The following is a 50969-nucleotide window of genomic DNA, read 5'->3' as shown; positions in this document are numbered from 1 at the left end:
CAGCTTCGCTCCACGCTTCCTCCCCACAATCGGTCACCCTCTTGCAGTTGCGCTTCGCTTCGTTCGCTGTGATCAACTTACGGGAGGACTTTCACCTCCAAGAGTGCGCCCGTGCCGGGCGCACATGAAAAAACCCACTGGCTTGGGGCCAGCGGGTTGGACGGTTTGGTTGCGCGGGATGGATTTGAACCACCGACCTTTGGGTTATGAGCCCAACGAGCTACCAGACTGCTCCACCGCGCGTCAGAGACGAAAATTATAGCACGATTATTCGGCTTTGTCGCCGTCGGCTGTCGCCGGCTCGGCAGCGGGCGCGGCGCGATCGACCAGCTCCATGTAGGCCATGGGCGCGTTGTCGCCGACGCGGAACCCCATCTTCAGGATGCGCGTGTAGCCGCCCGGGCGGTTGGCAAAACGCGGCCCCAGCTCGTTGAACAGCTTGACCACGGTCTCGCGGTCGCGCAGGCGGTCGAACGCCAGGCGGCGATTGGCCAGCGAGGGCTTTTTGGCCAGCGTGATCAGCGGCTCGACGACGCGGCGCAATTCCTTGGCCTTGGGCAGCGTGGTCTTGATCGCCTCGTGCTTGAGCAGCGAGTTGGCCATGTTGCGCAACATCGCCTGGCGGTGGGCGCTGGTGCGGTTGAGTTTGCGAAGTCCGTGTCCGTGACGCATGGGAAGGTCCTTTCTGTCTTGTCACCGGCGGCCGGATCAGGTACCGCCGGGGGTCACTGGGAGGGTTGAGGGAAAACGGCGATCAGTGCTTTTCCAGACCAGCCGGCGGCCAGTTGTCCAGCTTCATGCCCAGCGTCAGCCCGCGCGACGCCAGCACTTCCTTGATCTCGTTGAGCGACTTGCGGCCCAGGTTGGGGGTCTTGAGCAGCTCGTTTTCGGTGCGCTGGATCAGGTCACCGATGTAGTAGATATTTTCCGCCTTGAGGCAGTTGGCCGAGCGCACCGTGAGCTCGAGCTCGTCCACCGGACGCAGCAGCAGCGGGTCGAACGCGGGCGCGCTGCCCTTGTCCTTGGCGCCGGCTTCGAACGCCGCGCCGCCTTCGAGCTGCGCGAACACCGCCAGCTGCTCCACCAGAATCTTGGCCGCAGCGCGCACGGCCTCTTCCGGGCCAATGGCGCCGTTGGTCTCGATGTCGAGCACCAGCTTGTCCAGGTCGGTGCGCTGCTCCACGCGCGCGTTTTCGACCGCGTAGCTGACACGCTTGATCGGCGAGAACGACGCATCGAGCACGATGCGGCCGATGCTGTTGCGGTGGTCGTCGCCCTTGCGCACGTTGCCCGGCACGTAGCCGCGACCCTTCTCGACCTTGATCTGCATGTCGAGCTTGGCGCCGGGCGCCAGCGTGGCGATCGGGTGCTCGGGGTTGAGGATCTCGACATCGTGCGAGGTTTGGATGTCGCCCGCGGTGACCACGCCTTCGCCCTCTTTGCGCAGGCTCAGCGTCACCTCGTCGCGGTTGTGCAGCTTGAACACCACACCCTTGAGGTTGAGCAGGATGTGCACCACGTCCTCCTGCACCCCGTCGATGGTGGAAAATTCATGCACGACGCCCGCGATCGTGACCTCCGTCGGCGCGTGCCCGACCATCGACGACAGCAGCACCCGCCGCAGCGCATTGCCCAGCGTGTGGCCATAGCCCCGCTCGAAGGGCTCGAGCGTGACCTCGGCGCGGTTGGCCGACAGGCGCTCGACTTGAATGGTCTTGGGTTTGAGCAGGTTATTCAGCATTCGGACTTCCTTCAATACCCTCGGCTCGTTACACCGATAAGGCCGATGGAGCACAAAATCCCGGATCCCGCAGGCTGCGGAATCCGGGCTCTAATCGAGCACGCCCGATGATCAACGCGAGTACAGTTCGACGATCAGCGACTCGTTGATGTCGGCACCGAACTCATCGCGGTCCGGCACCTTCTTGAACACGCCTTCGCACTTGTCCGCGGCGACTTCGACCCAAGCCGGGAAGCCGATCTGCTTGGCCAGCTCCAGCGCTTCCTTGACGCGGGTTTGGTTGCGGGCCTTTTCGCGCACGGCCACCACGTCGCCCGGGCTGACCAGGTAGGACGGGATGTTGACCGTCTGGCCATTGACGCTGATCGCCTTGTGCGACACGAGCTGGCGCGCCTCGGCACGGGTGGAGGCAAAGCCCATGCGGTAGACGACGTTGTCCAGGCGCGACTCGAGAATCGACAGCAGGTTTTGGCCGGTGTTGCCACGGCGGCGATCGGCCTCGGCAAAGTAGCGGCGGAACTGGCGCTCCAGCACACCGTACATGCGCTTGACCTTTTGCTTTTCACGCAGCTGCAGACCGAAGTCCGAGGTGCGCGAGCCGGAGGTGCGGCCGTGCTGGCCGGGCTTGGTTTCGAATTTGGCCTTGTCGCTGATCGAGCGGCGCGCGCTCTTCAGAAACAGGTCGGTGCCTTCACGGCGGGAGAGCTTGGCCTTGGGGCCGAGATAACGTGCCACTGGTTTTCCTTTCCAGACTGCCGCAACCGACCCCGGCCGGGGTCATTGCGGGAGCCAACGGGTGGGTGCGCACCGGGCCTTGGGGGGCCTTGGTCGGGTTGCTGGCACCAGCCCACGCTGGCGGTGGTCTCAAGCAAGGCGCCCACTCGGCCAAACCAAGCAAGCGCCACCTAAAAAAGCCAACTATTGTAGCGTGCCCAGCGCGTCTGCGCCAGACGCTTGCCCCGCGCCGTCAGATGCGGCGGCGCTTCGGGGGACGGCAGCCGTTGTGCGGCACCGGCGTCACGTCCGAAATCGACGTGATCTTGATGCCCAGCGCACCCAGCGCGCGCACCGACGACTCGCGGCCCGGGCCGGGGCCTTTGATTTCGACATCCAGGTTCTTGATGCCCTGTTCCATCGCGGCGCGACCGGCCGCTTCGGACGCGACCTGCGCCGCAAACGGCGTGGACTTGCGCGAACCCTTGAACCCTTGGCCACCCGCCGACGCCCACGCCAGCGCGTTGCCTTGGCGGTCGGTGATGGTGATGATGGTGTTGTTGAACGACGCGTGCACGTGCGCGATGCCATCGGCAATGTTCTTGCGAACCTTCTTGCGCACGCGGGCCGCGGCGTTGGCAGAGGGAGACTTGGCCATGACTGTCCTTTATGCGGCAAATTACTTCTTCAGCGGCTGAGCGGCTTTGCGCGGACCCTTGCGCGTGCGCGCATTGGTCTTGGTGCGCTGGCCGCGCACCGGCAGGCCACGGCGGTGACGGAAACCGCGGTAGCAGCCGATGTCCATCAGGCGCTTGATGTTCATGGTCACTTCACGACGCAGGTCACCCTCGATCGTGAAACGACCGACCTGCTCGCGCACCTTTTCGAGTTCGGCGTCGGAGAGGTCTTTGATCTTTTTCGAATACGGAATGCCGCAGGCGTCGCAAATCTGGCGCGCACGGGTGCGGCCGATGCCGTAAATGGCCGTCAGGCCGATTTCGGCGTGCTTGTGCGGCGGGATGTTGATACCAGCGATACGTGCCATGGTGGTCCTCTATCGAATCAGCCTTGACGCTGCTTGTGTCGCGGGTCGGTGCAAATCACGCGCACGACGCCATGGCGACGGATGATCTTACAGTTGCGGCACATTTTCTTGACCGAAGCCGAAACTCGCATGTTGCTCTCCTAAAAACGTAAAGCGGTCGCTCACTTGGCGCGAAACACGATGCGGGCGCGCGTCAGGTCATACGGCGTGAGCTCGACCTTGACCTTGTCCCCCGGCAGGATGCGGATGTAGTGCATACGCATCTTGCCGGAGATGTGCCCCAGCACGACGTGACCGTTTTCCAGTTTGACCCGGAAGGTCGCGTTGGGGAGGTTTTCGATCACCTCACCCTGCATCTCGATGACATCGTCCTTCGCCATGTTGTCACGCACCCGAGGCCTTGAACGAGGCCTTCTTCAGCAGCGATTCGTACTGCTGCGACATCAGGTAGTTCTGCACCTGGGCCCAGAAATCCATCGTCACCACGACGATGATCAGCAGCGAGGTGCCCCCAAAGTAAAACGGCACGTTGTACTTCAGGATCAGGAACTCCGGCAGCAGGCACACCAGGGTGATGTAGACCGCACCGGCCAGCGTCAGGCGCAGCAGAATCTTGTCGATGTAGCGCGCGGTCTGGTCGCCCGGACGGATCCCGGGGATGAACGCGCCGCTCTTCTTCAGGTTGTCGGCGGTTTCGCGGCTGTTGAACACGAGCGCCGTGTAGAAGAAGCAGAAGAAGACGATCGCCGCCGCGTACAACGCCACGTAGATCGGCTGCCCCGGCGACAGCGCCGACGCCAAATCCCGCAGCCAACGCGTGCTCTCACCCGTGCTCATCCAACTCACCAGCGTGGTGGGCAGCAAGATGATGGACGAGGCGAAGATCGGCGGAATGACGCCAGCCATGTTGAGCTTGAGCGGCAGGTGCGACGACTGGCCACCGTAGATCTTGTTGCCGACCTGACGGCGCGCATAGTTCACCAGGATGCGGCGCTGCCCGCGTTCGATGAACACCACCGCGTACGTCACCAGCACCACCAGGGCGACGATGAACAGGGCCGCGGGAATGCTCATCGCGCCGGTGCGCACGAGCTCCAGCAAACCGCCAATCGCGTTGGGCAGCCCCGCCGCGATACCGGCGAAGATCAGGATGGAAATCCCATTGCCCAAGCCGCGCTCGGTGATTTGCTCACCCAGCCACATCAGGAACATCGTGCCCGCCACCAGGCTGACCACCGCGGTAAAGCGGAAGCCCAAACCCGGCGCGATCACCAGGCCCGGCGAGCCTTCCAGCGCCAGCGCAATGCCCAACGCCTGGAACACCGCCAGCACCACCGTGCCGTAGCGCGTGTACTGGGTGATCTTGCGCCGGCCGGCTTCACCTTCCTTCTTGAGCTGCTCGAACGTCGGCACGACGTAGGTCATCAACTGCATGATGATCGACGCCGAGATGTACGGCATGATCCCGAGCGCGAACACCGTGAAGCGCGACAGCGCCCCGCCCGAGAACATGTTGAACAGGCTCAGGATGCCGCCCTGCTGACCCTTGAACAGCTGCTCGAGCTGCACGGGGTCGATGCCCGGCACGGGGATGTGCGCCCCGATGCGGTACACCACCAGGGCCAGCAGCAGGAACACCAGCCGGCGACGCAGGTCGCCGAACTTGCCGGTCTTGGCGAGAGTCGTTGCGTTGGTGGCCACGAGCGATCCCGGATGCGTGCTGCCAGCGATCAGGCCACCGAACCGCCCGCCGCCTCGATGGCGGCCTTGGCGCCGGCCGTGGCCGCGACGTTGGTCAGCTTGACAGCGATGCTGATCTCACCGGTCTTGATGACCTTGACCTTCTTGGCCAGCTGGGGCACGAGCCCGGCTTGCTTGAGCGTGAGCAGGTCGACTTCGGCCTGGCCCAGCGCCTGCAGGTCGGCCAGCGTGACCTCGGCGTTGAACTTGAGCGACTGCGACTTGAACCCGCGCTTGGGCAGGCGGCGCTGCAGCGGCATTTGACCGCCTTCGAAGCCGACCTTGTGGAAGCCGCCCGAGCGCGACTTCTGGCCCTTGTGGCCGCGGCCCGCCGTCTTGCCCAGACCGGAACCGATGCCACGGCCGACGCGGCGGCGAGGCTTCTTCGAGCCCGCAGCGGGCTTGAGGGTGTTGAGTTCCATCACGAGACTCCGATCAGAGCACCTGCACCAGGTAGCTCACCTTGTTGATCATGCCGCGCACGGCCGGGGTGTCCTGCAGCTCGCGCACGCTGCCGAGCTTGCGCAGACCCAGGCCGCGCACCGTGGCGCGGTGCGATGCCTTGCAGCCGATCGGGCTGCGCACCAGCTTGACTTTGACGGTGTTGGGGGTCGACATGGTGTTCTCCCGATCAGGCCACGAGTTCCTCGACCGACTTGCCGCGCTTGGCGGCGACCTCGGCCGGGGTGGTCGACTTGCGCAGCGCATCCAGCGTCGCGCGCACCAGGTTGTACGGGTTGGTCGAGCCATGGCTCTTGGCCACGACGTCGGTGATCCCCATCACCTCGAAGACGGCGCGCATCGGGCCGCCGGCGATGATGCCCGTCCCCTTGGGCGCGGGCATCATGATGACGGTGGAGGCGCCGTGGTGACCTTTGACCTCGTGGTACAGGGTGCCGCCTTTGAGCTGCACCTTGAACATGCTGCGACGCGCCTCGTCCATGGCCTTTTGCACGGACACCGGCACTTCGCGCGCCTTGCCCTTGCCCATGCCGATGCGGCCGTCGCCGTCACCCACCACGGTCAGCGCGGCAAAGCCCATGATGCGGCCACCCTTGACCACCTTGGTCACGCGGTTGACCGCAATCATCTTCTCCCGCAGGCCGTCATCGTTGCCTTCGGTCTTCACATTTGCTTGCATTTTTGCCATTTGCGTCACCCGCTCCGTCAGAATTGCAGGCCAGCTTCACGCGCGGCTTCGGCCAGGGCCTTGACACGGCCGTGGTAGGCAAAGCCCGAGCGGTCGAACGCCACTTTCTCGATGCCGGCCGCCTTGGCCTTCTCGGCAATGCGCTTGCCGATCAGGGCTGCCGCGGCGGTGTTGCCACCTTTGCCGGCGCCACCGAGCTGGGCGCGCACCTCGGGCTCCAGCGTCGAGGCCGAGGCCAGGACACGCGAACCGTCGCCGGAGATGATGTTGGCGTAGATGTGCAGGTTGGTGCGGTGCACCGCCAGACGCACCGCCCCTTGCTGGGCAATGCGGATGCGGGTTTGCCGCGCGCGACGCAAACGCTGTTCTTTCTTGGTCAACATGTTCGCAGTCCTTATTTCTTCTTGGTCTCTTTGATGACGACCTTCTCATCCGCATAGCGGATGCCCTTGCCCTTGTACGGCTCGGGGGGACGCACCGAACGGACCTTGGCGGCCACTTGACCGACGCTTTGGCGATCCGCACCCTTGATCAGGATTTCGGTCGGCGTCGGGGTCTCGGCCTTGATGCCCGCGGGCATCTCGATTTCCACCGGGTGCGAGAAGCCCACGTTGAGGTTGAGCTTGCTGCCCTGGGCGGCGGCCTTGTAACCCACGCCCACCAGCGTCAGCTTGCGCTCGAAGCCCTTGCTGACACCGACGACCATGTTGTTGACCAGCTGGCGCACGGTGCCGCTGAGGGCATCGGCCTCGCGCGTGTCGTTGGCCGGCGCAAAGGTCAACTTGCCGCCGTCTTGCGCCACCTTGACCTGGGGGTTCAGGGGCAGGCTCAGCGCACCGAGCGCGCCCTTGACGTTGATGCGGTCTTCGCCAATGGCCACCTCGACGCCTTGCGGGATGGTGATGGCGGCTTTCGCTACACGAGACATTTGTGTTGCTCCTTCCTGCCTCGCCTCAAGCGACGTAGCACAGCACTTCGCCGCCGACGCCGGCAGCGCGCGCCTTGCGGTCGGTCATCACACCCTTGGGGGTGGTGACGATGGCCACGCCCAGGCCGTTCATGACCTGCGGGATGGACTTGGCGCCACGGTAGACGCGCAGGCCCGGACGGCTGACGCGCTCGATGCGCTCGATGACGGGGCGCCCCGCGTAGTACTTCAGGGCGATTTCCAGTTCCTTTTTGCCGCCGGCTTCCTTGACCTGGAAGCCGTCGATGTAACCCTCTTCCTTCAACACCTGGGCGATGGCGGTCTTCAGCTTGGAAGCCGGCATCGTCACGACGGCCTTGTCCACCATCTGCGCGTTGCGGATGCGGGTCAGCATGTCGGCGATCGGATCACTCATGCTCATTTGGGGTTCTCCTTCGCGCCTTACCAGCTGGCCTTGGTCACACCGGGGATTTCACCGGCAAAGGCCAGCTCGCGAATCTTGGTGCGGGCCAGACCGAATTGCTTGAACGTGCCACGCGGACGACCGGTGATGCCGCAGCGGTTGCGCTGGCGGGTCGGGTTCGCGTTGCGCGGCAGCTTTTGCAGCGCCGCACGGGCCGCGTCGCGCTCTTCGTCCGAACGCTTGGCGTCCTTGGCGATGGCCTTCAACTCGTTGTACTTGTTGGCGAACTTGGCGACCAGTTTGTCGCGCTTGAGTTCACGCTGGAGCAAAGCTTGCTTAGCCACGGACCACCTCAGTTCTTGAACGGAAAACGGAAACCGGCGAGCAGCGCCTTGCACTCTTCGTCGGTCTTGGCCGTCGTCGTGATGCTGATGTTCAGCCCCCGCACCGCATCGACCTTGTCGTATTCGATCTCGGGGAAGATGATTTGCTCTTTGACCCCGATGTTGTAGTTGCCACGGCCGTCGAAGGCACGCGCCGAAATGCCGCGGAAGTCACGCACGCGCGGCAGCGCGATGGTGACGAAGCGGTCCAGGAATTCGTACATGCGCGCACCGCGCAGCGTGACCATGCAGCCAATCGGCTGGCCCTCGCGGATCTTGAAGCCGGCAATCGCCTTGCGGGCGCGGGTGACGACGGGCTTTTGGCCGGCGATCTTGGTCAGATCGGCAACAGCGTTTTCCAGCACCTTCTTGTCGGCCACGGCCTCGCCCACGCCCATGTTGAGCGTGATCTTGGTGATGCGCGGCACTTCCATGACGGACTGGTAGCCGAACTGGGCCTTGAGCGCCGGCGCGATCTTGTCGCGGTAGAGTTGTTGAAAACGTGCCATGGTCATGCCACCTTGATTTCTTCGCCGCTGGACTTGTAGACGCGCACCTTCTTGCCGTCGGCCAGCACCTTCACACCGACGCGATCGGCCTTGCCCGTGGCGGGGTTGAAGATGGCGACGTTGGACTGGTGGATGGGCATGGTCTTTTCGACGATGCCACCGGCAATGCCCTTGAGGGGGTTGGGACGCACGTGCTTCTTGACCACGTTGACGCCCTCGACGACCACACGCTCCTCGTCGGCGCGCCGCAGCACCTTGCCGCGCTTGCCCTTGTCGCGCCCCGCGATGACGATGACTTCGTCGCCTGTACGGATCTTGTTCATGACGGTTCCTCAGAGAACTTCGGGCGCCAGGGACACGATCTTCATGAAACGCTCGGTGCGCAGCTCGCGCGTGACCGGGCCGAAGATGCGGGTGCCGATCGGCTCCAGCTTGTTGTTGAGCAGCACGGCGGCGTTGCCGTCGAACTTGATGAGCGCACCGTCCGGACGGCGAATGCCCTTGGCCGTGCGCACCACGACCGCGTTGTAGACCTCGCCCTTCTTGACGCGGCCACGCGGCGCGGCTTCTTTGATGCTGACCTTGATGATGTCGCCCACGCTGGCGTAGCGGCGCTTGGAGCCCCCCAGCACCTTGATGCACATCACGGACTTGGCACCCGTGTTGTCAGCAACATCGAGTCGAGTTTGCGTTTGAATCATGATGAAAGTCCCAACTTGAATCCCTGGGCCACCGGGCCGAGGCGATCAGTCTTGGGCCCGTCGTCGCAGGCACCGCAACAGCCAAAGCCGCCCAGCGCCACCGCCAACATCGGCGGCCGCCAAACGCAACCTCAACTGTGCTGCCACCCGCTTCGGTGGGCAGATGGTCTTCACCCAGTGGGCGAAGCCGCATATTCTCGCGGGGTTTTGATCGCTTGTCAAGCGCTTGTATTCGTCCAGTACCGTTGGCGCTCGTGGGCATGCGCCGCTGTTGGCGCGCGGCGGCAGGCACCGCGCCAAGAGGCCCTGCCTTGCGCGACAATGCGGCGCATGGATGCCACCACCCCCGCTCCCCAACCGTCACCCGCTGCGGCTGCGCCCTTGCTCGGCCAGCGCATCGCCTTCATCGGCGGCGGCAACATGGCCAGCGCCATCATCGCGGCCTTGCTGCGTGGCGGCTGCCAGCCTGGCGACATCACCGTCGTGGACCCCGGCGAAGCCGCGCGTGCCCAGGTGCGCGAGCGCTTTGGCGTGCGCACGCTGGAAGCGGCCAGTCCCGCGCTGGCGGGCAGCCGCCTGGCGGTGTGGGCCGTCAAACCGCAAACCTTCCGCGAGGCCGCCGCGGCGGCCGCCCCCCATGTGGCGGGCGCCTTGCACCTGAGTGTGGCCGCCGGCATCCGCTGTGCGAGCATGCAGGCCTGGCTGGGCAGCGCGCGCATCGTGCGCACCATGCCCAACACGCCCGCGCTCGTGGGCCAGGGCATGACCGGGGTGTATGCGCTGCCGGGGGTGAACGCCGAGGACCGCCGCCTGGCCGAGGCGCTGATCGCGGGCACCGGACGCTGGGTGTGGGTGGACGACGAGGCCGCGCTGGACGCGGTCACCGCGCTGTCCGGCTCAGGCCCGGCCTATGTCTTTTATTTCCTGGAAGCCATGCGCGAAGCCGGCACCGCGATGGGCCTGCCGGCCGCGGTGGCGCTGGAGCTGGCGATCGGCACCTTCATCGGGGCCGCCCGCCTGGCCCAGGACGCCGGCGAGCCCCCCGAGGTGCTGCGCGAGCGCGTCACGTCCAAGGGGGGCACGACCGCCGCCGCGCTGGCTGCGCTGGAAGCGGCCGGGGTGAAACACGCCTTCATCGGCGCGATGCACGCGGCGCGCCAGCGCGCGCAAGAACTGGGCGACGCCTTTGGCGCGTGAAGGGAGAGGCCGGCGCTTGATCGCTGCGCCGCCCAGTCAGCCCAGCGCCAACTGCAGCGCCAGGCCGGCAAACAGCGTTGCGCCCAACCAGTGGTTGAGGCGAAACGCGCGAAAACACCCCTCGCGCGTGCGGTCGCGGATCAGCCGCGCGTGCCACAGCACCTGCGCCGCCGCGGCCGCCACGCCGGCGGCGAACCACGGCCCACCGGCGTGCGGCCACACCAGCACCGACCACAGCGCCAGGTGCAAGGCGTAGAAGGCCAGCACGGCGGCCACGTCCCAGCGGCCCAGCGTGATGGCCGAGGTGCGGATGCCGATGCGCAGGTCGTCGTCGCGGTCGACCATCGCATATTCCGTGTCGTAGGCCAGCACCCAAAAGGCGTTGGCCAGCAGCAGGCCCCAGGCCAGCGCGGGCACCTCGCCGTGCACCGCGGCAAAGGCCATCGGAATGCCAAAGCTAAACGCCACGCCGAGCACCGCCTGGGGCATGGCGAAGAAGCGCTTGGTGTAGGGGTAGAACACCGCCACCGCCAGCGCCGCGAACGACCAGGCCACCGCAGCGGCGTGCGTGGTGAGCACGAGCGCGAACGCCACCAGCGCCAGCGCGGCGCCCACCGTCAGGGCCTCGCGCGCGGAGAGGCGCCCGCTGGTGACGGGTCGCTGGGCGGTGCGCTTGACGTGGCGGTCGAACTCGCGGTCGGCCACGTCGTTGACGCAGCAGCCGGCGCTGCGCATGAGCACGGTGCCGGCAACGAAGACGACCAGCAGGTGCCAGCCCGGCCACCCACCTGCGGCCAGCCACAGCGCCGACAGCGTGGGCCACAGCAGCAGCAACCAGCCGGCCGGGCGGTCCCAGCGGATGAGGTCCAGGTAGAGTGTCAGGCGTTCGCGCCACCACGGGCCGGGGAACGGGGGCATCAGGTCAGACGCTTGCATCCGGGGAACTCACAGGCATAGACGGCGTTGCGCAGCGCGGCAATGGCTTCGTAGCGGGTAAAACTGCGCCGCCACACGAGCACGACGCGGCGGCTGGGCGGCTCGCCGTCGAAGGGAAGGTAGCGAACGTAGCCGGCATCGCCCGGCGCCTGGGCGGCCAGCGCGTCGCGCTGCACGGGATCGAGCGCGCCTTTGGGCACCGACAGCCGCGGCACCAGCGTCACGCCCATGCCCGCGGCGACCATGTGCTTGATGGTCTCGAGCGACGAGCCTTCGAAGGTTTTCTGGATGCCTTCGGCGTTGTCGGAAAAGCGCGCAAACTCCGGGCACACCTGCAGCACGTGGTCGCGAAAGCAATGCCCGTTGCCCAGCAACAGCATGGTCTCGCGCTTGAGCTCATCGGCCGTGATGCTGGCGCGCGTGGCCAGCGGGTGGTCACGCGGGACCACGGCCACAAAGGGCTCGTCGTACAGCGGCGCCACCGCCAGGTTGGTGTCGGGGAAGGGCTCGGCCAGGATGGCTGCGTCCAGCTCGCCCAGGCGCAGTTGCTCCAGCAGCCGGGTGGTGAAGTTCTCCTGCAGGATCAGCGGCATCTGGCGCGCGCGCTCGATGACTTGTTTGACCAGATCCGGCAGCAAATACGGGGCGATGGTGTAGATCAGCCCCAAGCGCAGCGGCCCGGCCAGCGGGTCTTTGCCGCGCTTGGCTATCTCCTTGATGGCGGCGGCCTGCTCGAGCACGATTTGGGCCTGGCGCACGATCTCCTCGCCCAGTGGCGTGACGGTGACCTCGCTGGCGCTGCGCTCGAAGATTTTGACCTCGAGCTCCTCCTCGAGCTTTTTGATGGCCACCGACAGGGTGGGCTGCGAGACGAAGCAAGCCTCGGCCGCCCTGCCGAAGTGGCGCTCGCGCGCCACCGCAACCACGTATTTGAGTTCGGTCAGGGTCATGGACACACACTCCGGGGACAGGGGCGTCGCGCCGGTGGCGCTGCCGCGCAACGGGCGGCAGCCGCGATTATCGGGTCAAGCCTTGAGATAGTCCAACTTGACGCCCAGCCAGCGTGCCAGGTGGCGCTGGGCAAGCTGCGGATGCTGCTGCCACAGGCGCGGGGCCCAGCGGTGCGCCCACGCGATGAGCGGCTCATCGGTTTGCCAATCGGCAAAGCGCAGCAGCGGCGTGCCCGATTGGCGCGCCCCCAAAAACTCGCCCGGCCCGCGCAGGGCCAGGTCACGGCGCGCGATTTCGAAGCCGTCTTGCGTCTCGACCATGGCGCGCAGGCGCGCGCGCGCCGACTCGCTGACGCGGCCCGACTCCCCCGGGCTGTAGAGCAGCAAACAGACCGAGGCCACGGCGCCGCGCCCGACGCGCCCGCGCAACTGGTGCAGCTGGCTCAGGCCAAAGCGCTCGGCGTGCTCGATCACCATCAGGGACGCGTTGGGCACGTCCACCCCGACCTCGATGACGGTGGTGCTGACCAGCACCGCGAGGTCCCCGGCGGCAAAGGCGGCCATGATGGCCTTTTTGTCCGCGGCGCTCAGGCGCGAGTGCAGCAGCCCGACCTGTACCGCCCGGCCGTCGGGCGTGGTCACGCCGGCCAGCGCCGCCACGAGTTCGGCGTGGGTGGCGGTGGCGGCGCGCACGTCCAGCGCCTCGCTTTCCTCGATCAGCGGGCAAACCCAGTACACCTGCCGCCCCTGCGCCACCTGGGCCCGAATGCGCGCGATCACCTCGGGGCGGCGGTGGTCGGCCAACACCTTGGTGACGATGGGGCTGCGCCCAGGCGGCAGCTCGTCGAGCGTGGACACGTCGAGGTCGGCGTACACGCTCATGGCCAGCGTGCGCGGGATGGGCGTGGCGCTCATCATCAGCAGGTGGGGTTCGACCCCCGCGGCGCCAGCACCGGCTTTTTGGCGCAGCGCCAGGCGCTGGGCGACGCCAAAACGGTGCTGCTCGTCGATCACGGCCAGGCCCAGCCGCTCGAAGGTGACCTGCTCCTGAATGACGGCGTGGGTGCCCACCACCAGCGCCGCCTCGCCCGCGGCGATGCGCGCCAGCATGGCATGCCGCTGCGCGCGCGGCTGGCTGCCCGTGAGCCAGGCCACGCCGCGGCCCAGGGGCGCGAGCAGCGGCTCGAGCCACTGCACCATCTTGCCAAAGTGCTGCCCGGCCAGGATTTCGGTTGGCGCCATCAACGCGCACTGCCAGCCCGCGTCGATGGCCACCGCCGCGGCCAGCGCGGCGACCACGGTTTTGCCGCTGCCCACGTCGCCTTGCAGCAGCCGGTGCATCGGGATGGCGCGCGCCAGATCGGCGCTGATTTCGGCCACCACACGCTGCTGCGCGCCGGTCAGGGCAAAGGGCAGCGCGGCCTGCAAGCGCCACGGCAAGCCGTCGGCAGCGGCGCGCAGCACCGGGGCGCGCAGGGCGTCGCGCTCGCGCCGTGCCTGCACCTGCGCCAACTGCTGGGCCAACAACTCCTCGGCTTTGAGGCGCTGCCAGGCCGGGTGGGCACGGTCTTCGAGCGCCGCGCGCGGCGTGCGTGGATCGGGGTGGTGCAAAAACGCCAGCGCCGCCTGCAAGGTCCACGGCGGGCCGCTGGCCCCCGGCAAATCGGCCAGCGCCTCGGGCGGGACGGTTTCGCTCAGGTCGGCCTGCTGCAGCGCACGCGCCACCGCCGCGCGCAAATACGCCTGCGGCAGCCCCGCCGTGGTGGGGTAGACGGGCGTGAGTCCGGCCGGCAACGGCGCATCCACGGGCAGCAGCCGCGGGTGCACCAGCGTCCAGCCCGCCCAACCGCCGCGCAACTCGCCGTGCGCCCGCACGCGCGCGCCCACGGCCAACGCCCGCTGGTGACTGGGGTAGAAGGTGAAGAAGCGCAGCGTGCAGCGCCCCCCACCGGCCACGGCCAGCGTGGCGATGAGCTGGCGGCGTGGGCGCAGGCGCACCTCGCAGGCCAGCACCTCGCCTTCGATCAGGGCCTCGTCGCCATCCTGCGCGTCGGCCAGCGGCCGCACGCGCGTCAAATCCTCGTAGCGCAGCGGCAAGTGCAGCGCCAGGTCAATCGGGCGCACCAGCCCCAGGCGGCGCAGCGCGCGCTGCGGCCCGCTGAGGCGTTCGCGCTCCGGGCTGCGCTCCGGGTCAGGTGCGCGCGGGGATGCCCTCATCGATCAGCGGCCAGACCAGGCGGTCACGCCCCTCGCGCTTGGCCCGGTAGAGCGCCGCGTCGGCCCGGGCCAAACAGGCTTCCCACGCCTCCGGTGGCGCGTGGGTGGCCGCCCCCGCCGACAGCGTGACGGCACGCTCGCCCACGCGCACCTGCGCGCGCACCGCGCACCGCACGCGCTCCAGGACCACCGCGGCGGCCGCCTGGTCGCCGTGCGGCAACCAGATCACGAATTCTTCGCCGCCCAGGCGGTAGAGGCGGTCGGTTTTGCGCAGACAGGCTTGCGCCACCGCCACCACGTCGCGCAGCACGGCATCGCCCACCTCGTGGCCGTGCTGGTCGTTGATGGCCTTGAAGTGGTCGAGGTCGAGCACGGCCAGCGTGCCTCCCGTCCCCGCGGCGGTAAAGGCCTGCGCGAGCTCGACTTCCATCAGGCGCCGATTGCCCACGCCCGTCAGGGGGTCGAGCAGGCTCAGGGTCTGCCAGCGCACGATGCGGCGCTGCGCCTGCTGCGACACGAGGTAGCCGAACACGCCGGTGAGCACGTTGGTGATGACGAAAAAGGGCAACCCCTCGGTGCCGCCGAGCTCCTGCCACGACAGCAGCGCCGCGCCGGCGACCGCCGCCGCCCCCAGCAGCGCCGCGGCGGGCGCCGGCACCAAAAAGAAATTCATCAGCACGCCGGGATAGGCCCAAAACAGCGCCGCAAACTGCGCCGCCACGCCGATCGCCCAAATGCCGCCGACGATGGCCACCGCCATGATCCACCCCGGCCAACGGGTGTCGCGCGTGCGCCAAGCATAGACCGCCGCACCGCCGATGGTCAGCGCCAGCACGGCATCCGACACCGCTGCCAGCCAGTTGCCGGTGATGGCCCGGTAAACGGCAAACGGAGCCAGCCACAGCACGGCCACCAGGCCCCCGAGGGCCAGCACCACCAGCGCGTAGTCGTCGAAGGCGGCTTGTCGCCACGTGGCGCGCTGCGGGGTCCAGCGTGACAGCGACGGTGCAGCAGACATGGCCGGCGGGTCTCCTCTGAGTCGGTGCGGGGCGCTTCGGACGGCGCCCTCGAACGGTCGTTCGTATTGTGCCGCACTCCGGCGCCGCGCGCACGCGCGCCGCCTCAGCCCGCAGGCGGCTGCCGGGGCGTGCGCAACACGCTGGTGACCAGCGCCACCACGGTCAGCGGCACCACGAACCCCAGCATGGCTGCCGAGTACCCCGGCAGCGCCGGCGACCCCTGCGCGGCCAACACGAGGTAGGCGGTGTAGGCGACGTAGTACCCCAGGAACAGCGCCCCCTCCCAGCGCGCGATTTCACGCCCCGTGAAGAATACCGGCAAGCACACCAGCGCCACGGCCAGCATGACCCAGATGTCGAACGAAAGCACCGAGGGCGCGACGGTGATGCCGCTGCCCGCCGAGGCCACACCCGCCAGGCCCAGGCACCCCAGGATGTTGAAGGTGTTGCTGCCCACCACATTGCCCACGGCGATGTCGCGCTCGCCTTTGAGCGCCGCGGCAATCGACGTGGCGACCTCCGGCATCGACGTGCCGGCCGCCACGATGGTCAAGCCGATCACCACGTCGCTGACCCCCAGCGCCTTGGCAAACGCCACCGCAGCGCCCACCAGCCAATCCGACCCCAGCACCAGCAGCGCCAGGCCGACGACGATCAGCCCCAGTTGCACCGCCCAGTGTGCGTCCCACGCGTTGGGCGCGGGGGGTGGCAGTTCAGCGTCGAAGACCGCCGCGTCCGCCGCCGATTGCCGCCGTGCCTGCACGATCAGAAACACCGTGTACGCCACCAGCAGCGCAAGCAGCAGCGCCCCCTCCCACCAAGCGATGCGACCATCGAGCGCCAGCACCAACAACAGCACCGACGCGCCGAGCATGATCGGCACCTCCTGCCGGATCAACTGCACGTGCACCACGAGCGGCGCGATGAGCGCGCTGACACCCAAAATGAACAGCACGTTGAAAATGTTGCTGCCCACCACGTTGCCCACCCCGATGTCGTTCTGGCCGTTGAGGACGGCGGCGGTGGAAACCGCCATCTCGGGCGCGCTGGTGCCAAAGGCCACGATGGTCAGCCCCACGACCAGCGGCGAAATCCCCCACGACAGCGCCAGGCGCGAGGCGCCGCGCACCAGCGCGTCCGCCCCCACCACCAATGCCACCAAGCCAGCGACAAACCACATCACCTGCATCCACATCGCACATTTCCAGCGTTTGGTTGGGAAACCCGCACTGTAGACGATCGCTGCGCGCCGCGTGGGACAATCGGCACTTTCTCTTGGACTTGGCACGGGCCCGTCCGGCCCTCGAGCATCATGACCCACCCTGCCCCCACCGGCGCGCCGACACGCACCTGGACCACCAGCGACTTCGACTTCGCCCTACCCCCCGAGCTGATCGCCCAGCACCCGGCGCCCGAGCGCAGCGCCGCGCGGCTGCTCGACGGCCGCACCTGGCCACCGGCCGACCGCATCTTCCGCGATCTGCCCGCGCTGTTGCAGCCGGGCGACCTGCTCGTGTTCAACGACACGCAGGTGATCAAAGCGCGCCTGTACGGCGAAAAGCCCACCGGCGGGCGGCTGGAGCTGCTGGTGGAGCGCGTGCTCGGCAACCACGAGGTGGTGGCGCACATGAAGGTGAGCAAAAAGCCCAGCGCGGGCACCGTGCTGCGCATGGCGCCGGGCCCCGACGGGCAGCCCGCCTTCAGCGCCACGCTGCTGGGGCGCTGGCCCGACGCCGACGGGCCGCTGTTCCACCTGCGCTTTTCCGACGACCCGTACGTGCTGATGGCCCGCCACGGCCACGTGCCGCTGCCGCCCTACATCGAACACGGCGACACCGAAGAGGATGAACGCCGCTACCAAACGGTGTTTGCCCAGACCCCCGGCGCGGTGGCGGCGCCCACCGCGGCGCTGCACTTCGATGCGGCGGTGCTGGCGGCGTTGCAGGCGCGTGGGGTGCCGCGCGCCAACGTCACGCTGCATGTGGGCGCGGGCACCTTTGCGCCGGTCAAGGGCGAGGACATCCGCGCCCACCGCATGCACAGCGAGTGGTACCGCATCCCGCCGCAGACGCTGGCGGCGCTGGAGCGCACGCGCCGCGCCGGCGGGCGCATCGTGGCGGTGGGCACGACCACCGTGCGCACGCTGGAGAGCTGGGCCCGCACCGGCCAAACCGAGGGCGACACCGACATCTTCATCACCCCCGGCTTCGACTTCCGGGTGGTGGACCTGCTCATCACCAACTTTCACCTGCCGCGCAGCACGTTGCTGATGCTGGTGTCGGCCTTTGCCGGCTACGAGCACATCATGGCGCTGTACCGCCACGCGATCGCGCAGCACTACCGCTTTTTCAGCTACGGCGACGCGATGCTGCTGCAGCGCGGCCAGCCCTGACCCCCTGCCGACCATGCTGGAATTCACCGTCCTTCGCACCGATCCCCCCCGCGACGGCTATGCCGGCAGCCACGCCCGGCGTGGCGTGCTCAAGCTCAACCACGGGGTGGTGCAAACCCCGATCTTCATGCCCGTGGGCACCTACGGCACGGTCAAGGGCGTGATGCCGCGCAGCCTGCGCGAAATGGGCGCGCAAATCATCCTGGGCAACACCTTTCACCTGTGGATGCGCCCGGGGCTGGACGTGATTCGCGCATTTGGCGGCCTGCACGCGTTCGAGCAGTGGGAGCGGCCGATCCTGACCGACTCCGGCGGCTTTCAGGTCTGGAGCCTGGGGGCGATGCGCAAAATCACCGAGGAAGGGGTGCACTTTGCCTCGCCCGTCAACGGCGACAAGCTGTTCATGTCGCCCGAGGTCAGCATCCAAATCCAGACCGCGCTCGACAGCGACATCGTCATGCAGCTGGACGAGTGCACGCCCTACTGGCAGGGCGACAAGGCCAACGGTCACGTGACCACCGAGGCCGAGGCGCGCCAGAGCATGGAGATGAGCCTGCGCTGGGCGCGGCGCTCCCAAGCCGAGTTCGAACGCCTGGGCAACCGCAACGCGCTTTTTGGGATTGTGCAGGGTGGCATGTTCGAGCACCTGCGCGAGGAGTCGCTGCAGGCGCTGGTCGAGATGGACTTTCCCGGCTATGCGGTGGGCGGCGTGAGCGTGGGCGAGCCCAAGGAGGCGATGCGCCGCATCATGGCGCACACGCCGCACCGGCTGCCGGCGCACAAACCGCGCTACCTGATGGGGGTGGGCACACCCGAGGATCTGGTCGAAGGCGTGGCCTGCGGCGTGGACATGTTCGACTGCGTCATGCCCACGCGCAACGCGCGCAACGGCACCTACTTCACGCGCTATGGGGATCTGAAGATCCGCAACGCGCGCCACAAAACCGACCCGCGCCCGATCGACCCGAGCTGCACCTGCTACGCCTGCGCGGGCGACAGCGGTATTCCCTGGCATGCCGGCGGGCGCGCGGGCTTTTCGCGCGCCTACCTGCACCACCTGGACCGCTGCGGCGAGATGCTGGGTCCGATGCTGGCCACGATCCACAACCTGCACTACTACCTGAACCTGATGCAAGAGGTGCGCGACGCGCTCGACGCCGGCACGTTTGGCGACTACCGGCAACGCTTTGCCGCCGAGCGCGCGCAAGGGGTCTAGCGCCCCCCGGTGCCGGGCGTGGATGCGGCGCGCGCCTCACACGCCCGCGTCGAACGACAGACGCCGCACCTGCGCGCGCAGGCGCTCGATTTCTTCTTCCAGGTCCACCACCAGCGCGGCCAGCTCCGGGTCGGCGTCGAAGTGGTGCTGCAGCCAAGCCAGGCGGCGCACCCGGCGCAGGGCCGCGGCATCGAAGCCCTGCGCATCGGCGCAGGCGCTCACCCGCCCGGCCTGCAGGGCCTCGTGCCACCACGTCAGCGCCACCCCGGCGGCGCGGCACAGCGCCTCGGCGTCCAGCCCCGGCGCGTCCAGCGAGATGTCCACGCGCAACACGTCCCGTTCCATCTCAACGGCTCCTTTCGGCCTCGGCGGCCGCCACCTTGCGCGCGTCGAAATCGGTCAACTCGGCGGCCATGCGCTCGTACAGCGCCTTGGCGCGCGGGTCGTACGCGCTGGGCAGGATGACGCGCAGTTGCAACTCCAGATCGCCGGGCTCGCGCGCCGGCAAGCCCTTGCCACGCACGGTCAGGGTCTGGCCGCCCTGGCTGCCCGCGGGCACCCGCACTTTGAGCGTGCTGCCATCGGGCAGCGCCACCGGCACCACCGCGCCCAGGGCCGCTTCCCACGGGGCCAGCGGCAAGTCGGTGATCAGGGTCTTGCCCTCCAAGCGGTAGCGCGGGTGCGGGCGCACCACCACTTCCAGGTACAGATCGCCCGGCGGATCGCCCGCGCCGCCCTGGCCCGCCAACCGAATCATCTGCCCAGGCCGCACGCCAGCGGGGATGCGCACCTCGAGCGTGCGGTTGCGCAGGCGCAGGTGGCCGTGCTCGTCGAGTTGCGGCACCTGCAGCGTGAGGGTGCGCGTGCCGCCGCGCCAGGCATCCTCCAGGTCGAGCACGACCTTGGCGTGGTGGTCCTCGCCGCGCCCCGGCGCGCCCCGGTGCGGGCGCCGCCCCGCCGCGCGCGCGCCGGCCATGTGGCCAAACAGCGTGCTGAAGAAGTCGCTGAATTCGGCCGCGTCCATGCCTTCGGGCGCGCCGTGGAACTCGAAGCCCGCGTCCCAGTCCGGCGGCGGGGTAAACGCCTGCCCCGAGCGGTGCGCCTGCGCCAGCCGGTCGTAGGCGGCTCGCTTTTCCGGGTCGGACAGCACCGCGTAGGCCTCGTTGACCTCGCTCATGCGCTGCGCGGCGTCGGCCTCGCTGCTGACGTCCGGGTGGTATTTGCGCGCCAGCTTGCGATACGCTTTTTTGATCTCGTCGGCACTGGCGTCGCGCGCCACGCCCAGCACCGCGTAATAGTCTTTGAACTCCACCGCGGTCCTTTCTTCTTGGGAATGCGTCACTGCCGGCTCAGGTGGGGGCGGCCCAGCCCACTTTCAACCGTCGGGGCCAGCGCCCTCGTCGGCCACGAAAACGGTCAACACCCCGGTGTAGCCGTAGAGGCGGTGGTGCGCGATTTCCCCCGCCGCGAAGAACCCCACCAGGGGCACGTCACCCAGCGCTTGGCGCACGATCTGCAACTCCGCCCCGGCAGCGCCAAAATGGGGGCCGCCGCGGCGGTTGCAGCTGACGTAGACCGCACCTGCGATGCGCGCAACGGGATCGTGCGCGAGCCCGTCACCGGCATCGGGACTGAGCTCGTCGCGGATTTCGGCGCAGATGCGCACCAAGTCGGCACGGGCGGCCTGCGCGTGGCGCTCGCACAGCATCCAGGTGCCGCCCAGCGGCGCCTCGTCGGCGATGACGACCGCGCGGCGCAGGGGGTCCAGCCCGATCACGTGCCGCACCAGCACGTCGTCGCCCACGCGCAGGGGCACGCGCCCCGGCCGGGCGGGGGCGATGGCCGCCTGCGCCTGCGGCACCTGCAGGCCCACCAGGGTCTCGCGCAGGCGTGCGACCACTGCCCCCAGGTCGTCGAGCGACAGCCCGAGGTCGCGCAGCAACACCTCCAAAGCCGGTTGACCGTCCAGCGCCTCGACCCGGTTGCCCTGCGCCGCCGTGATCCGGTACACCGGTGAGACCGCGCGCACCCCCTGCGTGACCCGCGAGACGATGCCCACATCCGGCCCGAAGGCCACGCCGCTGAACCCTCCGGGGTAGATGCCGTGGGCGGCCTCGCGCCCGTGACCGACCACGGCCCCGCGGCTGGAGCGTGCGATTTGCACCGACCCCGCACGGCTGGCCACCAGGCCGCCAAACAGGTAGTGGCCAATGGTGCGCTCGGCCAGTTCCTGCACCAGTTCCGTCAGCTCCGGCGTCGCGGGGTCGGCGTGCACGAGCGCGGTCTGGGGCACAAAGCCCTCCGGCCCCTGCGTGGCCCCCAGCGGCACCAGGCCGCTGAAGACCCGGTAGCGCGATGGCGCCAGGTCGCACAGCATGACGGCCAACCCTGGCTCGTCGATGTACTCGGCACCCGTGGCGCAAATGCCCACCCCGATGGCGCCCACCCAATCGGTCACCTGGGGCAAGGCGTGGCTGAGGTGGTCGAGAATGTCGGCGGCCGCATCGGCGTAGTCATCGGTCAGGTACACCAGCCCCAAGGGCGTGGTCGCCGCGCCTGCGCCCAGGCGGCTGGCGGCCTCAGCCTGCGCCGCCTGCCCATCGGCCGCGCCAACGGCGAGCTGGGCGCGCAGCTGCGCCAGCACCAGCGCCGCGGCCATCGGCCATTGCGGGTGCGTGGCGTGGGCGTGGACGAAGCGCTTCACCCGCGCGACCTCCGTGACGCCGGCGGGGCCGCTGCCGGCCGCGCGGCACCGCCACGCGGGCGTGCCGACCCCGTCGCCGGGGGGCTGGTCTTGCCCGCCCCGGCCGAGCGCGCCGCCGGCGCCCGGGTGGCCCGCGCGCGCGCCGGACGCGGCGCAGGCGCGGTCGTCGGCGTGGCCGTCGGCGCCACCGGGTCGGCCAGGGGTGCGCCCGGCGTGGCCGAGCGGGCGACGGCACTGGCCGCCGCCGTGGCGGCGTGCTGGGTCATGTCCTGCATGGCCTGGGTGGCGATCGCCTGAAACTGTTCGGTGAGCGAGCGCCACCACCGCACCGGATCGACCCCGGGCGCCCCCTCTGCCGCGGCGGGCGCTGGCGCCGCCGCTGCGCCAGGCGCGGCGGCAGCAGCGTCCTGGCGGGTCGGCGCGGGGGCGGATGCGGATGCCGGCGTGGCGGCAGCGGCCGCTGCCGCCGCCAACGCCTGGCCCACCTCCCCCAGGCTGACGTTCATGCCCTGCAACGTGGCCAGGGTCATTTTTTGCACCTCGAGGGCCTGTATGGTGGCCTGCAGGGCGCGCGCGTTTTGCTCCAGCCAGAAGTGCACGGCCTTGAGATCGCGGATGCGGCGGTCGAGCTCCTCGACATCGAACACCGGCGCCACCCACTGCGCCATCGGGGGCGCGTCGCCGCCCCCCCCGCCGGCAAGCCCCTGCAAAAAGGCAAACCCCGGGATGTAGCGGGCATACGGCGCAAAGGCGGCTTGGAGGGCGTTGACGTCAAGCGGGGTCATGGGTCGGTCCTGACGGGGCCACGCACACGGGAGCGTGCGTTGATGCCATAGCATGCCACAGCCCGGTGCATGCGCCCAGAGGGGCCAACCGGGCCCTGCGCCTGCCAGCCCCCGCGTGGCGGAGCGCCGGTTTGATCGGCGTCAAGGCCGCGCCACCTTGGGCTGCCGTGGCGCGCGCCCCCGCTGGTGCAGGGTGGCCGATCGCGCCACAATTGGCCATAGGGCCCACGCCGGGCCCCACCCTGGACACCAAGCCATGAGCGAACCGATTTCCGACACCTTTGCCCAGCAACTGCAGCACATGCGCACCGAGCTGATCGCGCAAATTCGGGCCCAGCGCGGCGGCAAGGTCGGACGCGCCCAAGCGGCGCTCGACCCGCACGAGATTCAAAGCGGCGACTGGAGCCAGGTCGATGGCGAGCGCGATCTGGCGCAGGCGCTCGATGAGCGCGAGACCGCTGCACTGCGCGCGATCGACGACGCGCTGCAACGCATTGCGGCGGGCACCTACGGGCTGTGCGTGGACTGCGGTGCCGACATCCCGGCCGCGCGCCTGCACGCCAACCCCACGGCGCTGCGGTGCGTGCCCTGCCAAACCCGCTACGAGCACGATCACCCGGCCGTCACGCCATCGTTGTGAGGCGGGGCCGCCCAGACCACGTCGATGGCGCCAAACGGGGCGCTGCCGTCGGGCAGGCGCGCCTCGATCTGCACCCGGTCGCCGGGCGTCAACCACGGTGTCACCTCCCGCCCCAGCGTGAGCCGCTCGGCAGCGCGGCGCATCGCCAAGGTGGCATAGCCACGGGGCCACGCGGGCGGGTCGCCCGCCACCTGGGGCGTGGGCAGCACGCCGCCGGCCACGGCAACGCCGGCCGCCAGCCCGCGACCGCGCGCGGCCGCCGCCAGCAGCGCGCCAAACGACACCGTTTGATCCGCCCCCTCGGCAATGCCGAGCTTGCGTCCGTTCCACGCCGTCGTCACGCTAGCCGTCAGCCGACCCTCACGCCACGCCGCGCCCAGGGCATCGGGTGTGACCACGCACGGCGCCACCGTCACCCCCCAGGGCGCGTGCGGCGCATCGCCGTCCGGCGCACGGCGCCAGTGGCAGGCCAGCGCCACCAGACGCACCCCCTCGAGCGCGACGGCGGCATCCGCATCGGGTGCCACATCGCCGCACAGCACGGCCAACGCCGGCCCGACGTCGGCGCTGCCGCCCACGGCCGGCAGCGGCCGCATCGGCCCCCACAACGCATCGCTGCGCCAGGGCCGCGGCTCGGCCGTGTCGTCATCGGGCGCCAGCCAGCCCACGGCGCGCGGCAGCGGGGCCATGCACTGGCGCGCGTCGAAGGCAAACGCGTGCCGGGCCTTGCCCTGCTCGAGCGTGAGGGCCAGATCGCGCAACTGGGGCGCGATGAAATTCCAGTCGTCCAGCGCCTGCTGCAGCGTGTCGGCGATCCCGGTGGCGTAGTGCGCCAGTGCGCCGTCGCGCGAAACGACGACGAGCTGGCCATCCCGGCTGCCGTCGCGGTACGTGGCAAGTTTCATGGGTCAAGTGTTGCGATTGCCGTGCAGCCGCTAGTATCCCTCCCATGACGTGGTGGCACACCCAACGGCGCCGGGCCATGGCCGTCTTAGCGGCGGTCGCGGGCGCGCACGCGCTCGCGCTGGGCTGGGCCTGGACCCGGGTCACCGGCAGCGACCCGGATGGGGGCCTCGGTGCAGCGCCGCGCGCTCCGGTCATGGCGGCGCTGCTGCCCGCCGCACCACCGTCCGCCGTGCCCACCCCTGCCGTGCCACGCGCTGACACGCGCGTGCACCGCACGCCCTCCCGCAGCCAGCCCCCGGCACCGCGCGCAGCGGACAGCCCCGCCGTCGCGCCCGATACGCCCACGCCGGCGCTGGCCGCCCAGCCGCCCCCACCGGCGCTCGACGCGCTGCCCGGCGACGTTGCGCCCGACGTGCTGCAGACCGCCGCCAGCGCCGCCACCGAAAGGGCGCCGCTGGACACGCCCGGCAGCGATGCTGCGGAGGCGGTGGCCGTCGCCCGCGCCGATGCCCGGACGCAGGACGTGCCACCACCGCCTGCGTGGATGCCCCCGCCACCTGCCCACTGGGAGTACGAGGTCACGGGCGAAGCGCGCGGACTGCCCTACCGCGCCACCGCCATCCTCCACTGGCAAACCGACGGCACGCGCTACCAGGCCGAGCTGACGATGCGCGCCTTTTGGGTAGGCAGCCGCACCCAGACCAGCAGCGGTACGGTGGGGCCGGCTGGCTTGCGGCCACAGCGCTTCGAGGACCGGGCCCGCAACGCGCGTTGGATCGCCTTCGACTGGCCGGCCGACGACGGCCCCGGCACAGCCCGTCTGCACAGCGGCGTGACGGTGGAGCGCCTGCCCAGCGGCACGCAGGACCGATTGTCGGTCTTCGTGCAACTGGGCGGCTGGATGGCCACGGCCGCGCCGGGGCAGCGCTGGGCCGTGCCGGTCATGGGCGCCAAACAGCTCGAGTCCTGGGCGTTCGCTGCGGGCGTGCACGAGCGCCTCACCGTGCCGGCCGGCACGTTCGATGCGGTGCGGGTGCAACGCGTGGCCGGGCCAGGTAACGGCCCGGGCGTGGAACTGTGGTTTAGCCCCGTGCTGCCGGGCCTGCCGGTGCGCATCCGGGTCCAGCAGGCCGATGGCGACTGGGTCGACCAACGGTTGCGCGCGCTGCTGCCGAACCCGGCGTCCCCTTGAAAAACGGGCCACGCGGCCCGATATCCGCATCGCAGTGGCAGCTACGCCTGCCTGTCGCTTGCAGGGACTTTGCATTTCGAGGATAGTGTGGCCATGCACATGCTCTACAACTCCGACAGTTTCGCGGTGGTCCACATCCTGGCCAACGCCCAGGAGGTGGCTAGTGCGGCCGAAGGGGACAGCCCGCGGCCTGTGATGCCCAGGCACGGCTTTGAGATCGTGGACAAGCGCTCCGGCAAAGAGGTGTACCTCGACGGCTCGTGGGCCGAGCTGTTCCAGCAAAAAATCGAGGCGTGGCAAAAAAACACCCCCACCCAGGAAGAGGTGGAGGACACGCTCGAGCGCTACGCGTCCCTGGCGCAAACGCCGCTGGTGGTGCACTGAGGACGACTGAACGCTTGGGGCTCTTTCGCACGCGTTTTGTGTCGATGAACCGCAGCCCCAGCGCACGCCGCAACCAACCCGCCATGCCCGCATGGCGTCGCTGCGATCGCCGCGCCTGGTTGCGTGGTGCGCTCATGGCCGGCATCGGGGCGTGGTTGGGCGGGGGTAGCGTGCCCGTGCGGGCGGCGCCATCGGTCGTGGCCGATGCGCGCCCGGTGCTGCCCGATGCGCCGGCGTTGGCGGCCTGGGTGGAGCAGCAAATCCAGGCGCTGGGGCCTGCGCCCTGGTGGCTGTTGGGGGAACAGCACGACGCCGACGCGCACCAAACGCTGCAGGTGGCGGTGGTGCGCGTCTTGGCCGGGCAGGGAGCGCTGGCGGCGGTGGTGCTGGAAATGGCCGAGCGCGGCCGCGACAGTGGCAGCCTGCGCCCCGACGCGCCGGAGGAGGCGGTGCGGCAAGCCCTGGCCTGGCACGACGCCGGCTGGCCGTGGGCGCGCTACGGGCCGGTGGTGATGGCGGCCGTGCGCGCCGGGGTCCCGGTGGTCGGCGCCAACCTGCCGCGGGCGCAGCACCATGCGGTGATGGCCGATGCGGACTGGGACACCCTGTTGCCCGCGGACGGCCTGCACGCGCTCGAACGCCTGATCGACACCGCGCACTGTGGCGTGCTGCCCGCGGCGCAGCTGCGGCCGATGGCGCGCATCCAAATCGCCCGCGACGACAGCATGGCCGCCACCCTGTTGGCACAGCATACGCCAGGGCGCACCGTGTTGCTCATCACCGGGGCCCAGCACGCGCGCCGCCCGTACGGGGTGCCGCTGCACCTGGCACGCCGGGCGGGGCCGGCAGCCCCGGCGCCGCGGGTGGTGGAGCTGGTGGCCAGCGACGACGCGCCGGCGGCGCTCGTGCCCACAGCGGCGGCCGATGCCCTCTGGCTCACCCCGGCCGTGCCGCCCGTGGACCACTGCGCCGGCCTGCGCGCGCGGCGCTGACGCGGCCCGCCGGCCGCGCTCACCCCCAGACGGATTGGGCCTGCCCGTCGTCCGCGGCGCTGGCGTCCTGGGCATCGCACACCTCGGCCACCAGGCGCAGCACGTCGCGCCCGTAGGCCTCGCGCTTTTTTTCGCCCAGGCCGGGGATGTCGTGCAAATCCGCCGCGCTGCGTGGCAGCCGCTCGGCGATGGCGCGCAGCGTGGCGTCATGAAAAATGACGTAGGCGGGCAGGTCGTGCTCGCGCGCAACCTCGGCGCGCCAGGCCTTGAGCGCCGCCAGCACCTCGCGCCCCAGCAGCGGCAGCCGGGCCTCGCTGGCCACGGCCCGCGCACGCCGCTCGCCACGCGCGCCGCCACGCCCCGCAGCGTCGCCCGCTGGCGCCACGCGCAACCGCACCGGCTGCTCGCCGCGCAAAATCGGCCGCGCCGCCGCGGTCAGGTGCAAGGTGTGGAACTCGCCGCCCACGTGCACCGCCCCCAGGGCAATGAGCTGGCGCAGCAAGCGGCGCCACAGGGTCTCATCGTATTCGCGTCCGATGCCAAAGGTGGACAGCGCCGTGTGCCCGTGCTGGCGCACCTTGTCGGTGTCCAGGCCGCGCAAGACGTCGATCACATGACCCGCGCCAAAGGCGCCGCCGCTTTGCTGCAACCGGTAGATGCACGAGAGCAGCTTGCGCGCGGGCTCGGTCGCGTCCCAGGTCTGGGGCGGCTGCAGGCAGTTGTCGCAATTGCCACAGGGGCCGCTGGCCTCGCCGAAATAGGCCAGCAGCTGCTGGCGGCGGCAGCCGGTGGACTCGGCCAGCGCCAGCAGGGCATCGAGCTTGCCACGCAGCACGCGCTTGAAGTCGTCGCTGGCGGCGCTCTCGTCGATCAGGCGGCGTTGCTGCACCACGTCCTGCAGGCCATAGGCCATCCACGCGTTGGCCGGCTCACCGTCACGCCCGGCGCGCCCGGTTTCCTGGTAGTAGCCCTCGATATTTTTGGGCAGGTCCAGGTGGGCAACGAAGCGCACGTCCGGTTTGTCGATGCCCATGCCGAAGGCGATGGTGGCCACCATCAGCCACCCTTCTTCGCGCAAAAAGCGGTCCTGGTGGCGCTGGCGGGTGGCGGCATCCAGCCCGGCGTGGTAGGGCAATGCGCGCAGGCCAGCGGCGGCCAAGCGCGCGGCCACGTCCTCCACCTTGCGACGCGATTGGCAATAGACGATGCCACTGTCGTGGCCGTGCGGCCCGCCGTGCTCCTGTTCGATGAAGCGCAGCAGCTGGCGCAGGCTGTCGCGCTTTTCGACGATGGTGTAGCGGATGTTGGGCCGGTCGAAGCTGGCCACGAACGTGCGCGCCTGCTCCAGCCGCAGGTGCGCGACGATGTCCGCGCGGGTCAGCGCATCGGCGGTGGCGGTCAGCGCGATGCGCGGCACGCCAGCAAAGCGCTCGGGCAGCACCGCCAGCTCGCGGTACTCGGGGCGAAAGTCGTGCCCCCACTGGCTGACGCAATGCGCCTCGTCGATGGCAAAGAGCGCCAGCCGGCGCGCCGCGTGCAGCGCCTCCAGCCGGGCCAGAAAGCGCGGGGTGACGATGCGCTCGGGCGCGGCGTAGAGCAGGGTCAGTTCGCCGCGCATCAGGCGCTGCTCGACGGCGGCGGCCTCCTCGGCGCTCAGGCTCGAATTCAGATAGGCCGCCTCGACCCCCGCTTCGCGCAGGGCACCGACCTGGTCGTGCATGAGCGCGATCAACGGCGAGACGACGAGGGTCACGCCCCAGCCCGCGCGCTGGCGCACGATGGCCGGGATTTGGTAGCACAGCGACTTGCCGCCGCCGGTGGGCATGAGCACCAGCGCGTCGCCGCCGGCGCCCACGTGCGCCACGATGTCGGCCTGCTGGCCGCGAAACGCCTGGTAGCCAAAGACCTCGGCCAGCACGGCCTGGGCGCGCAGCAGCGCCTGCTGCGGCGTCAGCGGCGTCACATCTGTTCCCAGGGCAGCCCCTCAAAACGCCAGCCGTTGCGCGTGGAGCGGTGGAAGTGCTCGTCGAGCTCGCCCTCGAAGCCGTGCACCACGTGCGCCACGTCGGTAAAGCCGGCCGCCTCCAGGGCCGCGCCAGCGTCCAGCGTGCGCTTGCCACTGCGGCAGATCAGCAGGATCGGGCGCTCCCGATGGCCGGCCTCCTGCAACACCTTGTGTGCAAAGCCCTGCGGATCGGGAGTGAGATCCGGGTACTCGTACCACGGGATGTTGACCACCCCCGGCGGGCGCCCGACGTAGAGCGATTCGATCTCCATGCGCACATCGACGAACAGCGGCCGCTGTGCGGGCGGCAGATCCGCGCAGGATTGCAGCCAGTGCCACGCTTCGGTGGGTTGCAAATGCCGCATGGTCGGTTTCAGCCCTGGGACGCCAACAGGCGCGCCGCCTCCAGCGCAAAGTAGGTCAGCACACCGTCGGCGCCGGCGCGCTTGAAGGCCAGCAGACTCTCCATCATCACCGCGTCGTGGTCAAGCCAGCCATTGGCGGCGGCCGCCTTGAGCATCGCATACTCGCCACTGACCTGGTAGGCGAAGGTGGGCACCTTGAACTCGTCCTTGACGCGTCGCACCACGTCCAAGTAGGGCATGCCGGGTTTGACCATGACCATGTCGGCGCCTTCGGCCAGGTCCAGCGCCACCTCGCGCAGCGCCTCGTCGGAATTGGCCGGATCCATCTGGTAGACCTTTTTGTCCGCCTTGCCCAGGTTGGCGGCGCTGCCCACGGCGTCGCGGAAGGGGCCGTAAAAACTGCTGGCGTACTTGGCGCTGTAGGCCATGATGCGCGTGTGCACGTGGCCGCGTGCCTCCAGCGCTTGGCGGATGGCGCCGATGCGGCCATCCATCATGTCGCTGGGCGCGACAATGTCCACCCCCGCAGCGGCCTGCACCAGCGCCTGCTTGACCAGCACCTCGACGGTGGCGTCGTTGACGATGTAGCCGGTGTCGTCGAGCAGGCCGTCCTGCCCGTGGCTGGTGTACGGGTCCAGCGCGACATCGGTCATGACCCCCAGGTTGGGCACGCGCGCCTTGAGCTCGGCCACCACGCGCGGGATCAGGCCGTCGGGGTTCCAGGCCTCGCGTCCGTCGGGGGTTTTGCGCGCCGGGTCGATGACCGGAAACAGCGCCATCACCGGGATGCCCACATCCGCGCACGCCTGCGCCACGGGCAGCAGCTGGTCCAGGCTGAGCCGCTCCACGCCAGGCATCGAGGCCACCGGCTCGCGCCGGCCCTGGCCCTCGAGCACGAACACCGGGTAGATCAGGTCGTGCACGGTCAGGTGGTGCTCGCGCACCAGGTTGCGGGTGAACACGTCGCGGCGCAGGCGGCGCGGACGCGACAACGGGTAGGGGGCCGGGTGGCCGCTGATCGGGGTGGGCGCATTCATGACCGTTATTGTGACCGCTTGGCGGCTGGGCTACACTGGGTGGCCGTGTTTGCAGCCCGCCCATCTGGCCACCCCTCTGTGACCGACACCCCCTCGCGCGACCACACCTCGGCGTCCGAGCCGCCCTCGGCATGCGCGTGGCGCATGGATGCACACTGGCCCGACCTGGCGGTGGCGGTGACCGAACAGGCCATCGAATCGGTCGATCACCTGTTGCGCGGGCTGGCGCTGTTGCAGCAGCGCGGCCGCATCACCGAGGCGGAATACCGCATCCTGGCCGTGCCGGCGCTGCGCCTGAAACACTGCGGGATCCAGGCGCAACAAATCGTGCGCCTGCAAAGCGGACAGGTGCGCCAATCGCACGAGAAGGTGGACCTGGCGCAGGTGGTGGCCGCGGTGCTGGACGAGCGCCGCGACGCACTGCTGGCGCAGGGTGTGACGGTGCAGCGCCGGCTGCAGCCGGTGGAGCTGTTCATCGACCCCACGCTGGCGTACAGCCTGGTGCAAACGCTGCTCGAGTGGGGCCTGCAGCACGGCAGCCAGCTCGAGGTCGGCGTCGAGCCCCGCCCGGCCGAGGACGGCGCGCACCCGGCCGGCGAGCCCCCGCCCCGGCGCGCCTGGCTGGAGCTGGCGGTGTGGCCCACCGACGCAACCGCCCCCGCCTCGGCGCGCACCGACGGCGTGCTGTGGCTGCTGGCGCAACAGCTCGCACGCACCGATGGCGGCATCGTGGTGCAGCGCGAGGTCGAAGCGGCGCCCCTGCGGATAAGCGCAACGTTTCGGCGCGCGGTCGCGCCCCTGCACCACCGGTCAGCCCAGCCGGGGGACCGCACCGGCGGTCACCCCCCCGTGGACCTCGCGCAGCCCTGAGGGGCAGCGGCGCCGCCCCGCCGACTGGCGTCAGCCCCGCGCGAGCGCGCAGCGCGCGCACACACACGCCAAGCCGCGGGCATGCGGCGGGATGCGGTCCAGCACCTCGGCCGCAAACGCCACGCGGGTGCACCAGCACGGCGCCTGGGCCTGGCCCGTCAGGCGCTCTTGCTCCATGGCGCAGCCGTTGGCGCCCCCGCACAGCGGACAGCGCGTCGGGTTCACCGGCGTGGCTGTGCCGGCCGACTCGGTCGTCACGGCAGCCCCTTCACAGCGCAACCGCGTCGCGCAAAAACCGCTCCATCACGGTCACCAACGCGATCGGGGTTTCGTCCATGGGGTAGTGGCCTGCATTGGCCATCACCTCCAGCCGGGCGTGGGGGTAGTGCTGCAGCCAGGTCGCGCGGCACGTCGCCTCGCCCAGCGCAGGGTCGTGCTCGCCGGCCACCACCAGCACCGGCACCGTCTGGCCCTGGATGCGCTCGACGAAAGCGGTCTTGGCCCAGGCCGTCAGGTACGCGGCAAAGGCTTCGACGTCCGAATGGGCCAGCGACGAGCGCACCATCGCATCCAGCCAGGTGCCGGTCAGCCGCTGCCCCGTGGTCAGGTCGATGATGGCGCGGCGCGTGGCCGGATCTTGCGCCGCGGCCGAGAAAAACGCCCACCCCTGCGGGTCAAACGGCACGCCGCTGGCGGGCACCGGGGTGATGCCCACCAGCGCCTGCACCCGCTGCGGCGCTTCGGCCAGCACGTACTGGATGGCGCTGCCGCCCATCGAGTGCCCCGCGAGGGCAAAGCGCTCCCACCCCAGCTGGTCGGCCAGCGCCAGCGCGTCGTGCGCAATCTGCTCGATGGTGTACGGCCCGCCGCTGCCCTTGCGGTGCCCATAGCCGCGGTAGTCCATGAAGGCGTAGCTGAAGGCGTCGGTGTCCAGATGCTGCACCATCGGCCCCCAGCCCCGGGCATGGCCAAACCAGCCGTGCAGCATCAGCACCTTGCGCGGCCCCTGGCCGATGACCTGGGCGTCGTGGCGGATGTTCATGGCGATGTCTCCTCGTCCCCACGGGGTCGAGGCGCCGACCCCTGTGGCACCCGATTGTGCCCGCATCCGCCCGGCGCGCCAACCGCCGGAGCGTCACCCAGGACGCCCAGCAACCGTCGGCGCCAGCTCAGTGGCGCGCGGCCTTGACCTTTTGCCGCCAGGCATGCAGCAGCGGCTCGGTGTAGCCGCTGGGTTGCTCGCGCCCCTTGAACACCAGATCCAACGCCGCCTGGAAAGCCATGCTGGCGTCGAAGTTGGGCGCCATCGGGCGGTAGTTGGGATCGCCGGCGTTTTGCTGGTCCACCTTGCGCGCCATGCGCTCGAAGGTGGCGCGCACCTGGGCCTCGCTCACCACACCGTGGTAGAGCCAGTTGGCCACGTGCTGGCTGCTGATGCGCAGCGTCGCGCGGTCTTCCATCAGGCCCACGTCGTGGATGTCGGGCACCTTGGAGCACCCCACGCCCTGGTCCACCCAGCGCACCACGTAGCCCAGGATGCCCTGGATGTTGTTGTCCAGTTCGGCCTGTTTGTCGGCGTCGCTCCAGTTCGGGTTGGCGCTGACCGGCACGGTCAGCAAGCCCGTCAGCAGGGTGTCGCGCTCGGCGTCGGCGTCGATTTGCTCGAGCTGCTGCTGCACCGCGGCCACGTCCACCTGGTGGTAATGCAAGGCATGCAGCGTGGCCGCCGTCGGGCTGGGCACCCAGGCGGTGTTGGCGCCGGCCTTCGGGTGGGCAATCTTTTGTTCCAGCATCGCCTTCATCAGGTCTGGCATGGCCCACATGCCCTTGCCGATCTGGGCGCGGCCGCGCAGCCCGCACTTGAGGCCCACCAGCACGTTGTTGCGCTCGTAGGCCTGGATCCAGGCGCTGCTCTTCATGTCGTTCTTGCGGATCATCGGACCGGCCAGCATCGCGGTGTGGATTTCGTCCCCCGTGCGGTCCAGGAAGCCGGTGTTGATGAACGCCACGCGGCTGGCCGCCGCGCCGATGCAGGCCTTGAGGTTGATGCTGGTGCGGCGCTCCTCGTCCATGATGCCGAGCTTGACCGTGCTGTCCGGCAATCCCAGCAGTTGCTCGACGCGGCCAAACAGCTCGTTGGCAAACGCCACTTCCTTGGGCCCGTGCATCTTGGGCTTGACGATGTAGATGCTGCCGGTGCGGCTGTTGCGAATCGGCTCGCCACTGGGCAGCTTGCCACGGCCCTGCAGGTCGTGCAGCGCGATGGTGGTGGTGATCACCGCGTCCATGATGCCTTCCGGGATCTCACGCACCGTGCCCTCGGCGTCGGTGTAGAGGATCGCCGGGTTGGTCATCAGGTGGCCAACGTTGCGGATGAACAGCAGCGAACGGCCCGGCAGCACCACCTCGCCGCGGCCGTCGGCGGCGGTGTAGCGGCGGTCGGGGTGCAAGCCGCGCGTGAGCATGCGGCCGCCCTTGTCAAAACGTTCGGTCAACCAGCCCTGCAAAATGCCCAGCCAGTTGCGGTAGCCCAGCACCTTGTCCTCGGCGTCCACCGCGGCCACGGAATCTTCCAGGTCCAGGATGGTGGACAGCGCCGCTTCCAGCACCACGTCGCACACGCCGGCAGCGTCGCTGGCGCCGATCGGGTGTTGCCGGTCGATGCGGATGTCCAGATGCAACCCGTGGTGGCGCAGCAGCACCGCCGACGGGGCCGCCGCGTCGCCTTGATAGCCAACGAACTGCGCCGGGTCCTTCAAGCCCGTCACCGCACCGCCAGCCAGCGTCACGCGCAGCGCGCCGCCTTCCACCGCGTAGCGCGTGGCCTGGGCGTGCGAGCCTTGCGCCAGCGGCGCCGTCTCATCCAACACGCGGCGCGCGTAGGCGATCACCTCGGCACCGCGCTTTTCGTTGTAGCCCGGGCCTTTGGCGCGGCCGTCGTCCTCGGGGATCACATCGGTGCCGTAGAGCGCGTCGTACAAACTGCCCCAGCGCGCGTTGGCGGCGTTGAGGGCGTAGCGCGCGTTGAGGATCGGCACCACCAGCTGCGGGCCGGCCTGCGTGGCCAGCTCGGCGTCCACGTTGGCCGTGGTCACGCGCACCTCGCCCGGCGGCGGCACGAGGTAGCCGATCGTCTCCAGAAATTGCCGGTAGGCCGCCATGTTGGTGATCGGCCCGGGGTTGGCGCTGTGCCACTTGTCCAGCTCGGCCTGCAGCCGGTCGCGCTCGAGCAGCAGCGCGCGGTTTTGGGGCGCCAGGTCCGCCACGATGGCGTCAAAACCGCTCCAGAAGCGGCCACTGTCGATGCCGGTGCCGGGCAGCACCTGGTCCTCGACGAAGCGATACAACACCTCGGCCACTTGGAGCCGACCAACCGCGATGCGGGGGGTGGACATACACAACTCTCCTATGCGTCGAATCCGGCAAACGCGGCGCGCGCCTGCTCCATGGCTGATCGCGCGCACCACGCTGGGCATGACCGCCCAAATTGAGCCATGACTGTAGCGCACGCGCCGCCCGCAAAAAAGCCGATCGAACGCCGTGCAGCCGTGACATGAAGTTACATAATCCACGCCATGGACAAGCTCAAGGCGATGGAAACCTTCGTCGCGGTGGCCCAGCGCGGCAGCCTTGCGGCCGCCGCACGCGCCGAGGGCGTGGTGCCCGCCATCATCGGGCGGCGGCTCGATGCGCTGGAAGAGCACCTGGGCGTCAAGCTGCTGGTGCGCACCACGCGGCGCCTCATCCTCACGCCCGAAGGCAGCGCTTTTCTGGAAGACTGCCAACGCCTGCTCGGTGAACTGGCACAGGCCGAGGCCAACATCAGCGCTGGCGGGCACACCGTGCGTGGCCACCTGCGCATCACCGCGCCGGCGGGCTTTGGCCGCCAGCGCGTCGCCCCGCTGGTGCCCTTGTTTCGCCGGCAGTACCCCGAGGTCACGGTCTCGCTCAACCTGAGCGACCGGGTGGTGGACCTGGTGGCCGAAGGCTACGACTGCGCGGTACGGGTGGGCGACCTGCCCGACTCGTCGCTGGTCAGCGTGCGCCTGGCCGACAACCGCCGGCTGGTGGTGGCCGCGCCCGACTACCTGCGCCGGCGCGGTACGCCCGCCACCCCCCACGAGCTGCTGCAGCACGACTGCCTGATCCTGTCGTCGGAAGCGTCGCAGACCCGCGGCTGGGCATTCACCCTGCCGGCGGAGCATGGCCGCGTCGTGCACATCCGCCCGCGTGGGCCGCTGGACTGCAGCGACGGACAAGTCCTGTACGAGTGGTGCCTGGCCGGACTGGGCCTGGCGTGGCGCAGCACCTGGGAGGTGCAGGCCGACCTGAATGCCGGACGGCTGGTCAGCGTGCTCGACGACTACGCCGCGCCGCCCAATGGCATCTACGCCGTCTTTCCCAGTGCGCGCCACCTGCCGCGGCGCGTGCGGGCGTGGGTGGACTTCCTCAAGGCGCAGTATGGGCAGGCGGGGTTTTGGGGACGGGGCAACCCGTGAAAACCCCGCACCGCCGTACGATGGGCGGCGCGCATGACCAGGCAAGACGCTACCCGTTTCGCAACGGTCTTGGCGCGGCTGCGCATCGGGTAAAACGCCGTATACTGTTGCATGTAACACACTTGGAGGTTCGACCGTGGCCACCCCTGTCAATCTGCGCGTTCAAAAGCGTCGCGATGCGCTGCGCCGCGCAGGCTTGCGTCCAGTCCAGATCTGGGTGCCCGATACACGTCGCCCGGACTTTGCGCAGGAGTGCCGCCGCCAGTGCTTGCTGGTGGCCGAGGCTGATGCTGCCGACAGGCAGTTGCAGCAACTCTTGGATGACGCCGTTGCGGATGCGGATGGCTGGCAGACATGATGCGCGGCGACTTGGTGACGATCGCTGTGCAGGGCGACTTTGGCAAGCCACGGCCTGCTCTGGTGATCCAAGCCAACCACTTCCTCGAGCACAGCAGCGTGACGGTGCTACCGGTTACCAGCACGCTGGTTGATGCGCCATTGCTGCGCGTCAGGGTTGAGCCCAGCGCGGACAACGGCCTGCAAAAGCCCTCCCAAGTGATGGTGGACAAGGCGCTGACGGTTCGGCGTGACAAAGTAGGGCAGCCCTTCGGGCGGATCGATGCGGACACACTGATCGAGGTCGAGCGCTGCTTGGCGGTGTTTTTAGGTATTGCAAAGTGACGCACCCTGCGCGGCAACGGCCGTGCTGTGCTCAGCGGCCAGGTGGTCTTTTTTCCACATGGCCCATCCCGTCTGCGACGTGATGCGGTGTGGGGGCGAGATGGCAGCAAGGCGACCGACCCGTGGGGGGAACGGTTACATGTCAAGTCCCGGCCGATCATGTGGCCACCGCTGAAACCGATGAGAACGCGTCCGATGTGAGCCCTTCATGGCCTGGAGGGGTACGCGGGCATGATGCCCCGCCTGGGGCATAGGGTGGTTATGTAGCCAAGTGCGGCACCGAATAGCGCAGTAGCGGCGTCCGCCAGCCTCCCCCATTTGGGGGAGGTGCTGTCACCCTCGCGATAGCCCGCCCCATCCTGGCCGCCTATCGTCCGCGGCTGCATGGGCCGGGCATGAATCCCCATGCCGCGACCGCCCGCTCGACACCGCAGAGGAGACCGACATGAGCACCCCCCTCCACATTCCCAGCCGGCAGGGCCAGGTCAGCGATGCCGAATGGCAGGTGCGCGTGGACCTGGCGGCCGCCTACCGGCTGGTGGCCGCGTTTGGCTGGGACGACCTGGTGTTTACCCACATCACGGCGCGCGTGCCGGGCACGGATGACCAGTTTTTGATCAACCCGTATGGCTTGCTGTTCGAGGAAATCACCGCCTCCAGCCTGGTCAAAATCGATGTGCACGGCAACAAGCTCGACGACAGCCCGTTCCCGGTCAATCCGGCTGGGTTTACCATCCACAGCGCCATCCACGCCGCGCGCCACGACGCGCAGTGCGTGCTGCACACCCATACCCTCAACGGCGTGGCGGTGTCGGCGCAAAAGCATGGCGTGCTGCCCCTGTCGCAGCAATCGATCTTCGTGCTGGCCAGCCTGGCGTACCACGACTACGAGGGCGTGGCGTTGCGCGAGGACGAAAAGGCGCGTCTGGTGGCCGATCTCGGCGATCGGCACTTTCTGATGCTGCGCAACCACGGTCTGCTGACCGTGGGGCCGACCGTGGCGGACGCCTTTTTGTCGATGTACCTGTTCGAGGCGGTGTGCGCCATCCAAATCCGGGCGCTGGCCGGCGGTGGCGAGCTGATCCCGGTCGATCCCGCCATCATCCAAACCGCGCAGGCCCAGGCCCGGCAGGTGACGCACGGGCAAGGCGCGGGCGCCCTGACCTGGCCGGGCCTGCTGCGCCGGCTGGACCGCCTCAACCCGGGCTATCGGCAATGAGGAGTTCGGCCCCCCGCCCCGCCCGCGCGCGCACCTCGCCGCGCGGGCCGACCAGCGTGCTCAAGCCGCCGTAGCGCGTGCCGCCCTCCGCGCCGCAGGCGTTGGCGTAGGCAATGGCCACACCGTGCTCGGCGGCCAGGCGCGGCACCGTCAGCCGCGGGGCGTCGTCGTAGGGCAGCATGTTGGCCGTGGACACAAGGATGAGGCGGGCCCCCTGCCGCGCCAGCGCGCGCACGGCCGCCGGCTGCTCGACGTCGTAGCAAATGAGCAGCCCGATGCGCGTGCCGCCCCAGTCGAAGGGCGCGGCCGGCGCCACCCCCGGTGTGAAGCGCTCGGCATCGGCTTTGCCGAACAAATGGACCTTGCGGTGCACCGCCAACCGCTGCCCCTGCGGGCCAATGGCCTGCGCAGCGTTGTAGGGCAGACCGCCCTGGGGGTGGCGTTCCGGCCAGCCGTACACGATGCCCACACCGTGGCGCTGTGCGATTGCCGCCACCGCTTGGGCCAGCGGCCCGTCGGCCGGCTCGGCCAGGGCCGCCAGCCGTGCGGGGTCGATCAGGTAGCCGGTCAGCGCCATCTCGGGCGTGACCAGCCAGTGCGCCCCGCGCGCGGCGGCCTGCTGCGCCGCTTGCTCCAGCCGCTGCAAGGCCGTTGCGGTGTCGCCAGCGGCCGGGTGTTCGGTCTGCCACAAGGCCAGTCGCGTGGGGGCCAAAGGACTCGAGGTGGACTCCGGTGCGCTCATGGTGTCAAGCTTAGCGCGCGGCGCGCGGCCCTGGGGCGCCGGCGGGATCAATCGGGCAGGGCCACCGGGCCGATGTGCGGGTACCACTCCCCCGGACCGGGGTTGTCGGGGTGGCTGGTGCCGCCCAGATGACGCACGATGCCCCACACGGCGTTGAGCGCCGTTTGCACCGCGCCCTCCACCCACGCCGGGGTAAAGGAGATGTCGTCCCCCGCCAGGAAGATGCCACGCTCCCGATCGGGCAGCGCATCTTGCATGAAGTGGCCGTACATGCGGTGGTTGTAGCGGTAATGCCCGGGCAGCGCGCCCTTGAAGGCGCCGAGGAAGTGCGGATCGGCCTCCCACGACACGGTGATCGGGTCGCCAATGATGTGGCTGGCAATGTCCACGTCGGGGTAGATTTTGCGCAGTGCATCGAGCGCGAGCTGCACGCGCTTGGGCGCATCGTAGGGCAGCATCTTGAGCGCATCGCTCATCCACGCGTAGGACAGGCATATAACGCCCGGCTGGTCCGGCCCGTTGTCGAACAGGTAGGTGCCGCGCGTGAGGCGATCGGTCAGCGTCATGCCCATCAGCGGCCAGCCGTTGGCGCGCAGGTCGTTCCAAAACGGCCGGTCCACCATCACGAAGGTCTTGCTCGACTGCATGTAGCGCGTGCGGTCCAGCGCCATCCACAGCTTTTGGGAAAAGAGCGACTCCTCGCAAGCGATTTGCGTGGTCAGCAACCAGCTCTGGCAGGTGACCAGCACCGCGTCGTAGCGGCGTGTGCTGCCCCAGGCGTCGGTGACGTCGAGCTGGCCGTTGCCAGCACGCTGGATGGCCTTGACCGCGGGGCGGGGCGCACCGCCGTGCAGGCGCGCCAGGGTGGTGCCCTGCGGCCAGTGGGCAAGGCGCGCCGGCGCGTGGTGCCACAGGCCCAGCGGCACCTGCTGCACGCCGCCGACGATGAAGTGCTGGTTCTCGTCGCAGCCCGTCAGCACGACGCGCAAAATTTCCAGCATCGAGTTGGGAAAATCCGAGTCCCACCCGCCGGTGCCAAAGCCGACCTGCCCAAACACCTCGCGGTGGTGAAAGCTCAGGCGCTGAAACGCGCTGGACTGCGCCACGAAGTCGTAGAACGTGCGGTCGTCCCAGCGCGGCACCAGGGCGTTCCACAGCGTCTTGACGCGCTCGATGTCGCGCTGCCGCATGGCGGTCTGCAGCTCGGTAAAGCCCGCGCCCTCCTCCAACGCATCGGCCCAGGCCCGCGCCACCTCGCGGAACAGCGGCGGCAGATCGGCCAGCGACCGCGCCCAGTGCGTTTGCCCCTCCAGGTCGATGACCGTGCAGTTGGCCGCCGGCGTGAGCGGATTGGGAAACGGCCGGCTGTCCAGCCCCAGCAGCCGCACGTAGTGGTAAAAACCCGTGGACGACAGCGGAAAGCGCATGCCGCCCAGCTCGGCGATGGCGCCGCTGCCACCCTCGAAGGGTTGCGAGCGCAGCCGCCCGCCCATGCGCGAGGCCTCGTACACCACGGGCTTGAGGCCCAGCTTCATCAGCTCGTAGGCGGCCGTCAGCCCCGCCATGCCCGCGCCCACGATGGCCACCTCGGTGCCGTGGCGGCTGGCAGGCAGCTGCCCCAGGCCGGCGGGGTGGGCCAACCACTCGTCGTACGCGAACGGGAAGTCCGGTCCAAACACCGTGATGGGCGCATCGTGGGTGCGGCGCGCCGGCGCGCGCAAGGTCGAAGGCATGGTCATCGTCGTCTCCGGCACAGGGTCAAAACAGGCTGGCCACCAGCGCAGCGGCCGTGCCCCACATCATCAGGGCCACCAAACCGTCGAGCGCGCGCCACACGCGCAGCGAATTGAGCCGCCGCCCGAGCCAAAAGGCCGCCCCGCCCAACAGCACGAACCACAGCACCGAGCCGGTGGCCGCGCCCAGGCCAAACACTGGCTGTTGCGCCCCCCACGCCAACGAGGCGGTCCCGATCAGCACCGCGGTGTCCAGCCAGGCATGCGGGTTGAGCCAGGAAAACGCCAGCGCCGCCAACACCGCCTGGCGGCGGCTGGTGGGCGGTGCGGCCGTGCCCACCGCCACCACACCCGCAGCGGCCGGCCCGTGCCAAAACCGCTGCGCGGCACGCCAGCCATACACCGCCAAAAACAACACGCCCGCGCCGATGAGCGCACCGTGCAGTTTGTCCGACAACCCGCCCAACTGGGCCAGCCCCGCCACCCCCAGCGCGATGAGCACGATGTCGGCCAAGGCGCAGGTCAGCACGGTCAGCCACAGGTGGCGGCGCTGCAACCCGGTGCGGATGACATGGGCGTTTTGTGGGCCAATGGCCATGATGAGCGACAGGCTCATGACCATGCCGGCGGTAAAGCTCGGGGCGACGAAGCCGGGCAGGCCCGCCGTCCAGGCAAGGGGGTTCATGACGGACTCCTTCAATGCAACCAGACACTGCGCCGAAGTGTGCCGCGGCTGCGCGCCAGGTTTAACCCTTTTGACGTTGTTTTTCTGGCGTCAAGTTTTTCTTAAACTTTCGCCATGCTGGACGCCAAGCAACTCGAGGCCCTGGGCGCCGTGGTGGAGCACGGCAGCTTCTCCGCCGCCGCGCAGGCGCTGGCGCTGACGGTGGCGGCGGTGTCGCTGCGCATCAAGGCGCTGGAGGCACAGCTGGGCCAGCGCCTGGTGGTGCGCGGCAAAACCGTGCGCGCCACCCCGGCCGGACAGGCGCTGCTGACCCATGTCAAGCAGGTGCAACTGATGGAAGCGGATCTGCTGGAGCGCTTGCGTGGCAGCACCGGGCAGCGCTGGCAGAGCGTGCCCGTGGCGATCAATGCCGACTCGGCCGCCGCGTGGTTTTTGCCGGGCGTCGCGGCGTTGCTGGCGCGCCAGCGGCTGCTGCTGGACTTGACCATCGACGACCAGGACCACACGCACGAGTTGCTCAAAAATGGCAGCGTGATGGGCTGCGTGACCACCCGCGCCGACGCCATGCGCGGCTGCGTGGCCGAGCCGCTGGGCATCATGCGCTACCGCTGCGTGGCCACGCCGGCGCTGGCCGCGCGCGCCCGCACCCCCGCCGGCCGCGTCACGCCGCACCGGCTGCTGGCGCTGCCGGCCGTGATCTTCAACCGCAAAGACGCGCTGCAGGACGTGTGGCTGCGCCAGCACTTTGGGCTGCGCGCTGCGCGCTACCCGCGCCACTTCATGCCTGCGGTGGACGCGTTCGAGCGCGCCATCGAGCTGGGCCTGGGCTGGGGCATGGTGCCCGAGCTGCACCTGCGGGCGCGCACCCACCGCCCGGCGCTGCAGGAGGTGCTGCCCGACGCCGTGGTGGACGTGGCGCTGTACTGGCAACACTGGGAGCGCGAACCGCCGACGGCGCAGCGGCTCACGCGCGCCATCCGCGAGGCTGCGCGCGCCTGCCTGGCGCCGCTGGCCTGATCGTTCCCAGCCGGCCCCGGGCGACCCCGCAGGACGGCAGGGTTTTGCGCCGGCGCTAGCATCGGCTGCCATGTCGATGTCGCTTGCGTTGGGACCTGCGACCTCCCGTCCGCCTTGCTACCCATGACCACCTCCGCCCGCAACGTCCTCGGCGGCCCGCTGCGCGCCTGCTCCTACGATCCGCTGACCGGCTACTTTCGCGACGGCTGCTGCCACACCGCGTCGGACGACACCGGCTCGCACGTCATCTGCGCCAAGGTGACGGCGGAGTTTCTGGCGTTTTCGCGGCAGCGCGGCAACGATCTGATCACCCCACGCCCCGAATGGCGCTTTGCGGGCCTGAAGCCCGGTGACCGCTGGTGCCTGTGCGCGCTGCGCTGGAAGGAGGCGCTCGACGCCGGCGTGGCCCCGCCCGTGATCCTGGAGAGCTGCCACGAGCGCGCGCTGGACTTCGTCACCCTGGACGACTTGCGCGCGCACGCGTGGACGCCGGCACGCGGATGACGCGCACGGGCCATCCAGCGCCACCCAAGCGATCGGCCGCCGGTCGATAATGGCGCGCATGAGCGCCCCATCGCCCACCCTCCCCGAAGCGCCCGCCGCCGGTGACGGCGCCATCCGCCGCCCCGGCCTGCTGGGCAGCTGGCCCGAGATGACCTACGCCGGCGTGCTGAGCTTTTTGCGTCGCACCTACACGCGCGACTGGACGGGTGCCGATGTGGTGGTCAGCGGCATTCCCCTGGACCTGGCCACCACCTTCCGGCCCGGGGCGCGGCTGGGGCCGGCGGCCATCCGGGCCGCCAGCGTGCAGCTGGCCGAGCTCAAGCCGTTTCCCTGGGGCTTCGACCCCTTCGAGACGCTGGCGGTGGTGGACGCCGGCGACTGCTGGCTGGATGCGCACAACCCGCACACCATCCCCGGCGCCATCCGCGACCACGCGCGGCGCATCCTGGCCAGCGGGGCGCGCATGCTCACCCTGGGCGGTGACCACTTCATCACCTACCCGCTGCTGCAGGCGCACGCCGAGCGCTGGGGCAAGCCGCTGGCGCTGATCCACTTCGACGCCCACTGCGACACCTGGCCCGACGACAGCCCCGACTCGCTCAACCACGGCACGATGTTTTACAAGGCGGTGCGCGAGGGTTTGATCGACCCCGCGCATTCGGTGCAGATCGGCATCCGCACCTGGAACGACGATTTCATGGGCCTGCACGTGCTGGATGCGCCCACGGTGCACGCGCGCGGGGCCGACTGGGCCCTGCAACAGGTGCTGGCCATCGTCGGCGACCGCCCGGCCTATGTGACCTTCGACATCGACTGCCTGGACCCGGCGCACGCGCCCGGCACCGGCACCCCGGTGGCCGGCGGCCTGAGCAGCGCGCAGGCGCTGCACATCGTGCGCGGCCTGGTGCCGGTGAACCTGGTGGGCATGGACGTGGTGGAGGTGGCCCCGCCGTACGACCACGCCGACATCACCGCGCTGGCCGCCGCGCACGTGGCGTGCGACCTGCTGTGCGTGCTGGCCGCGCAGCGGGGGGCCCGGCGCGCCGGCGCGTAGTGGCCAAGGGTGCGCCCACCCCGCGCCCCGCCACCTACAATTCCTGCTATGCAAACCGTCAAAAACGAACTGCTCGGCGCCCTGGCCGCCGAGCTGGAAGCGTTGCTGCCTGGCGCGGCGGCGCGCGCCGCTTTCGAACAACCCAAGGTCGCCGCGCACGGGGACTTGGCCATCACCGCCGCGCTGCAACTGGCCAAACCGCTGGGCAGCAACCCGCGCGCCATCGCGCAGACCCTGGTGGAGCGGCTGCAGGCCCAGCCCGCGTTCGAGCGCTGGGTGGCGGCGCTGGACATCGCTGGCCCCGGCTTCATCAACCTGCGCCTGCGGCCGGCGGCCAAACAGCAGGTGGTGCGCGAGGTGCTGGCCGCGGGTGACCGCTACGGCCACCGCCCGCCCAACGGTCAGCGGGTGCTGGTGGAGTTCGTCTCGGCCAACCCAACCGGGCCGCTGCACGTGGGGCACGGGCGCCAGGCGGCGCTGGGCGACGCGATCTGCAACCTGTTCGAGACCCAGGGCTGGCAGGTGCACCGCGAGTTCTACTACAACGACGCGGGCGTGCAAATCGAGACGCTGGCGCGCTCGGTGCAGCTGCGCGCCCAGGGCGTACGCCCCGGCGATCCGCAGTGGCCGGAGGCCGCCTACAACGGCGACTACATCCAGGACATCGCCGACGACTTTTTGGCCCGCAAGACCGTCCAGGCCGACGACCGCACCTACACCGCCAGCGGCGACGTCAACGATCTGGACGGCATCCGCCAGTTTGCCGTGGCCTACCTGCGCCGCGAACAGGACCTCGACCTCAAGGCGTTTGCGGTGCGCTTTGACCAGTACTACCTGGAGTCGAGCCTGTACAGCAGCGGCCGCGTGGCCCAAACCGTGCAACGCCTGATCGACGCCGGCAAGACCTACGAGAAGGACGGCGCGCTGTGGCTGCGCACCACCGAGTACGGCGACGACAAGGACCGGGTGATGCGCAAGTCCGACGGCACCTACACCTACTTCGTGCCGGACGTGGCCTACCACATCACCAAGTGGGAGCGCGGCTTCACCAAGGTCATCAACATCCAGGGCACCGACCACCACGGCACCATCGCGCGCGTGCGCGCCGGCCTGCAGGCCGTGGGCCTGGGCATCCCGCCCGGCTACCCGGACTATGTGCTGCACACCATGGTGCGCGTGGTGCGCGGCGGGCAGGAGGTCAAGATCTCCAAGCGCGCGGGCAGCTACGTGACGCTGCGCGACCTCATCGAGTGGACCAGCAAGGACGCGGTGCGCTTCTTTCTGCTGTCACGCAAGCCCGACACCGAATACACCTTCGACGTCGATCTGGCGGTCCAGCAAAACAACGACAACCCGGTGTATTACGTGCAGTATGCGCACGCGCGCATCTGCTCGGTGCTGGCCCAGTGGCGCACGCAGGGCGGCGACCCGGCCACGCTGGCCGAGGCCGACCTCGGTCCGCTCGACACCCCGGCCGCGCAGGCGCTCATGCTGCAGCTGGCGCGCTACCCCGAGGTGCTCGCGGCCGCCGCCGCCGACTTCGCGCCGCACGACGTGACCTTCTACCTGCGCGAGCTGGCCGCGGCCTACCACAGCTACTACGACGCCGAGCGCATCCTGGTGGAAGACGAAACCGTCAAGCGCGCCCGGCTGGCGCTGGTGGCCGCCACCGCACAGGTGCTGCGCAGCGGGCTGCGCGTGCTGGGCGTGTCAGCCCCCGAGTCGATGTGAGCGCGCGCCGCTGACCCCACGGAGTTTGCGATGGCCCCCTCTCCCGTTTCGTCCCCCGCCCGCCGCGGCCAGCGCGGCGGCACGCTGCTGGGTTTCATGCTCGGGCTGGTGGTTGGCATCGGCGCGGCGCTGGCCGTCGCGGTCTACGTCACCAAAGTGCCGATCCCGCTGGTGGACCGTGGGGTGCAGCGCAAGCCCACGCAGCCCGAAACCGAAGCGCAGCGGCTGCGCCAGTGGAACCCCAACGCCGGGTTGTCGGCCGCCAAGCCGGAGGGCGCGCCGTCAGCGGCCAACGAGCCCCCCGCCAACGCCAGCGAGCCCGCGCGCAGCAGCGCCCCGGCGGAGGCGGCCGACCCGATCGCCGAGCTGATCCGCCAACGCACGGCCAGCGCCCAGCCCGCCGCCGGCCAAGCCGCAGCGGGTGACGCGCCCGTCGATCCTTTCCAGTACTTCGTGCAGGTGGGCGCGTTTCGCAGCGCCGAAGAAGCCGAGGCCCAGCGCGCCCGCCTGGCCCTGCAGGGGTTCGACGCCAAGGTCAGCGAACGCGAACAGGCTGGCCAGCGCATGTACCGTGTGCGGCTGGGGCCGTTTGGCAACAAGGTGGACGCCGAAGTGATGCAGGAACGCCTGCGCGCCAAACAAATCGAAACGGCGCTGGTGCGTGTGCAGCGCTGATGCCGGGGAACCGCGCCCGCTGACAACCACTCCAACGGCCACCGACGCTGCACGCGCCCACACGACTTTCCGGACTGTTTTGCCCCCGATGCCTGCCATGCAACGCCGCCACTTTCACACCATCGCCCTGGGTTGGGCCGCTGCCACCGTGCTGCCAGCGGCGCACGCGCAAGACTCCCTGCGTGAGGGCACGGAATACCGCCGCCTGGCCAAGCCCGTCCCCGTGGACACCGGCCCCGGCCAGGTCGAGGTGTTGGAGTTCTTTGCCTACAGCTGCATCCACTGCTACCGGTTCGAGCCGCTGATGACCGACTGGATGCGCAAGCTGCCCAAGGAAATCGTGGTGCGGCGCGTGCCGGTGGGCTTCAATGCCGCGTTCGAGCCCATGCAGCGCCTGTACTACACGCTCGAGGCGCTGGGGCGCTTGGGCGATTTGCACGAAAAAGCCTTCAAAGCCGTGCACGAGGAGCGGGCGCGCTTCAACACCGCCGACGCCGTCATCGCCTGGGCTGCCCAGCAAGGGGTGGACCGGCAGCAGTTTGCCCAGACCTACCAGTCGTTTGGCGTCAGTGGCAAGGTCAAGCGCGCGCTGCAGCTGCAAGACGCCTACGAAGTGGACGCCACGCCGTCGCTGGGCATCGCCGGCCGCTACCTGGTGCCCGGACAGGCGGCGCGCACGCTGACCGTCGCCGACGCCCTGATCGCGCGCGTGCGCCAGGCGTGACGCGCGTTGCGGCGCACGCCCCGGTGCGGGGTCGCGCGTGCGCGGCGGGAGCGTGGCACAATCGCTCCGAACGATAGGAGCAAATTCCGTGCCCGTTGCTGCCCGCCACCGCGTCCTGCGCCCCACCGGCCTGATCGCCCTCGCACTCCTGGCGGGCGCCCCCTTGGCCGCGCACGCCGAGCGTGCCGACCGCAACGCGCCGATGCAGGTCGAGGCCGATGCGCTGCGCTACGACGATGCGCGGCAGACCAGCGTCTTCACCGGCCAGGTGGTCATCAGCAAGGGCACGATACGCATCCGCGCGCACCAGGTCGAAGTCCGACAGGATGCGCAAGGCCAGCAGTTCGGCATCGCGCTGGGCAACGGCGCCGCGCGCGCGTTTTACCGCCAAAAGCGCGAGGGGGTGGACGAATACCTGGAAGGCGAAGCCGAGCGCATCGAGTACGACGGCGCCGCCGACCGCGTGACCTTCGTGGGGCAGGCCGAGCTGCGCCGCTACCGCGGCACGGTGCTGAGCGACCGCACCCAAGGCGCGCTGATCGTGTACGACAACCGCAGCGACACTTTCACCGTCGATGGCGACCGCAGCCGACCGGCCGCGGACAACCCCGGCGGGCGCGTGCGCGCGCTGTTGTCGCCGCGCAAGGCCGATCCCGCCGCCACCAACCCGGGGCCGGATACGCCGCCACCCGCCCTGACCCCCAGCGACCGGTTGGAGCGCCGGCCGTGACCGCCACGCCCGCGAGCCACCTGCGCGCCGAAGGCCTGCAAAAACGCTACGGGCGGCGCCTGGTCGTGCGCGATGTCTCGCTGCAGGTGCGCAGCGGGGAAGTGGTCGGCCTGCTCGGCCCCAACGGCGCGGGCAAAACGACCTCGTTTTACATGATCGTCGGCCTGGTGCGCGCCGACGCCGGGCGGATCTGGATCGACGACACGCGCGCCGAGCATTTGCCCATCCACCGGCGCGCCCGGCTGGGACTGGGCTACCTGCCGCAGGAGGCGTCGATCTTTCGCAAACTGACGGTGGAGCAAAACCTGCGCGCGGTGCTCGAACTGCAGCGCGACGACGCCGGACGGCCGCTGTCCGAACCGGTGCTGCGCCAACGGCTGGATGCGCTGCTGGCGGAACTGCAGGTCGACCACCTGCGCGAAGCCCCCGCGCCTGCCCTGTCGGGCGGGGAGCGCCGCCGCGTCGAGATCGCGCGCGCGCTGGCCGCGCAGCCCCGCTTCATCCTGCTCGACGAGCCGTTTGCCGGCATCGACCCGATTGCCGTCATCGAAATCCAGCGCATCATCGGGTTTCTGAAGGCGCGCGGCATCGGCGTGCTGATCACGGACCACAACGTGCGCGAGACGCTGGGCATCTGCGACCACGCCTACATCATCAGCGAGGGGCAGGTGCTCGCGCACGGCACGCCCGCCGACATCGTTGCCAACGCCGAGGTGCGCCGCGTCTACCTGGGCGAGCACTTCCGTCTGTAGCGCCATGAAGCACGGCCTTGGTTTGCGCGCCACGGCGCAGCTGAGTCTGACGCCGCAGCTGCAGCAATCGATCCGGCTGCTGCAGCTCTCGACGCTGGAGGTGGCGCAGGAAATCGAGCAGATGCTCGCGGACAACCCCTTTTTGGAACGCGCCGAGGAGGTGGATGACCCCACCGCCGAGGCAGACGTGGCCCTGGCCGAAGCGGGCGACGTACCCGCCAACGCCGACGCGCTGGGGGGCGACGCGGCGCTGCCGGATACGGTGGCGGCCTTTGAAGTCGGCGCGCCCGCCGAGGATTGGCCGGCGCGCCTGGACGACGACGCGGGCGGCTGGAACGGCGACACGGAAACGAGCGCGGAAGGATCCGACTGGTCGCTGCAAGGCCCCGGCGTCGGCCGCGCCGGGCGCGACCTGGACGACGATAGCCCGGATGCGACCGAGGTGGCGCGCGCGCCGGAACGCCTGGCCGATCACCTGCACCGCCAGGCCCTGGCGCTGCACCTGGACGATGACGAGCGCGCGGCGTTGTATTTTTTGATCGAATCGCTCGACGACGATGGCTACCTCAGCGAACCGCTGGAAGCCTTGACCGAGGCGCTGTGGCAGCAGCTGCTGGCCGCAGGCGGTGCGGCCTCAGCAGGCGCCCCCGCGCGCGAGCGGCACGAGGAAATCGCCTCGCTGCTGCGGCGCGCGCTTGGTTGGCTGCAGAGCATGGAGCCCACCGGCGTGGGCGCGCGCGACCTGGCCGAGTGCCTGCGGTTGCAGATTCTGGAGCTGCCCAACACCCCCGCCGCCCAGGCCGCGCTGGCCCTGTGCGCGCAGCCGCTGGAGTGGATCGCGCGCCGCGACACGCGCCGGCTGGCCCAGGCCACCGGCCTCGATGAGGGCCAGGTGCGCGCCGGCCTGGCCTTGCTCAGCCGGCTCGAGCCCAAACCCGGGCGGCGTTTTGCCGACGCCGAGCGGCAGGTCGTCGTGCCCGATGTCATCGTCACCGTGCACGGCACCCAGTTCGACGTGCAGCTCAACCCCGCCGTGCTGCCGCGCCTGCGCGTGACCGACCTCTATGCCCAGGCGCTGCGCGGCCACCGCGGTGGCGATTTGCAGGCGCGGCTGCAGGAGGCGCGCTGGTTCGTCAAAAACCTGCAGCAGCGCTTCGACACCATCTTGCGCGTGGCGCGCGCCATCGTCGATCGCCAGCGCAACTTCTTCCTGCACGGCGAGGTGGGCATGCGCCCGCTGGTGCTGCGCGACATCGCCGACGAGGTGGGGTTGCACGAGTCCACCATCAGCCGCGTCACCACCGCCAAATACATGGCGACGCCGTTTGGCACCTTCGAGCTGAAATATTTCTTTGGCTCCAGCCTGGGCACCGACGCCGGTGGCAACGCCTCCAGCACGGCGGTGCGTGCGCTCATCCGCCAAATGATCGCCGCCGAAGACCCGCGCAAACCTTTGAGCGACGGCCAGCTCGCCGAGCTGCTCAAGGAGCAGGGCATCGAATGCGCGCGCCGCACCGTGGCCAAATACCGCGAGGCGCTGCGCATCCCCCCCGCCAGCCTGCGCAAAACCCTGTAACCGATCCCATGTCCAGCTTCGATTTGTATCTGCCCTGCGCGGGCGGCACCGCCCCCTTTTTGGCCGACGAGGTCACCCGCCTGAGCGGGCTCGCACCCGCTGCGCTGACCGTCGGGCGCAGCGGCGTCGGGCTGCGCGGCGACTGGGACACGGTGCTGCGGCTCAACCTGCACAGCCGCATCGCGCAGCGCGTGCTGCTGCGCCTGTGGGAGGGCCCCTACCGCCATGAGGACGACCTCTATGCCGCCGCAGCGGCCGTGGCGTGGGAGCAGTGGTTTACACCGCAGCGCACGATCAAGGTCGAGGTCACCGCGCAGCGCAGCCCGCTGCGCAGCCTCAACTTTGCGGCGCTGCGCGTCAAAGACGCCGTGTGCGACCGGCTGCGCGCGCGCTGCGGGGCGCGGCCCAGCGTGGACACCGCGCGCCCCGACGTGCGCGTGCACCTCCACCTGGGCGCCGACACGCTGACGTTGGCGCTGGACACCAGCGGCGAGCCGCTGTTCAAGCGTGGCTGGCGCACCGACAAGGGCGACGCCCCCCTCAAGGAGACACTGGCCGCGGCCATGATCGCGGCCACGGGTTGGACCGGCCGCACGGCCGATGGCGCGCCGGTGCCGCTGTTCGACCCCTGCTGCGGCAGCGGCACGCTGGTCATCGAAGCCGCCCAGATCGCCCTGGGGATGGCGCCGGGGCGCCAGCGGCGCTTTGCCTTCGAGCGGCTGCTGCCACACGATGCGGCGCGTTGGGCGGCGCTGCGCGAGCAGGCGCGGGCCGCCGAGCGCCGCTGGCCCAAGGACACACCGCCCATCGCCTATGGCAGCGACGTGTCGTTTCGCATGGTGGACTTCGCGCGCCGCAACGCCGAGCGCGCGGGCGTGGGCGGCGCCGTCGAATTTCGCGGCGGCGACGCCCTGCAGCGCCTCCCGCCCAGCCCCCATGCGGGCGTGCTGCTGCTCAACCCGCCGTATGGCGAGCGCATCGAGGCCGCGGGCGTGGCCGGAGGCCTGGGCGCGGATGTGTTTTACGAACGGCTGGCCGCGCACTGGAAGTCGCATTTCGGCGGCTGGACGGCCTGGGTGCTGACGCCCGATCGGGAACTGCCGCGCCGCCTGCGGCTGCAGGCCAGCCGACGCGTACCGCTGTTCAACGGGCCCATCGAATGCCGCCTGCTGCGGTTCGACCTGCAAGGCAGAAACGATAAAAATGCGCAGACATAGTGTCTCTGCGCGCACACAGTGGCTTTTTTGCGACTTCACCACCGATTTGCTGTCAGCTTGTGGTAAATTTATGCCTGAGCCGTTCGCGCGGCTCCCCGCTTTTCCTCCCTGAGCGGGTGCCTTTGTGTGTGACAGCAAAAGGCTTGCAACCCCGGTCGCCTTTAGCGGCCGGGGTTCTTTTTTGTGCGCCCGGCACGGGCGCACTCTTGGAGGTGAAAGTCCTCCCGTAAGTTGATCACAGCGAACGAAGCGAAGCGCAACTGCAAGAGGGTGACCGATTGTGGGGAGGAAGCGTGGAGCGAAGCTGCG

General features: G+C 69.6%; 59 protein-coding genes and 1 tRNA gene. 22 read left to right on the top strand and 38 right to left on the bottom strand.

Features of this window, described 5'->3' with window-relative positions:
* Window positions 1-166: 166 nt before the first annotated feature.
* From Tther_RS05090 to rplN, 19 genes are all read right to left on the bottom strand, one after another.
* A tRNA-Met gene (locus Tther_RS05090) sits at window positions 167-243 on the bottom strand.
* A gap of 24 nt (window positions 244-267) precedes the next feature.
* Window positions 268-672, bottom strand: coding sequence for a 50S ribosomal protein L17 (gene rplQ, locus Tther_RS05085; RefSeq protein ID WP_143901546.1), 405 nt, complete (start codon window positions 670-672; stop codon window positions 268-270).
* An 82-nt stretch (window positions 673-754) separates the two neighbouring features.
* Entirely contained in the window at window positions 755-1741 is a 987-nt protein-coding gene (locus Tther_RS05080; RefSeq protein ID WP_143901544.1) for a DNA-directed RNA polymerase subunit alpha, read from the bottom strand.
* A gap of 111 nt (window positions 1742-1852) precedes the next feature.
* Window positions 1853-2476: a 30S ribosomal protein S4 gene (gene rpsD, locus Tther_RS05075; protein WP_143901542.1), complete on the bottom strand. Its 624-nt coding sequence runs from the start codon at window positions 2474-2476 to the stop codon at window positions 1853-1855.
* 232 nt (window positions 2477-2708) lie between these two features.
* Window positions 2709-3113: a 30S ribosomal protein S11 gene (gene rpsK / locus Tther_RS05070; protein WP_043700250.1), complete on the bottom strand. Its 405-nt coding sequence runs from the start codon at window positions 3111-3113 to the stop codon at window positions 2709-2711.
* A gap of 21 nt (window positions 3114-3134) precedes the next feature.
* A complete protein-coding gene (rpsM, locus tag Tther_RS05065) occupies window positions 3135-3500 on the bottom strand; it encodes a 30S ribosomal protein S13 (RefSeq protein WP_143901540.1) in 366 nt (121 codons plus the stop codon).
* Between the two features lie 17 nt (window positions 3501-3517).
* Entirely contained in the window at window positions 3518-3631 is a 114-nt protein-coding gene (gene rpmJ / locus Tther_RS05060; protein ID WP_072242940.1) for a 50S ribosomal protein L36, read from the bottom strand.
* A 30-nt stretch (window positions 3632-3661) separates the two neighbouring features.
* Complete coding sequence (gene infA, locus Tther_RS05055; protein ID WP_043700245.1) at window positions 3662-3880, bottom strand: translation initiation factor IF-1; 219 nt, start codon at window positions 3878-3880, stop codon at window positions 3662-3664.
* Window positions 3881-3884: 4 nt separating this feature from the next.
* Complete coding sequence (gene secY, locus Tther_RS05050; RefSeq protein ID WP_143901538.1) at window positions 3885-5201, bottom strand: preprotein translocase subunit SecY; 1317 nt, start codon at window positions 5199-5201, stop codon at window positions 3885-3887.
* Window positions 5202-5230: 29 nt separating this feature from the next.
* Complete coding sequence (rplO, locus tag Tther_RS05045) at window positions 5231-5662, bottom strand: 50S ribosomal protein L15 (protein ID WP_143901536.1); 432 nt, start codon at window positions 5660-5662, stop codon at window positions 5231-5233.
* Between the two features lie 13 nt (window positions 5663-5675).
* Window positions 5676-5858 (bottom strand): 50S ribosomal protein L30, encoded by a 183-nt coding sequence (gene rpmD / locus Tther_RS05040; RefSeq protein WP_143901534.1) that lies wholly within the window; start codon window positions 5856-5858, stop codon window positions 5676-5678.
* A gap of 13 nt (window positions 5859-5871) precedes the next feature.
* On the bottom strand, window positions 5872-6390 hold the full coding sequence (gene rpsE / locus Tther_RS05035) for a 30S ribosomal protein S5 (protein WP_143901532.1): 519 nt from the start codon (window positions 6388-6390) through the stop codon (window positions 5872-5874).
* A gap of 17 nt (window positions 6391-6407) precedes the next feature.
* Window positions 6408-6773 carry a 50S ribosomal protein L18 gene (gene rplR / locus Tther_RS05030; protein ID WP_143901530.1) on the bottom strand — a complete coding sequence of 122 codons (366 nt, stop codon included), beginning with the start codon at window positions 6771-6773 and terminating at the stop codon, window positions 6408-6410.
* Window positions 6774-6784: 11 nt separating this feature from the next.
* Complete coding sequence (gene rplF / locus Tther_RS05025; RefSeq protein ID WP_143901528.1) at window positions 6785-7318, bottom strand: 50S ribosomal protein L6; 534 nt, start codon at window positions 7316-7318, stop codon at window positions 6785-6787.
* Between the two features lie 25 nt (window positions 7319-7343).
* Window positions 7344-7739, bottom strand: a complete 396-nt coding sequence (rpsH, locus tag Tther_RS05020; protein ID WP_143901526.1) for a 30S ribosomal protein S8 — start codon at window positions 7737-7739, stop codon at window positions 7344-7346.
* A 20-nt stretch (window positions 7740-7759) separates the two neighbouring features.
* Window positions 7760-8065, bottom strand: a complete 306-nt coding sequence (gene rpsN, locus Tther_RS05015) for a 30S ribosomal protein S14 (RefSeq protein ID WP_143901524.1) — start codon at window positions 8063-8065, stop codon at window positions 7760-7762.
* An 8-nt stretch (window positions 8066-8073) separates the two neighbouring features.
* Window positions 8074-8613 (bottom strand): 50S ribosomal protein L5, encoded by a 540-nt coding sequence (rplE, locus tag Tther_RS05010; protein WP_143901522.1) that lies wholly within the window; start codon window positions 8611-8613, stop codon window positions 8074-8076.
* 2 nt (window positions 8614-8615) lie between these two features.
* Complete coding sequence (rplX, locus tag Tther_RS05005) at window positions 8616-8936, bottom strand: 50S ribosomal protein L24 (protein WP_143901519.1); 321 nt, start codon at window positions 8934-8936, stop codon at window positions 8616-8618.
* A 9-nt stretch (window positions 8937-8945) separates the two neighbouring features.
* Window positions 8946-9314, bottom strand: coding sequence for a 50S ribosomal protein L14 (gene rplN / locus Tther_RS05000; RefSeq protein ID WP_043700216.1), 369 nt, complete (start codon window positions 9312-9314; stop codon window positions 8946-8948).
* A gap of 330 nt (window positions 9315-9644) precedes the next feature.
* Here rplN and proC point away from each other — a divergent pair, with 330 nt between their 5' ends.
* The gene (proC, locus tag Tther_RS04995) at window positions 9645-10511 is read left to right on the top strand and encodes a pyrroline-5-carboxylate reductase (protein ID WP_143901517.1); all 867 of its coding nucleotides are present in this window, start codon (window positions 9645-9647) and stop codon (window positions 10509-10511) included.
* A gap of 36 nt (window positions 10512-10547) precedes the next feature.
* Here the strand turns inward: proC and ubiA are convergent, their stop codons facing one another.
* The 5 genes from ubiA to Tther_RS04970 form a co-directional block, all read right to left on the bottom strand.
* A complete protein-coding gene (gene ubiA, locus Tther_RS04990) occupies window positions 10548-11447 on the bottom strand; it encodes a 4-hydroxybenzoate octaprenyltransferase (protein WP_246098921.1) in 900 nt (299 codons plus the stop codon).
* Entirely contained in the window at window positions 11429-12397 is a 969-nt protein-coding gene (locus Tther_RS04985; protein ID WP_143901515.1) for a hydrogen peroxide-inducible genes activator, read from the bottom strand. The genes ubiA and Tther_RS04985 overlap by 19 nt, the downstream gene beginning before the upstream one ends.
* 75 nt (window positions 12398-12472) lie before the next feature.
* On the bottom strand, window positions 12473-14614 hold the full coding sequence (gene recG / locus Tther_RS04980) for an ATP-dependent DNA helicase RecG (RefSeq protein ID WP_143901513.1): 2142 nt from the start codon (window positions 14612-14614) through the stop codon (window positions 12473-12475).
* Complete coding sequence (locus tag Tther_RS04975) at window positions 14589-15632, bottom strand: GGDEF domain-containing protein (RefSeq protein WP_143901511.1); 1044 nt, start codon at window positions 15630-15632, stop codon at window positions 14589-14591. Before Tther_RS04975 ends, recG begins: the two co-directional genes overlap by 26 nt.
* Window positions 15633-15736: 104 nt before the next feature.
* Window positions 15737-16822, bottom strand: coding sequence for a calcium/sodium antiporter (locus Tther_RS04970; RefSeq protein ID WP_143901509.1), 1086 nt, complete (start codon window positions 16820-16822; stop codon window positions 15737-15739).
* Between the two features lie 123 nt (window positions 16823-16945).
* Here Tther_RS04970 and queA point away from each other — a divergent pair, with 123 nt between their 5' ends.
* Window positions 16946-18025 (top strand): tRNA preQ1(34) S-adenosylmethionine ribosyltransferase-isomerase QueA, encoded by a 1080-nt coding sequence (gene queA / locus Tther_RS04965; protein WP_143901507.1) that lies wholly within the window; start codon window positions 16946-16948, stop codon window positions 18023-18025.
* A 13-nt stretch (window positions 18026-18038) separates the two neighbouring features.
* Window positions 18039-19241: a tRNA guanosine(34) transglycosylase Tgt gene (tgt, locus tag Tther_RS04960; RefSeq protein WP_143901505.1), complete on the top strand. Its 1203-nt coding sequence runs from the start codon at window positions 18039-18041 to the stop codon at window positions 19239-19241.
* 36 nt (window positions 19242-19277) lie between these two features.
* Here the strand turns inward: tgt and Tther_RS04955 are convergent, their stop codons facing one another.
* The 4 genes from Tther_RS04955 to Tther_RS04940 form a co-directional block, all read right to left on the bottom strand.
* Window positions 19278-19586, bottom strand: a complete 309-nt coding sequence (locus Tther_RS04955) for a chaperone modulator CbpM (RefSeq protein WP_143901503.1) — start codon at window positions 19584-19586, stop codon at window positions 19278-19280.
* Between the two features lies 1 nt (window position 19587).
* Window positions 19588-20553, bottom strand: a complete 966-nt coding sequence (locus tag Tther_RS04950) for a DnaJ C-terminal domain-containing protein (RefSeq protein WP_143901558.1) — start codon at window positions 20551-20553, stop codon at window positions 19588-19590.
* Window positions 20554-20616: 63 nt separating this feature from the next.
* Window positions 20617-21945: an FIST signal transduction protein gene (locus Tther_RS04945; protein WP_246098919.1), complete on the bottom strand. Its 1329-nt coding sequence runs from the start codon at window positions 21943-21945 to the stop codon at window positions 20617-20619.
* Complete coding sequence (locus tag Tther_RS04940) at window positions 21942-22730, bottom strand: PhaM family polyhydroxyalkanoate granule multifunctional regulatory protein (protein WP_185975011.1); 789 nt, start codon at window positions 22728-22730, stop codon at window positions 21942-21944. Before Tther_RS04940 ends, Tther_RS04945 begins: the two co-directional genes overlap by 4 nt.
* A gap of 256 nt (window positions 22731-22986) precedes the next feature.
* Between Tther_RS04940 and Tther_RS04935 the strand changes: the two genes are divergently transcribed.
* The gene (locus Tther_RS04935; protein WP_143901501.1) at window positions 22987-23370 is read left to right on the top strand and encodes a TraR/DksA family transcriptional regulator; all 384 of its coding nucleotides are present in this window, start codon (window positions 22987-22989) and stop codon (window positions 23368-23370) included.
* On the opposite strand, the gene Tther_RS04930 is transcribed toward Tther_RS04935, so the two are convergent.
* A complete protein-coding gene (locus Tther_RS04930; protein ID WP_143901499.1) occupies window positions 23343-24275 on the bottom strand; it encodes a fumarylacetoacetate hydrolase family protein in 933 nt (310 codons plus the stop codon). The two genes, Tther_RS04935 and Tther_RS04930, sit on opposite strands and share 28 nt — an antisense overlap.
* Window positions 24276-24319: 44 nt before the next feature.
* On the opposite strand from Tther_RS04930, the gene Tther_RS04925 reads away from it, so the two are divergent.
* The 3 genes from Tther_RS04925 to Tther_RS04915 all read left to right on the top strand — a co-directional run bounded on the left by Tther_RS04925 (window position 24320) and on the right by Tther_RS04915 (window position 26844).
* Window positions 24320-25468 (top strand): DUF3108 domain-containing protein, encoded by a 1149-nt coding sequence (locus Tther_RS04925; RefSeq protein ID WP_143901497.1) that lies wholly within the window; start codon window positions 24320-24322, stop codon window positions 25466-25468.
* A gap of 93 nt (window positions 25469-25561) precedes the next feature.
* Window positions 25562-25852, top strand: coding sequence for a BTH_I0359 family protein (locus Tther_RS04920; RefSeq protein WP_143901495.1), 291 nt, complete (start codon window positions 25562-25564; stop codon window positions 25850-25852).
* Between the two features lie 83 nt (window positions 25853-25935).
* Entirely contained in the window at window positions 25936-26844 is a 909-nt protein-coding gene (locus Tther_RS04915) for a ChaN family lipoprotein (protein WP_143901493.1), read from the top strand.
* Window positions 26845-26863: 19 nt separating this feature from the next.
* On the opposite strand, the gene recQ is transcribed toward Tther_RS04915, so the two are convergent.
* From recQ to hemB, 3 genes are read right to left on the bottom strand one after another with little or no spacing between them, the layout of a single operon-like run.
* Window positions 26864-28807: a DNA helicase RecQ gene (recQ, locus tag Tther_RS04910; protein WP_246098918.1), complete on the bottom strand. Its 1944-nt coding sequence runs from the start codon at window positions 28805-28807 to the stop codon at window positions 26864-26866.
* A complete protein-coding gene (locus Tther_RS04905) occupies window positions 28804-29214 on the bottom strand; it encodes a rhodanese-like domain-containing protein (RefSeq protein WP_143901491.1) in 411 nt (136 codons plus the stop codon). The genes recQ and Tther_RS04905 overlap by 4 nt, the downstream gene beginning before the upstream one ends.
* An 8-nt stretch (window positions 29215-29222) precedes the next feature.
* Complete coding sequence (hemB, locus tag Tther_RS04900) at window positions 29223-30251, bottom strand: porphobilinogen synthase (protein WP_143901489.1); 1029 nt, start codon at window positions 30249-30251, stop codon at window positions 29223-29225.
* Between the two features lie 78 nt (window positions 30252-30329).
* Between hemB and Tther_RS04895 the strand changes: the two genes are divergently transcribed.
* The gene (locus tag Tther_RS04895; protein ID WP_185975010.1) at window positions 30330-31121 is read left to right on the top strand and encodes a hypothetical protein; all 792 of its coding nucleotides are present in this window, start codon (window positions 30330-30332) and stop codon (window positions 31119-31121) included.
* Window positions 31122-31151: 30 nt separating this feature from the next.
* On the opposite strand, the gene Tther_RS04890 is transcribed toward Tther_RS04895, so the two are convergent.
* The 3 genes from Tther_RS04890 to Tther_RS04880 all read right to left on the bottom strand — a co-directional run bounded on the left by Tther_RS04890 (window position 31152) and on the right by Tther_RS04880 (window position 34516).
* Entirely contained in the window at window positions 31152-31379 is a 228-nt protein-coding gene (locus Tther_RS04890) for a cysteine-rich CWC family protein (RefSeq protein ID WP_143901485.1), read from the bottom strand.
* A gap of 10 nt (window positions 31380-31389) precedes the next feature.
* Complete coding sequence (locus Tther_RS04885) at window positions 31390-32163, bottom strand: alpha/beta fold hydrolase (protein ID WP_143901483.1); 774 nt, start codon at window positions 32161-32163, stop codon at window positions 31390-31392.
* A 127-nt stretch (window positions 32164-32290) separates the two neighbouring features.
* Window positions 32291-34516 (bottom strand): malate synthase G, encoded by a 2226-nt coding sequence (locus tag Tther_RS04880; protein WP_143901481.1) that lies wholly within the window; start codon window positions 34514-34516, stop codon window positions 32291-32293.
* Window positions 34517-34696: 180 nt separating this feature from the next.
* Here Tther_RS04880 and Tther_RS04875 point away from each other — a divergent pair, with 180 nt between their 5' ends.
* The 4 genes from Tther_RS04875 to Tther_RS04860 all read left to right on the top strand — a co-directional run bounded on the left by Tther_RS04875 (window position 34697) and on the right by Tther_RS04860 (window position 37520).
* A complete protein-coding gene (locus Tther_RS04875; protein WP_143901479.1) occupies window positions 34697-35620 on the top strand; it encodes a LysR family transcriptional regulator in 924 nt (307 codons plus the stop codon).
* A gap of 136 nt (window positions 35621-35756) precedes the next feature.
* Complete coding sequence (locus tag Tther_RS04870; RefSeq protein ID WP_143901477.1) at window positions 35757-35978, top strand: antitoxin MazE family protein; 222 nt, start codon at window positions 35757-35759, stop codon at window positions 35976-35978.
* On the top strand, window positions 35975-36301 hold the full coding sequence (locus Tther_RS04865) for a type II toxin-antitoxin system PemK/MazF family toxin (protein ID WP_185975009.1): 327 nt from the start codon (window positions 35975-35977) through the stop codon (window positions 36299-36301). Before Tther_RS04870 ends, Tther_RS04865 begins: the two co-directional genes overlap by 4 nt.
* A 445-nt stretch (window positions 36302-36746) precedes the next feature.
* The gene (locus Tther_RS04860; RefSeq protein ID WP_143901475.1) at window positions 36747-37520 is read left to right on the top strand and encodes a class II aldolase/adducin family protein; all 774 of its coding nucleotides are present in this window, start codon (window positions 36747-36749) and stop codon (window positions 37518-37520) included.
* Here the strand turns inward: Tther_RS04860 and Tther_RS04855 are convergent.
* Genes Tther_RS04855 through Tther_RS04845 form a run of 3 tightly spaced genes read right to left on the bottom strand, consistent with a single transcriptional unit; the run spans window position 37498 to window position 40680 of the window.
* Window positions 37498-38262, bottom strand: a complete 765-nt coding sequence (locus Tther_RS04855; protein WP_143901472.1) for a nitrilase-related carbon-nitrogen hydrolase — start codon at window positions 38260-38262, stop codon at window positions 37498-37500. The genes Tther_RS04860 and Tther_RS04855 overlap by 23 nt on opposite strands.
* Before the next feature lie 47 nt (window positions 38263-38309).
* Window positions 38310-40001 carry a flavin monoamine oxidase family protein gene (locus tag Tther_RS04850; RefSeq protein ID WP_246098917.1) on the bottom strand — a complete coding sequence of 564 codons (1692 nt, stop codon included), beginning with the start codon at window positions 39999-40001 and terminating at the stop codon, window positions 38310-38312.
* Window positions 40002-40020: 19 nt separating this feature from the next.
* Window positions 40021-40680, bottom strand: a complete 660-nt coding sequence (locus Tther_RS04845) for a LysE/ArgO family amino acid transporter (RefSeq protein ID WP_143901471.1) — start codon at window positions 40678-40680, stop codon at window positions 40021-40023.
* A gap of 114 nt (window positions 40681-40794) precedes the next feature.
* Between Tther_RS04845 and argP the strand changes: the two genes are divergently transcribed.
* The 10 genes from argP (at window position 40795) to Tther_RS04795 (ending at window position 50660) form a co-directional block, all read left to right on the top strand.
* On the top strand, window positions 40795-41697 hold the full coding sequence (argP, locus tag Tther_RS04840; RefSeq protein ID WP_143901469.1) for an HTH-type transcriptional regulator ArgP: 903 nt from the start codon (window positions 40795-40797) through the stop codon (window positions 41695-41697).
* A 123-nt stretch (window positions 41698-41820) separates the two neighbouring features.
* Complete coding sequence (locus Tther_RS04835) at window positions 41821-42201, top strand: DUF2237 family protein (protein WP_143901467.1); 381 nt, start codon at window positions 41821-41823, stop codon at window positions 42199-42201.
* 58 nt (window positions 42202-42259) lie between these two features.
* On the top strand, window positions 42260-43255 hold the full coding sequence (speB, locus tag Tther_RS04830) for an agmatinase (protein ID WP_143901465.1): 996 nt from the start codon (window positions 42260-42262) through the stop codon (window positions 43253-43255).
* A 48-nt stretch (window positions 43256-43303) separates the two neighbouring features.
* The gene (gene argS, locus Tther_RS04825) at window positions 43304-44986 is read left to right on the top strand and encodes an arginine--tRNA ligase (RefSeq protein ID WP_143901461.1); all 1683 of its coding nucleotides are present in this window, start codon (window positions 43304-43306) and stop codon (window positions 44984-44986) included.
* Window positions 44987-45016: 30 nt separating this feature from the next.
* The gene (locus Tther_RS04820) at window positions 45017-45661 is read left to right on the top strand and encodes an SPOR domain-containing protein (RefSeq protein WP_143901459.1); all 645 of its coding nucleotides are present in this window, start codon (window positions 45017-45019) and stop codon (window positions 45659-45661) included.
* Between the two features lie 88 nt (window positions 45662-45749).
* The gene (locus Tther_RS04815; protein ID WP_246098916.1) at window positions 45750-46385 is read left to right on the top strand and encodes a thiol:disulfide interchange protein DsbA/DsbL; all 636 of its coding nucleotides are present in this window, start codon (window positions 45750-45752) and stop codon (window positions 46383-46385) included.
* A gap of 88 nt (window positions 46386-46473) precedes the next feature.
* Window positions 46474-47115, top strand: a complete 642-nt coding sequence (gene lptA / locus Tther_RS04810) for a lipopolysaccharide transport periplasmic protein LptA (protein WP_143901455.1) — start codon at window positions 46474-46476, stop codon at window positions 47113-47115.
* Window positions 47112-47867 (top strand): LPS export ABC transporter ATP-binding protein, encoded by a 756-nt coding sequence (gene lptB, locus Tther_RS04805; RefSeq protein ID WP_143901453.1) that lies wholly within the window; start codon window positions 47112-47114, stop codon window positions 47865-47867. Before lptA ends, lptB begins: the two co-directional genes overlap by 4 nt.
* A gap of 4 nt (window positions 47868-47871) precedes the next feature.
* Window positions 47872-49443 carry an RNA polymerase factor sigma-54 gene (gene rpoN / locus Tther_RS04800; RefSeq protein ID WP_143901451.1) on the top strand — a complete coding sequence of 524 codons (1572 nt, stop codon included), beginning with the start codon at window positions 47872-47874 and terminating at the stop codon, window positions 49441-49443.
* Window positions 49444-49451: 8 nt separating this feature from the next.
* Entirely contained in the window at window positions 49452-50660 is a 1209-nt protein-coding gene (locus Tther_RS04795) for a THUMP domain-containing class I SAM-dependent RNA methyltransferase (protein WP_143901448.1), read from the top strand.
* The last annotated feature ends 309 nt before the right edge of the window (window positions 50661-50969 follow it).

The organism is Tepidimonas thermarum (genome assembly GCF_007556705.1).
In the GTDB taxonomy this organism is placed as follows: domain Bacteria; phylum Pseudomonadota; class Gammaproteobacteria; order Burkholderiales; family Burkholderiaceae_C; genus Tepidimonas; species Tepidimonas thermarum.
Note: the sequence above shows the minus strand (reverse complement) of the source record. Positions and strands in the feature narration are given on the sequence as shown.

What these genes read in the sequence shown, in the direction of transcription:
- rplQ (WP_143901546.1), bottom strand. Translation starts at nt 672, where the DNA reads ATGCGTCACGGACACGGACTTCGCAAACTCAACCGCACCAGCGCCCAC.
- Tther_RS05080 (WP_143901544.1), bottom strand. Translation starts at nt 1,741, where the DNA reads ATGCTGAATAACCTGCTCAAACCCAAGACCATTCAAGTCGAGCGCCTG.
- rpsK (WP_043700250.1), bottom strand. Translation starts at nt 3,113, where the DNA reads ATGGCCAAGTCTCCCTCTGCCAACGCCGCGGCCCGCGTGCGCAAGAAG.
- rpsM (WP_143901540.1), bottom strand. Translation starts at nt 3,500, where the DNA reads ATGGCACGTATCGCTGGTATCAACATCCCGCCGCACAAGCACGCCGAA.
- rpmJ (WP_072242940.1), bottom strand. Translation starts at nt 3,631, where the DNA reads ATGCGAGTTTCGGCTTCGGTCAAGAAAATGTGCCGCAACTGTAAGATC.
- infA (WP_043700245.1), bottom strand. Translation starts at nt 3,880, where the DNA reads ATGGCGAAGGACGATGTCATCGAGATGCAGGGTGAGGTGATCGAAAAC.
- rplO (WP_143901536.1), bottom strand. Translation starts at nt 5,662, where the DNA reads ATGGAACTCAACACCCTCAAGCCCGCTGCGGGCTCGAAGAAGCCTCGC.
- rpmD (WP_143901534.1), bottom strand. Translation starts at nt 5,858, where the DNA reads ATGTCGACCCCCAACACCGTCAAAGTCAAGCTGGTGCGCAGCCCGATC.
- rpsE (WP_143901532.1), bottom strand. Translation starts at nt 6,390, where the DNA reads ATGGCAAAAATGCAAGCAAATGTGAAGACCGAAGGCAACGATGACGGC.
- rplR (WP_143901530.1), bottom strand. Translation starts at nt 6,773, where the DNA reads ATGTTGACCAAGAAAGAACAGCGTTTGCGTCGCGCGCGGCAAACCCGC.
- rplF (WP_143901528.1), bottom strand. Translation starts at nt 7,318, where the DNA reads ATGTCTCGTGTAGCGAAAGCCGCCATCACCATCCCGCAAGGCGTCGAG.
- rpsH (WP_143901526.1), bottom strand. Translation starts at nt 7,739, where the DNA reads ATGAGCATGAGTGATCCGATCGCCGACATGCTGACCCGCATCCGCAAC.
- rplE (WP_143901522.1), bottom strand. Translation starts at nt 8,613, where the DNA reads ATGGCACGTTTTCAACAACTCTACCGCGACAAGATCGCGCCGGCGCTC.
- rplX (WP_143901519.1), bottom strand. Translation starts at nt 8,936, where the DNA reads ATGAACAAGATCCGTACAGGCGACGAAGTCATCGTCATCGCGGGGCGC.
- rplN (WP_043700216.1), bottom strand. Translation starts at nt 9,314, where the DNA reads ATGATTCAAACGCAAACTCGACTCGATGTTGCTGACAACACGGGTGCC.
- proC (WP_143901517.1), top strand. Translation starts at nt 9,645, where the DNA reads ATGGATGCCACCACCCCCGCTCCCCAACCGTCACCCGCTGCGGCTGCG.
- ubiA (WP_246098921.1), bottom strand. Translation starts at nt 11,447, where the DNA reads ATGCAAGCGTCTGACCTGATGCCCCCGTTCCCCGGCCCGTGGTGGCGC.
- Tther_RS04985 (WP_143901515.1), bottom strand. Translation starts at nt 12,397, where the DNA reads ATGACCCTGACCGAACTCAAATACGTGGTTGCGGTGGCGCGCGAGCGC.
- recG (WP_143901513.1), bottom strand. Translation starts at nt 14,614, where the DNA reads ATGAGGGCATCCCCGCGCGCACCTGACCCGGAGCGCAGCCCGGAGCGC.
- Tther_RS04975 (WP_143901511.1), bottom strand. Translation starts at nt 15,632, where the DNA reads ATGTCTGCTGCACCGTCGCTGTCACGCTGGACCCCGCAGCGCGCCACG.
- Tther_RS04970 (WP_143901509.1), bottom strand. Translation starts at nt 16,822, where the DNA reads ATGCAGGTGATGTGGTTTGTCGCTGGCTTGGTGGCATTGGTGGTGGGG.
- queA (WP_143901507.1), top strand. Translation starts at nt 16,946, where the DNA reads ATGACCCACCCTGCCCCCACCGGCGCGCCGACACGCACCTGGACCACC.
- tgt (WP_143901505.1), top strand. Translation starts at nt 18,039, where the DNA reads ATGCTGGAATTCACCGTCCTTCGCACCGATCCCCCCCGCGACGGCTAT.
- Tther_RS04955 (WP_143901503.1), bottom strand. Translation starts at nt 19,586, where the DNA reads ATGGAACGGGACGTGTTGCGCGTGGACATCTCGCTGGACGCGCCGGGG.
- Tther_RS04940 (WP_185975011.1), bottom strand. Translation starts at nt 22,730, where the DNA reads ATGACCCCGCTTGACGTCAACGCCCTCCAAGCCGCCTTTGCGCCGTAT.
- Tther_RS04935 (WP_143901501.1), top strand. Translation starts at nt 22,987, where the DNA reads ATGAGCGAACCGATTTCCGACACCTTTGCCCAGCAACTGCAGCACATG.
- Tther_RS04930 (WP_143901499.1), bottom strand. Translation starts at nt 24,275, where the DNA reads ATGAAACTTGCCACGTACCGCGACGGCAGCCGGGATGGCCAGCTCGTC.
- Tther_RS04925 (WP_143901497.1), top strand. Translation starts at nt 24,320, where the DNA reads ATGACGTGGTGGCACACCCAACGGCGCCGGGCCATGGCCGTCTTAGCG.
- Tther_RS04920 (WP_143901495.1), top strand. Translation starts at nt 25,562, where the DNA reads ATGCACATGCTCTACAACTCCGACAGTTTCGCGGTGGTCCACATCCTG.
- Tther_RS04915 (WP_143901493.1), top strand. Translation starts at nt 25,936, where the DNA reads ATGCCCGCATGGCGTCGCTGCGATCGCCGCGCCTGGTTGCGTGGTGCG.
- Tther_RS04905 (WP_143901491.1), bottom strand. Translation starts at nt 29,214, where the DNA reads ATGCGGCATTTGCAACCCACCGAAGCGTGGCACTGGCTGCAATCCTGC.
- hemB (WP_143901489.1), bottom strand. Translation starts at nt 30,251, where the DNA reads ATGAATGCGCCCACCCCGATCAGCGGCCACCCGGCCCCCTACCCGTTG.
- Tther_RS04885 (WP_143901483.1), bottom strand. Translation starts at nt 32,163, where the DNA reads ATGAACATCCGCCACGACGCCCAGGTCATCGGCCAGGGGCCGCGCAAG.
- Tther_RS04880 (WP_143901481.1), bottom strand. Translation starts at nt 34,516, where the DNA reads ATGTCCACCCCCCGCATCGCGGTTGGTCGGCTCCAAGTGGCCGAGGTG.
- Tther_RS04875 (WP_143901479.1), top strand. Translation starts at nt 34,697, where the DNA reads ATGGACAAGCTCAAGGCGATGGAAACCTTCGTCGCGGTGGCCCAGCGC.
- Tther_RS04865 (WP_185975009.1), top strand. Translation starts at nt 35,975, where the DNA reads ATGATGCGCGGCGACTTGGTGACGATCGCTGTGCAGGGCGACTTTGGC.
- Tther_RS04860 (WP_143901475.1), top strand. Translation starts at nt 36,747, where the DNA reads ATGAGCACCCCCCTCCACATTCCCAGCCGGCAGGGCCAGGTCAGCGAT.
- Tther_RS04855 (WP_143901472.1), bottom strand. Translation starts at nt 38,262, where the DNA reads ATGAGCGCACCGGAGTCCACCTCGAGTCCTTTGGCCCCCACGCGACTG.
- Tther_RS04850 (WP_246098917.1), bottom strand. Translation starts at nt 40,001, where the DNA reads ATGACCATGCCTTCGACCTTGCGCGCGCCGGCGCGCCGCACCCACGAT.
- Tther_RS04845 (WP_143901471.1), bottom strand. Translation starts at nt 40,680, where the DNA reads ATGAACCCCCTTGCCTGGACGGCGGGCCTGCCCGGCTTCGTCGCCCCG.
- argP (WP_143901469.1), top strand. Translation starts at nt 40,795, where the DNA reads ATGCTGGACGCCAAGCAACTCGAGGCCCTGGGCGCCGTGGTGGAGCAC.
- Tther_RS04835 (WP_143901467.1), top strand. Translation starts at nt 41,821, where the DNA reads ATGACCACCTCCGCCCGCAACGTCCTCGGCGGCCCGCTGCGCGCCTGC.
- speB (WP_143901465.1), top strand. Translation starts at nt 42,260, where the DNA reads ATGAGCGCCCCATCGCCCACCCTCCCCGAAGCGCCCGCCGCCGGTGAC.
- argS (WP_143901461.1), top strand. Translation starts at nt 43,304, where the DNA reads ATGCAAACCGTCAAAAACGAACTGCTCGGCGCCCTGGCCGCCGAGCTG.
- Tther_RS04820 (WP_143901459.1), top strand. Translation starts at nt 45,017, where the DNA reads ATGGCCCCCTCTCCCGTTTCGTCCCCCGCCCGCCGCGGCCAGCGCGGC.
- Tther_RS04815 (WP_246098916.1), top strand. Translation starts at nt 45,750, where the DNA reads ATGCCTGCCATGCAACGCCGCCACTTTCACACCATCGCCCTGGGTTGG.
- rpoN (WP_143901451.1), top strand. Translation starts at nt 47,872, where the DNA reads ATGAAGCACGGCCTTGGTTTGCGCGCCACGGCGCAGCTGAGTCTGACG.
- Tther_RS04795 (WP_143901448.1), top strand. Translation starts at nt 49,452, where the DNA reads ATGTCCAGCTTCGATTTGTATCTGCCCTGCGCGGGCGGCACCGCCCCC.